This is a genomic window from Caldicellulosiruptor sp. DIB 104C, assembly GCF_028198085.1.
Classification (GTDB): Bacteria; Bacillota; Thermoanaerobacteria; order Caldicellulosiruptorales; family Caldicellulosiruptoraceae; genus Caldicellulosiruptor; species Caldicellulosiruptor saccharolyticus.
The window spans coordinates 2,109,175-2,166,845 of sequence record NZ_CP116337.1 but is presented as its reverse complement, the minus strand read 5'-3'; the positions used below and the strand labels follow the sequence as shown (position 1 = coordinate 2,166,845).

Genomic DNA, 57,671 nt, shown 5'->3' with positions numbered 1-57,671 from the left:
GCCTACCTGGCCAGACAATAGATGATTTGGCAAATGATATTTTGCTTGTATATGAACTGGATAGCGACATGATAGGAATTGGTCCTTTTATTCCACACCCACACACGCCACTTAAAGATACAGAGGCTGGGTCTGTTGACCTGACATTAAAGTGTATTTCGATATTAAGACTTTTGATGCCAGACAGTAACATTCCTGCAACAACTGCTCTTGGGACGTTAGACCCTCTGGGACGTCAAAAGGGCTTGAAATGTGGGGCTAACATTGTTATGCCAAATGTAAATGACCTGAAGTACAAGCTAAAATATGAGCTATATCCTGGGAAAATTTGCATAAATGAAGATGCAACAAAGTGCAGAGGATGTATTGAATCAATAATTATTTCGCTTGGAAGAAAAGTAGGGCAAGGTTTTGGCCAAAGCAGGCATTATGAGCTCAAAAAAGCTGTTTATAATTAAATTCCATTGATTTTGACTACTTTATAGTATAAACTTTTGAATATAAACTGTACAAATATAAAAGAGCCTATAGCTTTGGCATCTTAAAAAGGGGATTTTAAAAGGCATGAGGATAAAGAAAAATAGCACAAACAAAAAATGGCTTTTAGGATTTATAATAGGAATTGTTTCGGGGCTTGTAATAGGAATTGCTGCAGGATATTATATTTCATCACACAACATAGCTAAAAAGCAACCGGTGTCGACCACAACTTCTTCCCAGCAGCAAGTTCAAGGTGGTGGGAGCAGTACATCTGGTAGTAATTTACCACAAACTTCAAATTCCCAGCAAAATACACAGCGAGAGGAAGGAAGTACCAGCACGCAAAAGCCAAAAACTTACAAGGCATATGGCAGGTTTGTAGGTGGAACTGATGCACACTCCATAGAAGTTAATCTTTTGAATACCAACTTTGACTATAAAATATTTGAAACCGACACAGCAGACATCCAAAAATACAATCTCCAGCCGGGGATGATTTTAGAACTTGAATTTGAAGTGCCACAAATTGGCGGGAATCCAAAAATAATAAATATAAGTATTCCAGAAAGTGTTACACTCAAAGGAAAATATATAGGTCTTGCTGACAATAACTTTGCTGAGTTTTTGTTTGACCAAAAACATGTTGTGCTTCAAATAACAGCTGTATCAAGCAAGATTTCTTATCTTGATGAGAATACAGATGTTGAAGTGACATTTAAAACAAATCCTCAAGACCCAAACTCAAACCCTGTTGTGACAGACATCAAGGTTTTAAAATAAAAGGGGTTGCCACGAAATGTCAAAAGTGGCACCCCTTTTTTGTTTTAATTTGAGTTCTCTTGATTATATATATTTCCCCTCTTTATTGATGCGACAATTCCAACAATAGAGAGAACAGAGAATACAAAAAAGCTTATCTTCATGCTCTTCAAAATCATAAGATAGTTTTCATGAGAAAGTTTTGCACCTTTTAAGTACAAAGAGAATATAAAAGAGACAATTGCCATTGAAAAAGCCTGGCCCATTACTCTCATAACAGATATTGTAGACGATGCTGCACCGTAAAGAGACTGCGGTACAGAGCTCATCACAACATTGGTGTTTGGTGATGAGAAAAGTCCAAAGCCAATACCCATGATAATTAGGTTTACAATAACAAGGACTATATTTGTCTTACTTGAGAACAAGGAAAAGATAAAAAGCCCTGCTGTTGTAAGAACCATTCCTGCTGTTGCAAGCTTTCTTGGTTCAATCTTTTCTGATGCCCTTCCTGAAATAAGTGATGTTATAACCTGAGAGATTGGCTGCAAAATCAAAATACTTCCAACAACCTGCGCAGGCAGAGCTTTTACAATTTGAAGATATAGCGAAAGAAGGTACGAGGCAGAGAATGTACAGCTGTAGTTTATAAGTGCTGCCAAGTTAGAAAAACCAAACTGTGGAATTTTTACAAACAACTTTACGTCAAGCAAAGGATTTCGAGTAGCAAGCTCAAATCCTACAAATAGTATAAGAAGGACACCTCCTAAGAAAAACAGCATCTTTGGTGTTTTACCAAGCTCAAAAGTTGATGCACCATAGATTAATAAAAAGAGTCCTACAATTGAAAAGATTGTTCCAATTTTATCAAGATTTTTGAGACTTTCTGCCAAAGAAGTATGCTGCTGCACTTTAATTTCTTTTTTAAGTAAGAAAAGACTAATAAATGACGCAACAAAACCTACCAAAAACGCAAACAAGAATATGCTTCTGAAGCCAAATAGCCGCACTAAGATTCCGCCTAAAAAAGGTCCTATTGAGGTTCCAAGGTAGACTGTTGCTGTGTTTATTCCAAGAAGCCTACCTCTTATTTTTGGCGAGTGGTTTTCAATCAAAATTGCAATTGATGTAACAAATACAAAAGCAGAAAAAAAGCCTTGCAGTGCGCGAAATATGAACAACACGGTTATATTTGGTGCTATAGCGCACATGAGTGTTGAAATAGTAAATGAAATAAGACCTGTTATAAATATCTTTGTACGTTCAAATGTATCTGATAGCTTTCCCATTGGCAGAATAAACGCAGCTGAAAATAGCAAGAAAATGGTAATAACAAGGTTCAGGTTTTCTGCAACCAAGTTAAATTTCTTAGCAATGTCAGGTGCGGCGATGTTAATTGCACTTGACATAAAAGGAACTAAAAATGAAGAAGTTGTTGTTGCAATGAGGATATTTTTGTTAATCTTTTGCTCATCTGTACGCTCCATACCGTATGACCACCTCTTTTGTGTGTTATAGTACAATTTGAGAGTCTACAAACTATATGATATCACTTTTTGCTCAAAATATATACTTTGAAAATTGATGAATTTTAGCACTTTTGAGTCTTTGACGAGGCTGGGTAAAAAGGTAAAATTAATTATGTAAAGTTGTTGGATAAAAATAAACATAAATTTGCGGGTGATAAAGGAAGAATGAAGGTTGCGTGGAGTGCAACACACCAAGAGTTTTTGCTGTCTGACGGGTATTATTTTTCAGGGCTTTATAAAGAACTTACAAAAAGAGGGGTATTGATTGAGGAAGTAGATGATTTTGATAGGCTTTTTGAATATGATGTCGTTGTTTTTAACTATCCTGAAAATCCGTTCAGTGTTGAGGAGAAAAAGAGAATACAAAAAGTGTTGAATGAAGAAAAAAAGAAAATTATCTTAACAGCTCACTTCAGGGGTAAGGACGGAGTTTTTGATGTCTGCAATGCTATAACTCAAGATTTTGGAATAACTGTCTTACCAGAGGGAGTTAAGGATGAGTACTGCCACTTAGAAGATGACAGTTTGATTATAACAACAGACAATATCAAAAAATACGCATCAAATGTAAAAGAGGTTGTGTTTCCATACTCAGCTCCGCTTTCTCTTTCAGACGGTGTAGAAGTCATATTGAAAGGTCGAGATACTGCGGTTTCTGATTCAGGTGAGAAGGCACCAATTTTGATTGCACAAAAGAGTTTTGAAAGTGGAAGCAAATTGATTGTCTGCGGAGGCTGCATCTTTTGGGACAACTTTTCAATCTTTAAACTCGACAATCTGCAGTTTGTGGTGAATTTAATTTTAGGGGATGAATAAAAAGGAAGCTGGTTTTAAAAAAGTTTTTAGGATATAATTGAAGATATAGAAAATGTACTGCAAAGGTGTTTTTTGAAATGGAAGAATTTATTTCAATTGAGTTTGATTATGAAAAATATCAAAAATTAGAAGATAATGGGCGATATGAAATTATTGAAGGCAGGTTATATAACTTAGCACCTTCTCCTTCAGTTTTTCATCAGCATGTGTGTGGGAATATTTATCATAAACTAAGGATTTTTCTGCAAGATAAAGAATGTGTGCCTTTTATTTCACCTGTCGATGTAAGGCTTGCACCAAAAGGAAGCGAAGATAGAAATATAAAAAACGTAGTCCAGCCAGATGTGTTTGTGGTTTGTGATAAATCTAAGATTGACCAAAAAGGCATAGTGGGAGCGCCAGAATTTGTTGTAGAGGTTGTCTCTCCAAATACATCTGCAAGGGATTATCTTATAAAACTAAAACTTTATGAAAGATATGGTACAAAAGAGTATTGGATTGTAAATCCGCAGGAAAAGAGCGTTGCAGTCTTTGTGAAAGCAAAAGAAGACCGATTCGATATAAGCAGTGTATTTTTCCATCCTGCTATTATTAGATCATCTTTTCTCTCTGGCTTTGAGATTTCAACCGACGAAGTTTTTGCAGAGATATAACTCTTAAAAAAGTAAGGTGGCAAGGTATGGACTTACTTTTCGTACCTTGCCACAACTCTTGTTGAAATACCACCACGTTCGTGAAACTCTCCAATCACTTCCATGAACTTTGGCTCAAGCAATTTTACAAGGTCGTCTAAAATCCTGTTTACAGCATGTTCCTGCAAAATTCCCACATTTCTAAATGATGTCAGGTAATATTTCAATGATTTTAGCTCAACAAGCTTTTTGTTGGGTATATACCTTATTGTAAGCCGGGCTGTATCAGGAAGACCTGTCCACGGACAAACTGATGAAAATTCGTCTGTAATATACTCAACAACTGTATTTTTTTCAGGGTATTCATAGTCAATTGCTTCTAAAACGTCAGTGTCTATCTTTTCATAGCCATAGATGTCAAATCTTCTTTGCTGGTATTTGTCATTTAAATTTGGCGACTGCATTTTTTCAAAACCTCCCTTGTTTTGTTGACCGGAGTTGCTGCGAATCAGCCATGATATGCTTTTAAGCCTGCAAAAAAGATTTTAGCATACTTTAATTTGCATTGTAAATTGGGGTATAATGAAAATTAACAATACGAATTTAAAAATTTTTGAGGGGAATGATACATGCCAGAAAAAGAGCCTCTTTACATAGAAGAGATTTTTGACTATGTTAGCCAGCGACCACAGAAGTTTGCTTTGAATTTCTGGGAAGACCCAAGATATTTTAAGCTTCACAGGCACAATTTTGTTGAGTTTATGTATGTTGTAAAAGGCGAGGGGACAGAACATATAAATTCAATCAGCTACAGTCTAAAACCTGGCACATTTTCAATTGTAATGCCGTACCAAATCCACAGAATAGAGTATTCAGAGCAAAACCCTCTTTCAATTTATGTTGTTGCAATTTCGTTTGAGGAGCTTTTAGCACCATCGAGCATCTTCTACAGAATAGGTCAGCTTCTTTTGAACTACGACGAAAATGTCCTTCCCTATTACTACTTTGAAGGCAAGGAAAAAGAGATGATGGACAGCCTATTTGAAGAAGCATGGATATATTATAACCAGCAGGATGTGTGGGCAGAGATAATACTCAAAGCAAAGATTTTAGAGATAGTTGCATACTTTGACAGATGCAGAAATTTGGCATGTGGGAAAAACTTTCAAAGGCCTGCTTCTAACTTTGTCACAAACAGAGCTCAAAAAGAGAACATTCCTGTTCCAACCGACTACTGGCAGCTTGTGTACTATGTGCATAAGAATTATAACCAGAACATAGACCTAAAAACCTTGTCGAAAGAGTTTCACTTGAGCCCATCTTACATAAGCCAGCTTTTTAAAAAGCTTGTTGGCAGCAACTTTCACAACTTTTTGATTGAGGTGAGGCTTCAGCATGCATGCAGCCTGCTTCTTTCAACAGACAAGCCGGTGACAGATATTGCTCTTGAGGTTGGGTTTGATTCGTATTCAACATTTGCAAGAGTCTTTCACAAACACAAAGGTATGAGTGCACTGGAGTTCAGAAAAAGAGGAGGAGCTGGATAGGTCTGAACTGAGCAGAGCAAGCTACAGTGCACAGTGATGTTGCGTAAATTAGTGACTAAAAATTTTTCTCTGAAAATTTGGAACATAGAGCAAGTCTCATAAAATGAATTTTGGTTAGCTAAAAGAGTGATGGGAAATACAACAGAGAAAATTAAAAGGCGGGTGTGCTGCCCGCCTCATAAATAGAAAATAGCTTTTTACTTTCCTGCCTCTTTTTTTAAAACCTCTTTTATCTCCTCAGCACCTGCAACCCTGCCAGAGAATATAAGCTTTTCATCTACAACAAGCGCAGGTGTTCTCATAACACCGTAAGACATTATCTTTTCAATATCTTTTACCTCTTCAAATTGAGCCTCAATCCCAAGCTCCTCAGCTGCTTTTTTAGCATTCTCCATGAGCTTTTTGCAATTTGCACATCCACCACCAAGAACTTTTATAACCATTTGTCAATCACACCTTCCTTTCTTTAAAATTTTTATCCAAGAATAAGGTTAAATAAGTACCCTGTTATAATTATCCCACAGCCTACAATTGCCACAAATATCCCAAGGAGTTTTGGTTTTAGAACTCTTCGAAGAAGTATCATCTCAGGGAGCGACAGGGCTGTTACACTCATCATAAAAGAAAGCGATGTTCCCATCGAAACTCCAAGGCGCCTGAACTCACTTACAAGTGGAATAATCCCTGCTGCGTTTGAGTAAAGTGGAATACCAAGTACTGTTGCAAAGACCACGGCAAAAGGATTGTTCTTTCCAGCAATCTTTGCAAGTGCACCTGTTGGGATGTAGCCGTGCAAGAATGCGCCAATGCCAATTCCCACAACTACAAATATCCATACCTTTTTTATAAGCTCAATGGTAAATTCAAGTGTTTCTTTGAGACGTTGCTTTAAAGTTTTCTTGTTCTCAAAAATTTGAACATCACCGACTTTGATTTTAAAAACATAGTCCTCAACATACTTTTCAAGATGAAGCTTTCCAATTACAATGCCACTTGCAATTGCAATTATCTCACCCGACAGCACGTAAATAAGAGCAATTTTAAGGTCAAAATTTGCATACAAAAGTCCGAGCGCCACTTCATTTACCATTGGAGCAGCAATCAGGTAAGAAAATGTCACACCAAGCGGAATTCCTGCTTCAACAAAGCCAATAAAAAGTGGGACTGCTGAGCATGAACAAAACGGTGTTACAATTCCTAAAAGTGCTGCTAAAATGTGGGCAAGGAAGATATTCTGTTTTTTGTGTGAAAGAATTTCTCTTGTCTTTTCAGGTGAGAAAAAGCTTCTTATATAAGTTATCACAAATACAATCAAAAATAACAGAATAAAAATCTTGATTGTGTCGAATATAAAAAAATTTACAGCACTCGCAAGCTTTGAACCCTGCGGGATTTTAAAAATATTGTAAGTTACAATATCAGCAAATTTCTGGGCTGGAGCAAACAAATGCTATCACACCCTTTCAGTCTTTTGACACTCAAGTATGAAGGCTTCTGCTATATTCAGCAGAGCCTTGACATATTCATTTTTAATCCTGTAGTGCATATTTGCACCCACCTTGCGGTGTTCAAGCAAACCTGCTTCTTTTAAGATTTTCAAATGTTGAGATAAGTTTGGTTGAGAGAATTCAACAAACTGTAAAAGTTCACATACGCACTTTTCACCGCTCAACAGGTTTTGAACTATCTTTATTCTAATTGGATGAGAAAGCGCTTTGAACACCTTTGCAAGCCTTTCTTCCATGGACATATTTTTCGCACAATCTTTCTTTTTTCAGCTTTAAAAGAAAGAGTTGTGCTTTTTGCACCTCTCTTTTATTTAGTTTATAAGCATTTAATTATATAATAAACTAATGAAATAAAAAATTCAAGTTTAATTTTTTAATATCAGTTTAAATTAAGTACGAAAATGAACATAGAATTTGATAAAGAGTATATGCATAAACTTGCAAGTAAGTCCTTAGGATGATATAATCAAGAATGGAATAATTCAGAAAAAATATAGAAGCTATAAAGAAATTTCTATAGTATATTAACCCAATTCCAAATAAATTTACAAGTTTATTATGTTAGGTTTATATAAAAATCATTACATAATTGTATGTTAAATGTGTTGTGTTTTACATATCAAGAACATGAAACTGACATTAAAAAATCTTATTTAAAAGTCAAGGTGGGGAAACAGATGAAAAAGTACTACCTTAGAACATTAGTAATTTTTGTAAGTGTATTTTTACTTATGTTAATTGTTCTAAATTTAAATTTTATAAAAATTTTAGCTGATGTATTAGTTTCAAACAATCAGGTTCTGCAAGCACTAGTTAATATCATTGCTATTATTTCTGGTATTGGCGGTATAATAATAGGAGTGGCAAGTTTTAGGATATCATCCTTAGAAGCTGTAAAAGAATATTTTTCTCAAGGTGATACTGCAGAAATGAAAGAAAGAAGGAAATACATCTATGATAAAGTGAAAAATGGCGAAAAAATTGGTCCGGATGATTTAAACGCCTCAGTTGTATGTTCATATTTTCATTTTTGGGGCTTAATGGTTAAAAAAAGATACCTTCCTATCTGGATTTTTGAAAGTGCTTCGGGAACCCAGGTGTTGAAGTTATATAGAGATTTAGAAGAACATATAAAAGAAAAGAGAAAAGAAAACCCGTTTTATGCCGAATATTTTGAGTGGCTGGCTAAGAAAATAGAAAAGAAGTATGGTGAAAAATGGGGCAAATTTTAAAAATTTTCTCTTTAGATTTAATAAAAAATGAATTTTTTAATTTTTTATGCAAATTTTAAATTTTTGAGGTGTTAAAAAATAGTGTAATATTACTGGAGTAAAGCAAAAAAACTTGAAAAAATAGTTGATGTGCTATTGAAAAACAGAGTATAAATGGTTATTCCAAAATACTTTTTTCAGGTTGTAACAAAGAGTGTCAAATTTTTTACGCAAGTAAAACGAAAATAAGTAAAATCAAAAAGGAAGTTAGCCACGGTACAAGTTTGCAGCCGAAACCTTGCCGTGGCTATTTGTTTTTTAGCAAGCAAAATTCTGTGCAGAAAATTTCAAAATCATGGTGTAACTATAATGAGAGAAAAATTTAGCAAAAAGGAGTTGATAGAGCTATGAGAAAACTTTTGAGCTTTGCAGTCATCCTGAGTCTGCTTTTGACCTTTGCCTTCCCAGTAGCAAATGCCACAACAATCACACAGGCTGTTAAAACAGCAGCTAAAATAGACTACATCACAGCAGGGGAGTTTGTAACATCGCTCTTAATAGGTGCAAAGGTAAAGCCGGATAAGCCTCTGGACTACTGGGGAAAAGCAGTCAAAATGGGCTTGATACCCGGTGAGGTCAAAAAAGACAGACCCATAACACGAGCTCAGGCAAGCTACATTGTGTGGAAGCTGATAAATGCGGTGCCAGAGCTTAAAAACAAGAACATACCGGTGTCAGTCAGGAGAGTACCACCGACTGAAGCGTTCATGAGAGGTATTTGCTTCTTCGGTGGGCCATACCTCTGATGATTCTTCATTTGGTATCAGCGGGTATGACCTTACTGACTTCATTCAGGGTTATCAGCTGTTAATACTGGAGTACAAATATACAGACGGAACAACACAAATCAAGTATGTATGGGACAGGTACAAAGGAGTAAGTCTTGCACCAGGAACTTACACGTCTATTAATGAACCATTCAAAAAGATTTTTGCAGAATTCAAGCAGAAGTATCCAAACAAAGTAGTGTATGCACCACGTCCATACCAGAAAGGCTGGATGTTCACGATAGACCCTGTTAGAGATGGTAGTGAAGAATTTGCTATGTGGATTAAAGTGGGGGATGACAAGGCAAACACAATAGCAAAGGCGAAAGGGTATCCACTAACAAGATACGATTTTGCTACTGTAACATATCTGTATCACACAAAACATCAGAAAATCTTCAAAGGTTATTACGGTACGTACAATGTCAAGGAACATCCGTACTTTAACATGTACCTTGAAGACTATCTTGTGAACTATCCACGCAAGTACCCTACCGACCACACAAGATTTGCTTACTACTGCAAGGACTACAGCAAGATACCACAACTTTACAGAGAACCAATGTTGAGGCTTGCGGACTTGGGAATCATTACGCCAGACCAGTCAGCACTGTACATTGGAGTTTACTACTTCAACGCAGGCAAAACACTCACAAGAGCTGAAGCTGTCCAGATGATTGCAAAAGTGTTCGATAAAAACAAGAGAGATGTGCTGGATGAGGTTAGGATAAAGTCATATGACTATTGGATTCCAAAACAAATTGTAGGAACAGGAGATTATATACTATATTCGGAGGATAGACTAAAAAAAGGGTTTATAAACCTTGGAGCAATGGACAACATCGCTAAAGGTGTTATCCCTTCTGCTCCGCAAATTACTGTCAGAATAGAAGAACCGAAAGTGATGAGTATCACAAGGGTTAACGCAAAATTGTATCCCAAAGGATATGACGGCTTTGGATTGGCTCAACAAATAAGCTTTATGGAAAGTTATGATTTAGCCGGTTTTGGTATTGGTGATGAAGGGTGTATTATTTACGATGAAGTAGACAGTATTAAAGTAGATACTTCTGACAATCAAAAAACTCAATTGATTGATTACGTACCACTTGCATATAGAGATGAATTAAAGAAAGACCTTGCAAACTATACACCTGCAAAAGTTAAAAGTATGAGTAAAAGTGGAGAGATTTTGAAGCAATATGGTGATGTATATATCCATTACAAAGCTAAACCAATACATGGAAGAATAATGGATTATGAACTTTACACAGTGATACCACAGTATAAGCTTACTGATAAAAATTATTATCCAATCTTGATAGCAAAAGCGAATTCCAAATATACTCAATAATTGAGGGGTGAGATATTAGGTGTTAAATAAACATAGGAGCTTTTTAAAAGCTCTTTCTTTTTTATGCATATTGTCTTTGATTTTGAGTCTTCTTCATCCAGTAGGAATTTGGCAGAATGCCAGAGCAGACGATGTAAACGTTTATAATGGTGGATATGATAGTTACAATGGCAAAGGCAGAGATTATTGGCTTGCACAAGCTAAAGTGATTGATTCCAAAAATCCTAATCAATATCTTGATAAAATCCAGATTAATGGCAAAGATGAATACTTCAACTGCGAAATCTACGCAGACCGCAGGATGGTAGTATACGGTGAACCATGGGATGTGCCAGATAACAAGTTTGTCTGGAACTTCAAAGAAGACCAAACGGATACTTTCATAAAAACAGAGATGGCACAGGTCCACGTGGCTGGTTCAGATATGCTGGTTATACCATGAACGGTGACCTTTACACAGACAAAAGATTTCCAAACGATAGCGATGGAACACAACCGGTTGAGTATGCTAACGTACTGACCTGGTCAGAAATAAGTCAGTTAGACAGCTTTACAAAATCAAAACTTGCTGTAGCAGGATATGACCCAATTAAAGTTAAAAGCTATCAATGGGATGCTATATGGAAGTCAAGGTATGAACTGAAAGACTTGGACTCAGGACAGAGTCTTGGCGAGTTATTTTCCCAGTTCAGTAGCTATACATCACCACCGGATGCGTTCAAACAAAGAGCAGTGTTTAAGGGTGTAGACGGTTTATGACAACAGCGACATCCATCACAAGCTTTACACAAAGCAAGACGTTTGACTGCAATACAACATACATTCAGCCGGGCAAAACAGGCACACCGGCAAACTATGGCATTGGGAATACTTTATAGAAAAGAGAGGGGATAAAAACTATCGGAACAAAGAACTGTGTTTATTGTTTTTTGTGTGGTATAATAAGAATAGAGAACAGTTAAGCGTTTTTGTTTTTAAAGGTTGCAAATAAAGGGGAAGTAAAAAAGATGAGTAGCAATCTGCCACCACAGGAGCATGATTCAACTTTTAAGCTTTTGTTTGAAAACCCAAAAGACATTCTTTTTCTTGTCAGAAAAGTAATAGGCTATAGCTGGGCCAAGGACATTCAAGAAGACTCGATAGAACTTGCTGACAAAGAGTTTGTAGATGAGGCTTTCCAGCAAAGAAGGGCAGATGTTATAGCCAAAGCGAAACTCAAAGACAGGGAAGTATACTTTTACATTTTGATTGAGAACCAGTCAACTGTGGCAAAAGACATGCCAGAAAGGCTTTTAAAATACATGATATTGCTGTGGGCAAGGAAAATCAGAGAAGGGGTTGAAAAACTACCTGCGATAATACCGATTGTCACATACAATGGACTTGAGGAGAAGTGGAATGTGACAAAAGATATAATTGATGCTTTTGAGATTTTCAAGGAAAACATATTCAGGTATGAACTTGTAGACCTATCAAGATTAGATGTAGAAAAGCTTTTTGATGGGGGAGAGAGCAGTCTTGTACCGGTAGTGTTTTATCTTGAGCAGGCAAGAGGAGATGCGAAGGAACTAACAAGAAGGTTGAAAAGGGTAGTGCCTGTACTTGAGAGGATGGACGAACACAACAGAGAGAGATTTGCTACTTTTATAAAGCGCATAGTAGAGCCGAGGTTAAACGAAGAACAAAAGAAAGTGGTTGTCAAGTTGACTGAAACTCTTTTACAGGAGGGAGAAAAGATGGGAGAGTTTGTGTCAAACATTGCAAGAGTATTAGATGAGTCATTGGAAAGGAAGTTTAACGAGGGAATTCAACAAGGAGCGTATCAGGCCAAGATAGAAATAGCAAAAAACATGATACAAGCAGGAGCAGAAGACGATTTTATTGCTAAAGTTACTGGTCTTGCTATTGAAGAGATAAGAAAACTGAGAAAAGAGCTTGCGAATTGAAGCTATTTCAGCCACAGGTAGTTTTTTAAGTTGCCTGTGGTTTTGTTTTTGCTGAAAGTACTGGATTCAACACAACATATATTCGCTAAACAAACTCAAAGCAATTCAAACTTTTTCAAAACCATGGCAGGTTGTGGGGTAGCTCGAAAGCCCACAACGGACTTTGGCACATGACTCAAAGCAAGAGAGGAGCTTAGTTTGCGGGAAGCAGGCAAGTTCGGGAAGGGTTTTCGAAAGGTGGATGTAGAATAGCAATACCCTGCAGGAATAAAGGAAAAGCCAGCTCGAAAGCTCAAAAAATATCCTGTCCAGAAGAACTTTAGCCCTGAAAAAACAGTGTTTGAACTGTATTCAAAAACTGAAAACAGGGTGTATAATAAAAGTAGCTGGTGAAACTGCACTTAAAACCTGTCTGCAAAAATGTATAAATAAAAAACTACCACACCAAAGAGCTGTGGTTTTTGTTTTTTTGTGTGTTATAATAAAAGTTGTAAGCAAAAACTTTCAGACGAAAAAGGTGATTTTGTAATGTTGTTTACAGTAGTAGTAAGCAAAGAGGACAACTGGTATATCGCTAAATGCGTAGAAAACAGTGTAGCTTCACAAGGAAAAACCATCGAAGAAGCAATAGCTAACTTAAAAGAAACTCTTGAACTTTACTACGAAGGAGAAGAAATACAAAAACCACAGATGCCACCGCTGATAACTACCATAGAGGTGGCTGTGTAAATGTCTCCAAAATATCCTATACTAAAACCACAGGAAGTAATAAGAGCACTCAAAGAAGCGGGATTCAGGGAAGTGACGCAAAAAGGCAGTTATCTCAAGCTCAAAAAAGAAAATCCAACAAGAAACATAATTATTCCAATGCATGAAGAAGTTATAAGATGAACATTAAAAAGTATTTTGGAACAAGCAGGAATAAGTTTAGAAGAGTTTGTAGGACTCCTTTATGCTTTTTGTCAATTTCCTGAAAAAGAGAAGATTCTTATTAGATACATTTAGATTGTCTTCTGCTGTAACTTTCCTTTAATCATCTCCGATATAGAACTGGAGGTTTGGTAAATGCTAAAACAGATGATTGCAAAATTAGAGAAATTCCCACCTATAATAAAAGTATCATTAATTTTTATTGGTTTTGGATTATTCTCTCTTTTAGCCCTTACAATTGGAAAATTTCTTGGCAGACTAATTTACGATATTTTACATTAAAATATTATCACAGGGAAAAAACTTTATTTTATACCTTCGAAAGTATGTTTATGGATAACATCTTTACTCTGGCAAACACAAAAAAGTAGGCAAAAACAAAAACTATGGTTATATCGCCAATGAGTTGTTTCAATTTGTTTTTTTATAAGCACTTATTCAAGCATACCTTTGAGTAACAATTGTTAACAAATGCCTATGTCTTACACTTTTGAGATTAAGAAAATTTAGTAAGATAGTATACTGCAATTTGTGTTCTGTTTTTAAGATTTAACTTTTGAAGAATGGATGTTATGTAGTTTCTCACTGTACCTTCAGAGATGAAAAGCATCCTTGCAATTTCCTTATTTGAGTATACTTTATCAATAAGAACAAGGTCAGCATGCCACATCTTGAGAAACTCTATTGCCTCTTTTGCATTGGTGCAAAGGCTTACAACCTCAAAATTTTCAAGCTCAAGGATGATTTTAAGACCGTCCAAAACGGCAGGGTTATCATCCACAATTAAGACCTTAGGTTTTTTCAAAGTAATCTTCCCTCTACCTTCAAAGTTCAAATGCTTGAATGTTTTCTACCAATGCTTTTATTTTACTAAAATTTTTTATAATAATGAAGATATATTCTAGAACACGCTGGCTTGTGGTATAATTAAATCAGAGGCGGGGAAGAGGTGTTAGTGTAAGAAAGGAGAAAATTTGTAACATTGAGGAGGCTACGAGTATACCTTGACACCTCAGTTATAAGTCACTTAGACCACCATGATAATCCTGAGTATATGCAGATAACAAGAAAATTTTGGGAAGAGCTTAAACAAGGAAAATACAATATATACATTTCAAGTGCAGTAATAACTGAATTAAATAAGTGCAAGGAACCAAAAAGAAGCAGGCTATTAGAGTATATGTCCCAGATAGAATTCACGAGAATTGAGATTAACCAACAAGTTTTGGAACTTGCGCAGAAGTATGTGAATGAATGTATAATTCTGTCAAGGTTTTTCGACGACGCAGTCCATATTGCAGTAGAAAGCATTAACAAATGTGATATTTTGGTATCATGGAATTTTTAGCATATAGTTAGATATAGGACAATTCAGGGGGTAAACGCAATAAACAAACTTATGGGTTATAGAGAAATTCAACTGGTGCCACCACTTATGATGTTAGAGGAAGAGGAGTGACAAATATGTTTGAAACAAGCGCGATGAAAGAACTGCACAGGATACAGGAGGAGATCTACGAAGAAACAAAAGGCATGACTCCAGAAGAATTGATTAGGTATTTTGAAGAAACGGCAAAAAAAGTAGAGAGAGAATTAGAGGAACTGAAAAAGAAAAAAAAAGGAAATTATTCAATAATTTCATAACAGGTAAACCACAAATAATTTTTTCTGCAAACTATCTGTGGCTTTTTTGTTTTTTAGAAACCCGGCTTTTTGATTGAGGTGAGGATTCAGCACGCATGCAGCCTGCTTCTTTCAACCGACAAGCCAGTGACTACTGAGATAGCTCTTAAGGTAGTCTTTTACTCATGTTCAACCTTTGCAAGGGTGTTTCACAAACACTAAGACATGAGCGCTTTAGAATTTAGAAAAAAAGGAGTATTCCAAGTAAAGTTACAAATACCACAGTAAAGGGATTGTTCCTGCCAGCAATTTTTGCAAGTGCACCTGTTGGGATGTAGCCGTGAAGAAAAGCACTAATGCCAATTCCCACAACTACAAATACAAGGGTTTGTGTCATACTTGCTTTAAAAATTTTTTATCCTCAGCAATTTGAACATTTCAGGACATAAATAATATACAATATTAAAGTTTTAAGTTGAGCAATACTTACACAAAATAGAAAAACCCTCTGTAGCCTTTAAAATATCTATTCTTTGCTACAAAAGGCAACAAAAAGTATTAAATAAACTAACTTACAATTTTGTAATAGGTTTTTGCTGTAAGGGCATACACGCCAGTATAGAATATAGCAAACACAAGTATAACAGCAGATGTGCAAAGAGTGAACAAAGGTATATTTGTGAGGTTGAATACCTGTAACATTTTAACTATTATTTTGAAAGCAAACGCTATATGAACTATTGCTGAGAATAAAGGCAAAAAGAAGGTTGCAAGTATTTGGCTTTGTATTGACTTTTTAATCTCCAGACGCGTCATACCCACTTTCTGTAAAATTTCATAGCGATGCCTATCATCAAATCCCTCTTCAATTTGTTTATAGTAAATTATAAGCACTGTTGCCATAATAAACAAAAGTCCAAGAAACAAACCAATGAATAATAACCCGCCATAGATAGAGTAAAAACCTTCTCTTGCCATTTCACGAACTTCAATTGTTGCATCATTTACTATTTTGTTTAAGCTATTTTTTAGTGCTGTGCAAATGTCCATGAGATTATCCTTGTTACCATCAAAATCAAAACCATAATAATATGAAAATTGTACCATGTCGTTTTTATTGCTATTTAGTGAACAGAAGATTTTCTTCATTGTTTCAATGTCTTTGACTATTATCCAAAAACAACTAATAGCTGGTGTAAGGCTATTAGTTAGAGAGTTTGAAGTTAATCGTTTTTTAATTGAGAGTTTGAAACCATTGAAATTGATAATGTTCTCAGAGATATTAACGTTACTAGTATACAGAAGAACTTCATTATCAGATAATTTGATAACTTTCTTTTCAATATTATTGTAGTCCTCAAGAGGCACTACAAAGGCAATGGCTGAGTTCTTATCAAAAAAATTTTGTTTTTTTATTCTGAAATGAGTTTTATCTTGAATTAAAGCAAGCTCTAAATATTTGTATTTAACCATGTTTTTAGGAACTATATTAAATTTTTTCAATTGCTGCATTATCGTATTATCAACTTTTTTTACATTTTCTAAGTTAATATTGTCCGATGTAATAATTATTTCTTGTGGATAGCGAGTTTTTAAAATATCCTCAACTCCAATATACAGGGAAATTGTGGTTGAAAGTACAACAATTACTGCGGTTGAAAGTATACATATGTTTGCAAGCCCAACTGCATTTTGTTTCATCCTGTATATCATGTTAGAAATCCATATAAAATGATTAGGTTTATAGTAATAGTTTTTGTTTTTCCGAAGAGTCTTTAAAAATGCTATGCTTCCAGCGGTAAACAAACAATATGTCGCTATCATTACTAAGATAACTGCAACAAAAAAGATGTTCATCGCTGCTAAAGGTTTTTCAGTTGTAAGTGCAATGTAATATCCAATCCCAAGGCAAACTATACCAATGATGGTTAAAAGCCATTTTGTTTTTGGTTCTTTTTCACCTACATTGCTTGCTTTTAATAATTCAATGGGTTTTGATAGATGTACCGAGAAGATGTTATATATAAGGTTTAATATAAAAATTCCGCTGAATAAAAGAGTTGTGACCAAAATGGATGATGGTGATATTTCAAAACCAAAGACAACTTTAAAACTTACAATTTTAAAAAGTAGAAGTGTCATAAGTTTGCTTAAAATTATTCCTGATAAAATACCAGATGCAATACATATCAGTCCTATGATTACCGTTTCAAAAAACATAATACTTGCTATATGTCTTTTTTCCATTCCAAGAATATTGAAAAGTCCCAATTCTTTTTTACGCCTCTTTATCAAAAAGCTGTTTACGTAAAAAATAAATATAACAGAAAAAATACCAATTACTCCTGCTCCAAATCGCAAAATACTCCTCAGCGCTTGGCTATCGCTCAAATGTCCGATATCTTCTGTATTAGACAAAAAACACATGTTGTAAAACATCATAACTGCTCCAATACAGGTCAGTATATATGGGATATATGCTTGGGTATTTCTTTTTATGTTATTAGCTGCAAATTTTATATAAAAAGATTTAAGCATTTCGGATACCTCCTGTTGCAATCATGGTAAGCGTATCGGAGATTTTCTGATACATTTCATCATTTGACATTGAACCTTTATAAATTTGATGAAAAATCTCTCCGTCTTTTATAAACATAACTCTTTTTGCATAGCTTGCAACTTTTATGCTGTGTGTGACTACAAGAATTGTTTGACCTTCATTATTTATCTCGGCAAATAGTCTTAATAATTCTTCGGATGAATGTGAGTCAAGAGCACCAGTTGGTTCATCGGCAAGAATAAGCTGGGGTTTTGTAATAAGTGCACGGGCAATTGCAGCTCTTTGTTTTTGTCCGCCTGAGACCTCATAAGGATATTTTGAGAGAATATCAGAAATTCTAAGTTTTTCAGCAACAGGTTTTAACCTCTCATACATTTCTGTATATGGTCTTCCTGCTAAGACAAGAGGTAACAGGATGTTGTCTTGTATAGAAAATGTGTCAAGAAGATTGTAATCTTGAAACACAAAGCCTATGTTATTTCGTCTGAAGGCTGAGATTTCTTTTTCATTCATTGACGTAATTTCTCTGCCATTTAGTAATACTTTACCGCTTGTAGGTTTATCAAAACCTGCAATGATGTTTAACAGTGTTGTTTTACCTGAACCAGATTCGCCCATAATAGCTATATATTCTCCTTGCTCTACTGAAAAGGATACACTTGCAAGTGCCTGAACAGGATTTCCACCAAACCTTGTTGTGTAGATTTTCTTTAAACTATTTACTTCTAAAAGAACATGTGTCATATTTTACTTCCCTCCGAGTGCAAAATTGACTTTTTTATTCCTGTTCATTATAACAAAAAAGAGAAAATGCTTGCCTTATTTTTGGCTTACATTTTCTCTTCTCAATCTTACATTTTAGTAAGGTTTTAATTAGATAAACTAATCTGGTGCTATATCAACAGTATCAAAGTTGATTTTTACTTTTGTACCCTTTCCAACTTCTGATTCGATTATAATTTTGTGTGATAGTTTATCTAAAATCCGCTTGCAAAGGTAAAGTCCAATACCTGTAGATTTTTTGTCCAAGCGACCGTTATATCCTGTAAAGCCTTTTTCAAAAACACGGGGCAAATCCTCTTTTGCAATACCTATGCCTGTATCTTCAATAACCAATGTATTTGGCAAATTGTTTTCCATATAAATAGAGATTTGACCACCGGGGTTTGTATATTTAAGCGCATTTGAAAGTATTTGTTCAATAACAAATGTTAGCCATTTTTCGTCAGTTAACACATGGCAGTTTAATTCTTTGTAATTGAGTTTTATTTTTTTACGTATAAAAATTAGAGAATATTTTCGTAGCGCTTGTTTTACAATATGGTCAAGTGAATATTTCTTAAGTAGTAAGTCATTGCTCATATTTTCCATACGAAGATATTGAAGAACCATTTCAACATACTGCTCTACCTTGAATAGTTGTTCTAAAAGTTCACTGCTAATTTTTGATTGTTCTGCTTGTAAAACCAGCTTTATAGCAGCTATGGGTGTTTTAATTTGATGTGCCCATGCTGTGTAATAATCAATCATATCTCTATAGACTTTCTCATTATTAGTTAAAATTTCAATTTTGCTTTCATTAATGATTTTAATTAGTTCTTGATAATCTTTTTCAATCAAATCCTTTGCAATTGGAAAAGAAAAATCCGCAATCGTAATGTTTCGTTTTAGTTTTTCAAGTGTTATATGTTGTTTATAAAATGAGAAAAAGTCAGTAATTCCAATGATAAATGCAAAAATATATATTAGTACTAAGCTATAAACTGTGGGTTCTAAAGGAAGAGAATAAAGGAATGAAATAGAAAAAAATATACAGCTTGAAACCAACAGATAAATGATAAGCAACATATTCCGTTTTAAATATGCCCCTATAATGTTTATGTAATCCTTCATATTTTTTCCCCTCATTCTATAATATATCCAATGCCTTTTTTGGTTTTGATAAAATTTTCGAGACCTAACTCAGCTAACTTTTTGCGAAGCCTTGTTATATTTACTGTAAGAGTATTATCGTCAATAAAGCTATCACTTTGCCAAAGGTGTTGCATAATTTCTTCACGGGATACCACTCTTCCGGCATTTTCCATAAGCAATTGCAAAATTTTGTATTCATTTTTTGTTAACTCAATTTTTTTATTTTGATGAATTAGAGTGGTATTATTGAGATTTAAAATAACTCCCTTGTGCTCAATAAGGTTTATATTTGAGACAAATGAGTAAGTTCTCCTTATCAGGGCATGGACTTTTGCTGTAAGGACGTTCAAATCAAAAGGTTTTTCAATAAAATCATCTCCACCCATATTGATAGCCATTATGATATTCATATTATCGCTTGCAGAAGATATAAACATAATAGGAACTTTTGATATTTTACGTATTTCGTTACACCAGTAAAACCCGTTGTAAAAAGGCAATATTATATCAATTAACACGAGATGTGGCTCAAATTGAATAAAGCACTCAATGATATTTTTAAAATCTGTAACATAACGTACGTCGAAATCCCATTTGGACAAGTGGTTTTTTATAGTTTCAGCAATAGATATATCGTCTTCAATAATCATTATCTTATACATTAAAAATCACTCCGACAAAAGGTCTACATAAACAGGGTACAGATAGATTATATTTTTTTATGACCATTTATTCAAGCATACCTTTGAGTAACAATTGTTAACAAATGCCTATGTCTTACGCTTTTGAGATTAAGAAAATTTAGTAAGATAGTATACTGCAATTTGGGTTCTATTTTTAAGATTTAACTTTTGAAGAATGGATGTTATGTAGTTTCTTACTGTACCTTCAGAGATGAAAAGCATCCTTGCAATTTCCTTATTTGAGTATCCTTGTGATATGAGCTTTGCAATTTCAAGCTCTCTTTCAGTAAGGTTTTGTGTTTTTTCAAGTAACTGTTTACTGGTCCTTTTCAATACATCTGAAATGTATAAAGCAATTTCTTTGTCCATAACAACCTTACCGTCAAGCACAGACAAAATAGAATTCACAATATGCTTTGCATCAGAGCTTTTAAGGATGTACCCATCTGCGCCAAAGCTCAGGCTCTTTTCTATGTAATCCTTTTCACAAAATGTTGTTAATATTATCACTTTGACATTTGGAAATTTGGTTTTTATATTAAAAGTTCCCTCAATACCATCCATAACAGGCATTCTAATATCCATAAGAACAACGTCAGCATGCTTCTTTTCGAGAAACTCTACTGCTTCTTTTGCATTGGTGCAAAGGCTTACAACCTCAAAATTTTCAAGCTCAAGGATAATTTTAAGACCGTCCAAAACGGCAGGGTTATCATCAACAATTAAGACCTTAGGTTTTTTCAAAGTAATCTTCCCTCCTGCTTTTTAATGGGACAAATACCACTATTGAAAATCCAGCATGGTTGTCAATGTTGACTGTTGCGCCCATAGACTTTGCTCGAAGTTTTATGCTCATGAGCCCAACGCCCTCTTTTATTTCTCCTTTTTTCTTGCCATTGTCATGCACAGCAAGACGCACATATGTTGGTTTTGATTCCAAAGATACAGCTACTTGAGTAGCATTTGAGTGTTTTGCCACGTTTAAAAGAGCTTCTTTGAGGATTGCCATTAGATTTTCAAATACGTGTGATGGAATGTTTTCAATGTCTCCGCTGCGGTTTAATGTTATGTTGCAGAAGTTAAAATTTTCTATCAATTGAGATAAGTACTTTTCTTTGGTTTCAAAAGAGTTTTTCATTGAATAGACAAACTTTCTCAAACTTTCGTAAGATGTTTGAGTCTGCTGCAAGCATGAAGATATGATTTGGCTTATTTGAGCATCTTCAAGTACTCCTTTTTTCTCCAGCAAGCTCTTTATGGCATTGAGCTGGATATTCAGCGCTGCCAAGTTGTGCCCCAATGTGTCGTGCAAAGAAGTTGCTATTTTCATCTGCTGGTTTTGTGCAGCAAGACGTTCTATTGTCTGCTGCGACTCTAAAAGCTGTGTTTTTAACTTGCTCAGCTGCAAGTTTAAAAGTCTTAAATGGTCAATTTTTTCTAAGTATTCGTGCTTGCTATCCTGCAGCATTTGTGTGACTAATTTTAAAGAGAAAACAAAAACGCAGACAAAAACATATTCCCTTACCATCTTTGAAGGGATAAGAAAAAGACTGATAAAGAGTATAGAGGCAATTGAGTAAATTGATATCTTGTTTCTATGGTGTAAAAATGTACACACAACAGTAGGTATTAGAAAGAAAAATCTCCAACCACAAAGAAAAATAGCAAAAAATATTATGACCAGCTCTGCAAAGGCAGCAGCTGCCGTATGGTATATGGATTTTAGATATTCAGTTTTTAAGAATTCTAATGACAAAAATAGAAGTAAGAACAAAATGGCTATTTTAGAAAGCTTGCCATCCTCATATAAACTCCAAAGAGTATAGGCGCTTATAATGAATGAAAGCATTTTCTTTTCCAGCATAGTTGTTATTGCTAAAATTTATTTTATCATATTGTACAGAAAAGCCCAAAATTATTACTGAGATTGATTTGTCAACTTTTGTATTTCCGGAAGAGTTTGAACTCAGATATGGAGAGTACATAATATTCAAAAAAAGTAAAAGCACCTGAATAAGGTGCCTTTTTACAAATTCACAGCTTTGACATTACATTTTTAGAAAGCTGCTTTATGCCCGCAAGTGTAAAAAACAGACAAAATGCTGTAACTATCCCAATGTCAACCATCATACTTTCTATGGATTTGCCAGTTAGCACATTCTTTGTTAGATTTACTGCGTATGTTGTTGGGAAAAACAATGCAATCTTTTGAAGAAACTTTGGCATAATGCTGAGCGGCCAGTAGCAGCCACCAAGCATGCACATTATTGTTACGACCATTGAATTCAAACTTGCAAGTTTTCTCATGTCATTAACTATACTTATAAACATTACAGCAAAAGCAACAAACATAAAGCTACAAATGGAGAGAACTGAAATAACAATAAGTATGTTAGTTCCAAAAGTAAGTCTAAATGCATACGAACATAGCAGCACAAAAAAAATTAGCTGTAAAAATGTAATGGAAAATATGGTCAAGATAGACTGCAGAATATAGCTTTGCTTTGAAATTGGTGAGCATAAAATTCGCAGAATAACTCTTTCCTGGTAGTCTTTTAATATTATGTTAGAAGCATTTAATGCAAGCCAGAGCAGAGACATTATAAAAAATCCTGAGGCAAAAGCAATTGAAATAGAATTTGACTGGTGCTGAAAAATTTTATTTAATACAATTGGAGAATGCTCAAAAATATACTTTGAAGACTCTAAAAATTTAGAGCTGTTTATACGCTTTTGAGCAGCAAGTATTTTAAACACACTGTTTAGATATTCCTTCAAAATAATATGCGTTTCAGACTTTCCAAATGTATATATTTTTATATTTTTCTGTTTTTCATTAATAATATCATCAACTGACTTGTTCTTTAAAACAACAACACAGTCAATACCGCTTTGAATCATCTGGCTTACAATTGATTTGGTAGGGTCAAAGGTTTTAACATCAAAACATTTTTTGAGCTCTTTTTCAATTAGTTTTACAACCTTGCTTTTTTCTTTGTCTGTGATAATTCCAATTTTATAAGAAGATTCAACGCTTAATGTAAAAAAGGTTGAAAGAGCAACTGCAATTGAAGGAAGTATAATCATCAAAAATAGATTGAATTTGTCTTTCAAAAGGCGTTTTATATTTATCTTGAAAACTGCCATAGTTTCACCTTCCTCATTAAAAGTATGCTAGTGAGAGCAATAATCAAACAAAGAAGAGAAAGATATACAAAAACATTTTTGACATGTGTTATTTCACTTGGATTGTAGATTATGGTAAAAAATGCAGACTGTACAGCACAGTTTGGTAGAATGTCTCTAAGGAAACTTAAAAATTTTGTGCTGATATCAATTCTTACATATCCTCCTGCCAAAAAGGTAGATATTACAGCAAATGAGCTAACTATAACATTTGAGAGTATATAGTTTTTAGAGATAAGAGCAATAAAAATTCCAAAAAGTATAGCAAAGATGCTGTAGATAAAAAGAAGTAAGAATATAATCCAAAGATTTTCACCCCAGTTTGCTTGGTAGATGTATTTTGAAAAAAGCACTATTAAGCAAAGCTGAATATACAAAAATACCATCTGAGCAAAAGCTTTTGAAACAAATATAATTTGCGGATTTTTAGGTGATGCAAAAAGCCTTATGAGAGTATTTTGTTTTCTTTCTTCTTCAATTACTGCAATACCACCAAAACTGCCGTACAGTGCCATCATAACAACCATTGCAACAGCATAGTAATCAAGAGCTCTTGGGAAGTGACCCGAAAATGCAGATTCAAAATTTATTGATTTTGGTATGTCAGAAGGTGAATAAATACTTCTTGCAAATTTGTAGTAGTTTGCAAAAATATTAAAATACACTTTGACAAATCCAGCTTCTTGTGAACCTCCTTTTGAGGTAATTTCAATGTCAAAATTCCCAAAAGGGCTATAATTTGAATGGTTATTCCTTTGATGCTCTTTGAATGTCACAACAGCAACGTATTTATTAGAAGATGAAAACTTTTTCAGTGCAGCCGACTTGGAAGCAAAAACTTCTGCATTGAATAACTTAGTAAAAGTTTTATCGTATTTTAAAATAGTATCATAAATGCTTGGCTTGAGATTTACTTCAACAATGATTATATTCATCTTCGGAATATCAACTTGTTTAAAATATCCAGACAGTGCAGTTCCAAGTATGAAAATCAAGATGATTGGGAAGATTAGCATTATAGAAAGCAGGGGAATGCTCATAGCATTTTCTTTTAAAGTATATAAAAAGGCTTTAACTGCTGCTCTCATGGACAATCTCTCCTTTTTCATCTATGGTATAGCCCATCACTGCAAAGTAGAGCTTTTCCATTGTGGGCTTTTCATAAGATATGGAAAGTATTTCACATCCATCCTGAGACAAAGTTTCGACAATCTCTTTTATAAGATTTTTTGACTTTTCAACAGAAACTGTAAGTTCATCTCCAGTAAAAGCTACACTTTCAACTCCATCTAAGTTTTTGATTTTTGTCAGAACCTCATCTAAAATCTTGCTCAATTTTATCCTGATAATATTTGTATCTGACAGTTTTTTTAATAAAAATTCTTTTGAGCCATATTCGATGATTGTTCCTTTATTTATGAACGCAACAGATGTACAAATTCTATCAACCTCTTCAATGTAGTGGGTTGTATAGATTATTGTAATGCCGCTTTGCGCAAGTTTTTGCACAGATTCTAAAATTAGTTTTCTTGAGTATATGTCAATTCCAACAGTTGGCTCATCCATAATAAGAAGTTTGGGGCTATTAAGAAGAGCTGCTGCAATGTTTATTCTTCTTTTCATCCCGCCAGATAGGTTTTTGACCTGTTTTTTGATGCTATCCTGCATCTGAACAAACTCTAAAGCAAACTCTATTCTCTCTTTCAAAAGCTTCCCTGAGAGGTTATAAAGCGAACCAAAAAAGCTTAAGTTTTCATACACAGTTAGGTTGCTGTAGAGCGAAATTTCCTGTGGTACAATTCCAATTTGTGATTTTAACTCTTTTAAAGCTTTGTTTAAAGGTTTTTCGAATATATAAATTTCGCCTCTGTCGATGTTAGTAAGTCCCAGTATGCAATTTATAAATGTAGTTTTGCCTGCACCATTTGGTCCCAAAAGCCCGAAAACTTCACCTTCTTTGATTGTCAGTGACAGGTTGTCAAGTGCTAAAACATTTCCATATCTTTTTACAAGGTTTTTGATTTCAAGCACAGTCATAATTTCCCATCACCTTCTTAAGCATTTAAATATATTTTCTTTCAATAATTAGAATATACTATTGAAGAAATTTTTGTAGTGACATATGTCATGTTTTTATTAAAAGATTGTTTACAAATTTTTAAACATTTCTTTATACTTTTTTAAAAAATTTTGGGTTAAATATTAAGTAGAAAGGCTAACGAGAAAAGAACAAAAGATGCCAACAAGAGACTCCTCCTTTTAGAATAGATTTTGGAAGGGGCTGGATTGGTCAAAGGCTTTGTCCTTTACCTCCGCCCCTTTCTTTGTTGAGGAGTTTGGATAAAAAGTGGAGTTGAGGTTTCACGCATGATTTCCCCTTTTTTAGAATATATAGAATAAGAGCCCTCAAAATAGAGGGCTCTTTTTTGAGAACTTACGAGCCGGCATTTTATTAGTCGGGTGCCGGTTACCGACAAAACTTACTTGAGAAAAAACACTTTTCTATTAACAATTGTACCCCTTTTCTCGTTTTAAGTTATGAATAGTGTTTAAAATATTAAAAATAATTAAAAATTTTATTAAACACTATTCTTAGTTAGACTATATTCAGCCTAACTGGGTGTAACCCCACACCCTCTATCCCCTTAGCAAATTCTTCGGGGAATACTTTTCTTATAATATTATACGCACTGTTCACATCCGCATTTATTAATATCCCTTTGTTGCTCCTAAATAAGCCTCTCTTTATTCTTCGACGTGGATTATAGTTTATTTCATTGATTTCTTCTCCATCTAAAAAACTGCAGCCACTTGTGTAGCTCTCTTCTGTAATTATTATGTTAATTCCTTCTTCTTCACACTTATATTTGAGCATATTTACAAACTGATAAAATGGTATCGAAGCAAAATTTTGATTATTTACTTTGCCAAGCTCTATCTCCTGCTTCCAATTCGGATTATACCTAACAACAAGGGTGTCTATATCATATTGTTTACACCAATTAACTATAAAACGGCTTGCTTTGTGCATAAAATCCTTAATCTTGTTGTTCCTCTTTAAAGTCAACTTCTCTATTCTTTTGCTACTGCCTCTGTTGCCTACATAACTCATAAGCTGTGCTCTTTTCTTGTTGTAATACTGATTTATTGACTTAATAACTTTGCCATTAATAACAATAGGCTTTATGCCTATGTTATTTACTAAAGTTACAAAGTTATTAAGCCCTAAATCTATTCCTGCTATCCTCTTTGGTGGTCTTTGTATCTTTGCTATTTCCTTTTCATAAACTATTTCAACTACATAAATGCTTCCTTTTGGAATTATCCTGACTTCTTTTAATTTGTCTGTTATTCTTGTCTTTAGCTTTAATTCTGTCTTCGGAAAAGTCAAATAACCATTTTTAATCCTGCACTACTGATTTGTGAAAATAGCTATGCTCCTGCCGTCTCTCTTCTTATACTTTGGCAATTTAGGTCTGCCCAAAAATTTGGTTTTATCTTTACTCCATTCTTCTATAGCTTTAAAAAATGACTTCCAGTTCCTATCAAGAAGTCTTAGGATTTGCTGTGATGTTTGGGCAGGCAAGTTTTTATAAGTCTCATGTTCTTTTAACATTTTGTCAAGTTCTCTGTATCTTATCCATCTGCCATTGTGTATAAATTCCTGTCTTACAGTGTAGTTTGCAAAGTTGTATAAATTCTTTGCTGCAAAACACACTTTATCACAATAATTCCAAAACTCATGATTTCTCTTTATCTGTATTCTCTCCACTCTCTTGACTATTATCTTCAAACACCTCTTTTGTTTTGGAGTTGAAACTCTTGCACAAATATATGTTTTTCTTTTAACACCTTTCATAAAAATTTTGTATACGTCTTCCTGGTTATAATTATAAAATCCATTTGGCATAACTGTTACTCTTATTCTGCCTTCTTTTACGTATGCAAATATATTTTATCAAAAATCTTAATATGTTTAAAACTGTTTATTAATTTTTGCCACTATATCAAGAATATTTTTTTAATTGGTCAAGATGATGATTTTTTTTCTAAGTAAATTCTTTAAGTTTAAAAATAAAAATTTAGTACTTATGAATTTTTTAGTTTCGTGAATTCCATAGAAATTTAAAGAAAAAATACAAAGTAATATTTATGCTTCATTAAACATAAATGACCAAATAGAATTTACAAAATTCAAAATATTCTCTAAAAATTTATAAACATCTCCTATTTTTCGTCAATAAAATTTTTTAAATATTCCCATCGAATATCTAAATATTGGTGAGCTAGTATATTGTGCAATCTTGCAACTTCTGCGATAGATGTAGCGAGAGCAATATCTATTATATTGAATTCAGAAAGTTTTAATATCATTTCTCTGTAAAAGTCAGGTACTTGAACATCTGAGTTTGCAATAATAATTTTTAATATGTCGATTATAGCATTTGCAATATTTTCAATTATTCTTTCAACGTTTCGCCTTATAAACCTGTCTTTCCTATATTCTTCAAAAGTTGAGTTTTTATACTGTTCCAAATCTTCAATTTCTAAGTAAATAAAGTTAACTCTTTTCAATATACTCAACTTATTTTGATGTTCAAGCACTTTTATTCCTTTTTTCCAGCCTTATCTTAAAAATTTCTAAAAGAGTTTCTCTAAAGTCTTCAGCTTCCTGAGGAATTTCTAAAAAATAATCAGTAAAGACATGCCAGTTCCAAAAGTCTAAAAAATTCAAATTAGCAAGTTAACCACATACCACAGGGCAGGCACAAATATTGCAGGGAGAAGATTGCCCACTTTGATTTTAGATACTCCAAGCATATTAAGACCTATTGCAAATATCAAAACAGAGCCTACCATTGACATCTGCAAAACAACTGTGTCTGTCAAAAATGGTTTTATCAAGCCAGCTAAAAGAGTTATGCTACCTTGATATATAAGCACTGCAACGCTTGAAAACATAACGCCTATTCCAAGTGTTGCTGAAAATATTATGGATGTTACTCCGTCTAAAATAGACTTTGCAAAGAGAATAGAAAAATTGCGATTCAGTCCATCTTCCAAAGACCCTACAATTGCCATGGCTCCAACACAGAACACAAGGCTTGCCGTGACAAACCCCTCTGTAAATGTAGAATTTTCTGATTTTATCACCTTCGATACTGCCTTTTTTATTTTCTCACCAAGTCTGTCCAAAAAATCTTCAATTTTCAATATTTCACCTACAAATCCGCCAATTACAAGTGAGAATATCATAAGCATTATGTACTGCCTGTCAATTCTGCCGCTATTTAGAACTTTGAATATGCCCTGAAGCACCCCCGATATTCCGATGAAGATGACAGATAGCGATATTGCCTGCATAATTGTAGATTTGAACCTTTCTGGGATTCCAAACTTTAACACAAGCCCCAAAATCGAGCCTACAATTACAGCAGCAGTGTTTACAATAGTCCCAAGACCTATCATTTTGTCAGCTCCTTCATAAAAATTTTGCTGATGGTCAGGTAAATGTGTTATAATAGTTATGTAAAAATAACTATTTCATATTAATCATATAAGGTTTCAATAAAAGTCGATTATATTTTTATAATAATTTTTGAAACTTCTTTATGTTAAAATAACATTTTTTTTGGATATTATATTATTTTTCAATTGCAATTTCAAATTTTTTTAAAAAGGTGGTGCACAAGAGTGAATCTCTCTAAAAAAATTTTAGGTCAAATAGCTGAAAATATGTTATCTATATTTCCGATGATAACAAAAAACATTTTAAAAAAGGACGAATTTACTGAAAAGTATGGGCTCCCACCACGATTTATCCATATTTTGCATGTCGTAGATAGTTTTGGACCAATGAGTATATCTGAGCTTGCAAGAAGGCTTTCTATCTCTGCACCCAACATGACACCAGTTTTAGACAAACTTATTTCAGAAGGGTATATAGATAGGATAAAAGATGAATCAGACAGGAGAATTTCCATAATCAAAACGACAGAAAAAGGCAAATGGTTGCTTGAACTTCATATGCAATGGGTAAATCAAAACCTGGGAAAAAGTCTTGAAAAGCTTTCTGAGGACGAGATCGAGGAACTTTGGTATTTGCTAAAAAGGCTAAAAAAGCTTGTGGTGAAAATGATAAGTACAGGTCAGCAAAAGGGGGATGAAGAAATTAATGTTTAAGCTTTTTAGATATTTAAGACCCTATACATGGGCAGTGGTATTGGCTCCGCTTTTTATGCTTTTAGAGGTTGTGATGGACCTCATGCAGCCAAGGTTTTTGGAGAGAATAATAGATGTTGGACTCAAAAACGGGGATATGGCATACATTTTCAAAACCGGGCTTTTGATGATTTTGGCAGCGTTAATTGGGGTGGTTGGCGGTGGCGGATGTGTTGTTTTCTCGAGTATTGCAAGCCAGAATTTTGCATTTGATTTAAGAAATGACCTGTTCAAGAAGGTAATGGCATTTTCGTTCAAAAACATTGATAAATTCAAGCCAGAAACTCTTATCACAAGGCTTACAAACGATGTTATGCAGATTCAGAATGTTGTCATGATGATGCTGAGGATTGTGGTGCGTGCACCTCTTCTTTTCATTGGTGGGCTTGTGATGGCAGTTATGATAAATCCAAAGCTTTCCATCATTTTGTTTATTGCAATTCCCTTTGTAATTTTGGTATTTTACTTTATGGTCAAAAAGAGTTTTCCACTGTTTTCAACTCTTCAAAAGAAAATAGATAGGGTCAATGCAGTTATGCGTGAGAATTTACTGGGAGCTCGACTTGTAAAGGCATTTGTCAGGCATGAACATGAAAAGTCAAGGTTTTTAAAGGCAAATCAAGACCTTTTGAATATATCATTCCAAGCCTTTGGACTGATTGTAATTACAATGCCACTTTTTGTGCTTGTGATGAACATGAGTATGGTAGGGGTTGTATGGTTTGGGGCAGTTCAGATAAAAGCAGCCAATATGCAGGTTGGTGAACTTATGGCATTTATAAACTACACATTGCAAATTCTATTTTCGTTAATGATGATAGGCAATATCTTTTTGTTCATTACAAGGGCCAGTGCGTCTGCTGAGAGAATAAATGAGGTTTTGAATTGTGAGATTGACATCAAGAACAAAGATGGGGCAATTACAACTCCTATAAAAGAAGGAAAGGTAGAATTTAGAAATGTCACATTTTATTATAATGAAGAAGAAAACAGCCCTGCCATTGATGGGATCTCTTTTGTTGCAAAGCCAGGTGAAGTTGTTGGGATAATCGGTACAACAGGTTCAGGAAAATCAACTTTAGTAAGTCTTATCCCAAGACTTTACGATGCTACAGAAGGCGAGATTTTGATTGACGGAATAAATGTTAAAGACTATGATGTGACTGTTTTGAGAAAGAATATCAGCATGGTATTGCAGGATACTGTACTTTTCACAGGGACTATAAAAGATAACATTGCATGGGGAAATGAAGATGCATCAATGGAAGAGATAATAGAGGCAGCAAAAGTTGCCCAGGCTCATGACTTTATAATGAGTTTTGAAAAGGGTTATGACACAGAAGTATCTGAGCGAGGTGTGAATCTTTCCGGTGGGCAAAAACAGAGAATCTCTATTGCAAGAGCTATCTTAAAAAAGCCAAAGATACTCATTTTAGACGACTGCACATCAGCTGTTGACATGGCAACAGAAAAGAGAATCCAAGCAGCCTTGAAAGAATATATCAAAGGTACCACTACATTTATAATTGCTCAAAGAATTTCTTCTATAAAGCATGCAGACAAAATTTTGGTGATGGATGGTGGAAGGATTGTAGCACAGGGTACACATGAAGAACTTTTAAAGAGCTGCCCGATTTATCAGGAGATTTACCAGACTCAAATGGGAGAGGGGGAAAAAGAAGTTGCCTGAAGGAAGAAGAAAAGAGGTGCAAACACCGCAACCTGCCTTTGGACCTGGTCCTGGACCAGGAAGAGGACCAGGGTACAGATTTTTTCATCCTTCTGCAAAACCAAAGGATTTAAAAAATACACTCAGAAGGTTATGGGGTTATTTTAGCAGTTATAAAATTGCACTTTTGGGTGTGTTTTTGCTAATAACAATTAGCTCATTTATCTCAATAGTCTCGCCGCTTTTGGTACAAAAAGCCATAGATAGGTATATAATCCCCAGAAAATTTACAGGGCTTGTAAATATAATCTTTGCAATGATTGTTTTATATATTTTAAACTCGCTCTTTGCATATTTTCAAGGCTATAGCATGATGAAAATTTCACAGAAAGTTGTTTTCAATATGCGAAATGATATGTTCTCAAAGCTTCAAAGACTTCCTATAAAAATCTTTGACACACGCGCTCATGGCGATCTGATGAGTAGGCTTACAAACGATATAGATGTTGTCAACAACACCATCAATGCAAGTATCACTTCTATTTTCTCAAGCGTAATTACACTTGTGGGCTCTGTCATTGTCATGTTGACAATAAGCCCCATTTTAACAGTTTGTACTCTGCTTATTGTGCCTCTTATGTTCGTTTTAACAAACTGGATTGCTAATTACACAAAAGAGTACTTTTCACAAAACCAAAAACTACTTGGAAAACTCAATGGGGTTATTGAAGAGGACATCACAGGTCAAAAAGTGATAAAGGTGTTCACAAGAGAGGAAAAGGAGATAAACAAGTTTATTGATATAAACAGGCAGCTAACATCGGTTGGAATAAAAGCCCAGATTCTATCTGGGGTAATTCCACCGCTTATGAATATGCTCAACAACTTTGCTTTCATAATTGTTGCAGCAGTAGGAGGGTATTTAGCGCTAAAAAGTGCTGTTTCAGTAGGCAGTATTGCAAGCTTTGTCCAGTACGCAAGACAGTTTGTACGTCCTTTAAATGAGCTTGCGAACCAGTTCAACCAGCTTCAATCTGCCTTTGCTGCAGCAGAAAGAGTATTTGAGATAATGGACGAGGAAGAAGAAAGAGAAGATGAAAAAGATGCTATTGAGCTTACAAATATCAAGGGTGAGGTTGAATTTAGGAACGTGTGGTTTTCTTACAAAGAAGGTGAACCTGTTTTAAAAGATGTAAGCTTTCATGCAAAACCGGGGCAGATGATAGCCTTGGTAGGTCCAACTGGTGCTGGCAAAACTACAATTGTCAATTTGCTTACAAGGTTTTATGATATTGACAGAGGTGAGATTCTCATTGATGGGATTAATATAAGGAAGATAAAAAGAGAGTCTTTGAGAAAAAGCCTTGGGATTGTGCTTCAGGACACATACCTTTTCTCTGAGCCTGTTATGGAAAATATTCGTTATGGAAAGCTCACAGCAAAAGACGACGAAGTTATAAAAGCAGCTAAAATTGCAAATGCTCATGAGTTTATAAAACATCTGCCACACGGCTACAAAACAGTGCTAACAGATGGCGGGGCAGACCTTAGCCAAGGACAGAGACAGCTTTTGGCTTTAGCCCGGACAATCTTATCTGACCCTGCAATACTCATCTTAGATGAGGCGACAAGCAATATCGACACAAGGACAGAAAAGCATGTAGAAGAGGCAATGCTAAAGCTCATGCAAGGTCGAACAAGCTTTGTCATCGCTCACAGACTCTCTACTATCAGAAATGCTGATTTGATTTTGGTTATAAACAATGGTCAAGTTGTTGAACAGGGAACGCATGAAGAGCTTTTGCAAAAGAGAGGATTTTATTATAACCTTTATATGAGTCAGTTTGCGGTGGTGTAGAGTTGTTAGTTTGAAAATAAAGCTTGAAGTCAAAAACTTTTAAAGATTACTGAACAAGTTGACTTATGGCTTTTTCTTTCTAAACGCAGAAACCATATATTTTAACTGTTTGCAGGTTTGGCTTTTTAAACTCAAGAAAATTAGAGAAATTTTAAGCTATATGAGAAAATATGCCTTCATTTAAAAATTTAACTATAAATAGGCAAAAAACGGCATTGACAGAGTGAAAATATATAAGATAAAATTTGCATAGAAGTTTCAAGAAAAAATTTACAGAAAAAATGGTTTGAAAGTAAAATACTCTAAATAAAGAAAGTAGAGAAGCTGAGATACTAAAATATTAAGTGGATGAAAAAGTGTGGAGAAAATACTATTGTTTATCTGTAATAGTTCTACATTTATATTACTAATGGATATTAGTTTATTTTTGAACTATACTTGTCGTAAATATTATACTTACTGGATCCACAATAGTTTCAATTATATTAGCTTTAACATCTATTCTTACAGCTGGGGTTAGTGCTGTTATCTTGGCAGGTGGCTGGACAGCTTTTATCACAAAATTAAATTTTTTAATTAAAGATTTTTTAAGAGCTCGAAATTGATAAGAGGGGGTTAAAGTGGCAAGGTTTTTGAAAATATATTTTTTGCTTGTCCAAGAAGAATTATCGAAAAAATATAAAAGAATTGCTAAAATTTTCAATTTAAAAAGATGGGAGATTATTTATATTCTGTTAAAAATATTAAGTCTTGTCTTTTTCTATTACGTAGTAAGTATGATGTTAAAGATTTCGAATAATTATAACAAAAATATTGGAATGTTTAATCTTTTTATTAGTTTATTTATTGATAAGCTTAAATTTGTTTTATAACGTTAGCCTAAGTAGGTTACAACAGAAATCAGAATTTGAGTTATTATGCATATATTTACCAAACAAGGAAATAGCATTTAAGATGTTTTTTCTGTATCCCTACTTTTCGAGACAAATTGAAATTGTTTTAATGAAGTTTCTCATAATAATTTTAACATTATTACATAATATGACTTGGCTTTTAGTGTTTTATGTATTTATTGAAGTACTTTTTTTGTTAATTTACTGTTTAAAATATATTTTAAACAGTAATACTACATATAGAATTTATTTTTCATTTCTTTTTTCGAGAAGTTGCGCAACGTTAATTGTATTTTTTATGGCTAAATTTGGAATTCAATTTATCTATGATTTACGTGCAATTATAAATAAGTATAAAGCTTTAAAAGTGCCTTTAGAAAAAATGTTAATTAACCTTGATAATATTATGAATAATCATTTTAACAAAAAGTATTATTACTATGTTCATAAAGTAGAAGATTTGTCTAATATAGTTAATAATATGTTGAAAAATTATAAGACATACATAGTAGCTGTAATAATAGAAATTATTATTTGCTTTATAATATTTTATATATTAAGAAAGAACTTTGGCAAATCTAAAAGACTTTTCCATTATAAAGAAGGAAGAAGCATTAATGGTATAGTAAAAAGCATATTTTGTTACTTATTTTGTAGATATGCTAAACCAAAAATAAATAACAATTCATTAAAAGCTGGATTTTATAAGGATATATGCTTGTTTATGAATTATCTCAAAAATTTAGAGCCAAATAAAATTATAGAATGTCTTTTCCCATCCGAATTATTCTTTGCAACAGGTGTGAGTATAGCAGTAGTTGGAACAATTCAGAGTTTTTATGTTTCCATAATTATTCATTTTATATGTATTTATCTTATTATGTATGGATATATTGGAACATGCAATTTCATTATTGAAGACTTATTTAAATTTAATTATGACAAAAAAGTAAGTTTAGCAATATACTGTAGCGAAGATTTTAGATTTTGGGATGGTCTAATGATACCGAAAATTAAAGTTCTAATTGTTTTTTCTGCTTTACCGATACTGATTAGTTCGTTATTAATAACACTAATATTTTTGTATAGTTTGAAATTAAAGGCAGTTTTTCTTTTGTTCAATATTTTAATAATTTTGTTTGCAATGAAGCATGCGATAGTTCAATTAATAAAACCTTATTACTTATATTTCACAAAAAACATACAACATTTACTCATATATAGTGAGACAGAAAATAATGGGTTTATTATGACTACGCTTAAAGCTCCAATTACAATTGTAAGATACTATTTATTATTTATACCAAATTGCTTATTGATGGTTAACTCAATATTTTCTTTACTTAAAGGTGTTGAATGGTTGTATTGTTATATAGCTGTTTGTTTTTGTTATGTTTCAAGTCTATGTATAGGGGTTGGGAAGGTTGATAATTATGCAAAAAAAAGAAAAATTAAGGATAGTTATAATAAAGACTATTAAAGAGATTAAACCCTTATTTTTAATTGCACTTATGTTTTATGGACTTTCTTTAAGTGTAGGGATTCTTATAGGCTATAATAAAGATATTAAAATAAATTTAACTAAATTGACGTTTTTAGATATATTTAAAAATAATATATTAACTTGCTCAAAGGCTTTACTTTTTGGTATTATATCATTTGGGATAGGGACAACGTTTTACGTTATATATAATGGAATTACTTTGGGCTATATTCTTGCAAGTGTTTATAATAGTTATGGGTGGCTACCAATTATTAGATACATATTGCCACATGCTATATTTGAGATTACCGGGTTTTTACTTTTTTCGTCGTTAGGTTATTATCCTTTGAAAGTTGTTTATGTAATTTCAAAAAATTCAATGAATCAACAAAGACACTCATACATATATTTAAGAGGAGTTCTTTTTTTAATTTTTTTGGCAACTGTTCTTGTAGCTTGTGCCGCAATTATCGAATCTCTTGTATCTTATTACGCATAAAAAATTATTAACTTACACGTTATTGAGGTGAAATAAAATGGCTTATCTACAAATAGAAAATCTCAGATATAGCTATGATGGGAAGAAGTATATAATAAGAGATTTAAATTTGTCTATAAATAAGAATGAGGTAATAAAAATTATAGGACCGAATGGAAGTGGGAAGACTACATTTCTTAAAATTTTAATGGGAATAATTGATGATGAAAATCTGGTTTACGCAGCCTATTTGAATGGTAAACAAGTAAAATTTTCTGATATAAAATTTAAATTTTCGTATGTTCCTGACAGAATATATTTACTTGAAAATCTTTCTGGCTTTAAAAATATAAAGTTTTTTTCATATATTTTTAATGAAAACGAGTACACTAATAAAGTGTATGAATTTTGCAATTTATTAAATATAGATATGTATCTAAAACAACCTATTTTAGAATATTCAGCAGGAATGAAACAAAAATTGTTTATAGCTATGATGCTGGCTAAAAATGCCGAGTTGTATCTCATGGATGAACCATTTAATAGTTTAGATAAAGAAAGTAAAGTAGCTTTGGCAAATATTATTTTTGAAATGAAAAAACAGGATAAATCATTTTTAATTGTTTCGCATTCAGATAATGATAAGTTAATGTATGATAAAATTATTGACTTTGGTTTTTTACAAAAGGCTAATTAATTGTGTCAGGGAGGGTTTAAAATGAGTAACAAAAAAATATGGTTATATATTATTGGGGTTATCTTAATTATATTGAGTGCTGTTATTGCAAAGGTATTTTTTAATGTTAAAAGTATTAAAGCTGCAATAATAATTTTTATTTTATTATTTGTTTGGCATGGGTGGTTTCAAGCAGAATTATTAAAAATAGGAAGAAAAACAAAAAAATAATAGAAACAGCAATTTGTGATCATAATATTTTTTGTAATAAATTTTGTTTTAGCTTTTTGATCACATTAATGGTTATCAAAAGCAAAAAGAGTGAGTAAAATTGCAATTGTAATACCAATATTTTTAGTATGTATAATATTGACATCACTTTTTATGCAAAGTGTTGGTATATATGGGCTAAATGGATTGGTGACAATTATGGTGCTTTTGTTTAAAAGGTTTAGCATAATTTGACTTCCTAAGCGCAATTTTAATTAAATCCTTGTGATTTGTAGAACAAGAAATAAAATATTTTAACAAAATTAAAGGTTCATAAAATATTGTTGTTTTAAACTGAAAAATGAATTATAATATAAAAGGTGGTTGATATTCTAATAATCATAAGAAATAGAAGTAACTGTGCAAATTTTGATTAAATTAAAAAGGAGGAGTTTAAGGTATGGAATACTTGAAGCCATCAAATCTTCTGAATCTTGTTATTTCACCAATAAAAGTATTTCAGAAAGTCAAAGAAAAGCCAGACTTTTTGATTTTAATATTTTTTATACCGATAGTAGCAGCACTTACTACGTTGTTTTTGCCCAAAATCTCAGATGAAGCTATGTTAGAGTATGTAAAAAAAATCACTGAAGATCCGCAAATGCAAGAAGCTACTTTAAAAACCCTAAAATTTACAAAATCACCTATCTATTTAGCAGGAACAACATTTTTACATACCATTATTTCATTTTTTATTGCTTCTTTTGTCTTGCTCATAATTGTAAGGCTTGCAGGTGGTGAGATTGATTACAAAAAAGCACTTACAATTGTGGCAGTTGCAAATCTTGTAATGATTCCATATTACATCTTCTATGTGATATATGCCAGGGTCGTAAATTTGAACATTTTGGATATTCAAATGAATTTTAAGTATTTTATAAGAACATACCTGCATGTGTTTGCTATATGGCGATATGTACTAATTGGGATTGGGGTGTTTGCTGCCTGTGAACTTAACAAAGCAAAAAGTATTATTGTTAGTATTGTCTATAGTGCAGTCACACTCATAATGCCGATTGTTTCAATGTTTACACAAAACTTTATGAAGTTTGGTGGCAGATAAAAAAGGAGAGTATTCTCACATGCAAAACACTGCAAAAGGTCTAAAAAACTGGCAAAAAGCTGTAATTATTGTGTTACTTATATTAGTGGGATTTATTTTAACAGTTGTTTTAACTATGCCATCTGGGAGCAAAAAGGATGCTTCATCTAAGCCAAGGACTGCAAAGGTAGAAAAGATTTCTTTAAAGCAAACACTTTTGGTATCTGGCATTGTGCAAAGCAGCAGCACAAGGAATGTTTTATCAAAAGTAAATGGTACTTTAGAAAAGATTTTTGTCAAAAACGGGCAGTATGTCAAAAAAGGAGATTTAATCGCTAAGATAGATGACAGCCAGGCAGTTTTTAAGATAGAGGCTTTGAAAAGACAGCTTCTTGATCTTGAACTTCAAAGAGAAAATTTTCGAAGAGAGCTTCAAAACTTTACTTTAAAATCTCCCCAGGACGGGTTTGTGCAAAATCTTACAACAAGTGAAGGTATGCTTGTCAGTCAAGGAATGCAGATAATGACTATTGTTGATGACTCGAGGATGAAGCTAAATGTCCAGTTTCCTGCCTGGTGCTATGGAAAGGTAAAAAGAGGACAGAAGGCAGAGGTTGTGGTATCTGATCTTATGGACAGGGTCGACGGTGTTGTTGAAGGCTTGGGAAGCAGGATATACAAAAACCAGGATGGTGCGATGGTGTTTGATGCGAAGGTGGTAGTTTCAAACAAAAATGGTAGCTTGACTGAGGGTATGAGGGCAAGTGTAAGTTTAAAGCTTTCAAACGGTGAAAAAGTGACATCGCTTAGCGAAGGTATTTTAGAGGTATTTTCAAAAAAGAGCATTGTAAGCCCTGTTTCTGGCAGAATAGAGAAAGTTTTTGTTGAAAATGGGCAGATGATAAAAACAGGTAGCTTGCTTTTGAAGTTTTCAACCGACGAGGTTAAGATGCAAATAAAACAGCTTGATTTGAAGATAGAGGATATAAAATCCCAAATAAAAGCAGCCGAAGATGATTTGAAAAACTATGAGGTTTTAGCTCCAATTGACGGCAAAATAGCTGATTTGAATCTCCAGGATGGTGATGTGGTGACTGTTGGGCAGATGATATGTTCTGTATATGACCCGAAACACCTTGCGATAAGTGCTCAGGTGGAAGAACTTGACATTTTGAAGATAAAGCCAGGGCAGAAGGTTAACATAAAGCTTGATGCAGTAGGAAGTACAAGAAATAGGCCTTTAGAAGGGTATGTTGCAGAGATTTCTGAAAAGGCACAATCGGATAGCAATGGCAGCGTCTCAAAGTTTGTTGTTAAGATAGAATTTGAAAATAACAGTAATATAAAGATTGGGATGCACGCAGAAGCAGAGATTATCTTAAAGTCCAAAGAAGATGCGCTTGTTGTACCAGTTGAAGCAGTTCACAAAGAAGATGGAAAATATTATGTGTATGTTTACACACAACAAAAGGCTAAAACTTCTGAGAAAAACAAAGAACAAAAAACCAGCCAGAAAAGAGACGAATACGGACTTGACAACTCTTACTATAAAGATGCAGAAAAAAGGCCGGTCAAACTTGGCATGACAACAGATAAATATGTTGAAATCTTGGAAGGACTTATCGAGGGCGAAGAAGTAGTGCTACCAAAATTTGATAGTGAAAAACAGGGTCAAAGTCTTTTCTACTAAAAAGGGGAAGATGTTGTACGATGGAGGAGTTTTTGCTTTCTTGCAAGATGGCAATCCAGAGCATTTTTCTCAACAGGCTAAGGTCATTTCTAACGCTTCTTGGTGTTGTCATAGGAGTTGGAGCGGTGGTTGCAGCTGTGGGGCTTGCTGAGGGCACCACAGCTGGTATTACAAAAGAGATAGAAAAGCTTGGTACAAACCTTGTGTATGTTTTTATAAATCCAGCTTCAAAGAGCGAAGATATTTCGGTTGATCAATTTTTAGAGTTTGCAAGGAAAAATAACGATGTTATCCTGGGTGTGAGCCCATTTGTCCAATATCCTGCTCAGGCAATTTTCAGAGGTAAAAAAGAGGAGTGCCAGATTATTGGTGCAACAGCCGAGTACATGATGATACAAAACCTTGCACTTTCAAAAGGAAGGTTTATAAGTCCTGTAGACAGTGATTTTAGGCAAAAAGTGTCAGTGATAGGTTCGAGGATACAGAAAAAGCTATTTAATAGCCAAAATCCAGTGGGGCAAGAGATAAACGTAAATGGTCAGGTTTTCAAGGTGGTTGGAGTTTTAAAAGAAAAACAGGGCGGAAGGGACAACACGGTTGACGACAGTATCATAGTGCCCTTGTTTGCCTTAAATAGCCTCTCGACAGACGACTATGCGCTTGTGAAAAACTTTTTGGTACGTACAGTTTCTGCTGATAAGAACAATGAGGTCAAAAAAAGGATAAAAGCATATTTGAGCAATGTTATAAAAAAAGAAGAAAACTATTCAGTCTATGATATGTCTGAACTTATGTCGACTCTCAATCAAATAACATATCTTCTGATGATAATACTTGGCGGCATTGCTACAATCTCTCTTGTGGTTGGTGGCATTGGAATTATGAACATAATGCTTGTGTCTGTTACAGAAAGAACAAGAGAGATTGGGATTCGAAAAGCAATTGGAGCAAAGAGAAGCGATATTAGAGTACAGTTTCTCATAGAATCGATGGTTATAACAGGTGTTGGTGGTATAATTGGTATATTACTTGGGTTTTTTGTAATTGCGGTGGGGATTTCAAGGATTCCTGGAGTTGAGCCTGTGTATTCGCTAAAGTGGGCTTTTGTGGCTTTTGGAATTTCGGTTTTAATAGGAGTTATTTTTGGAATGCTTCCGGCAGAGAAGGCAGCGCGCTTAAATCCTATAGAGGCGCTAAGATACGAATAAAAAATAATGGGCAAGGCAGCAAACCCTTTAGACTTTAGCACAAAAGAAGCCTTAACTATCCAAATAAACGGATAGTAGCTCAGGCTTTGCCGCCTTGCCTCTTTATTTTTACATATTCTCCTCTTGGGTCTGCAAAATAAGCTCCTGTATATAATTTTCAAGATGCTTGGGAAGCCCAAGTATTTTTACATCCATAAACCCTTGGGTTATAAGAGATATTGCCTCGTCTTTTGAAAGCCCTCTTGCCATCAGGTATTCTACCTCTTCTTCGGCAATCGGACCTATTGCAGCCTCATGTGAAAGATGGCTCTGTGGCGCACCGTCTGACAATAGCTCTGGCACAGCATACATCACACCTTCTTCAGAGAACAAAATTCCACGACAGTCTAAGTGCGCACGAGATTGGTTATGCTTTGCTTCTAACACTCCACGAGAGTAAATCTTTGCCCTGTCTTTTACAATAGCCCTTGATATTGCCTGGCCACTTGAATTTTCACCTTCTAAGATGATATGAGAGCCCATGTCAATCTCAGAATCTTTTAACCCATACAAAAGTGAGTTGAAAGATGCAACTGAGTTTTTACCTTTCAAGATTGCAATGGGGAACGACTGTATGGATTTCACAGGTTTTAAAAGTACATAGTTTGACACAAACACAGCATCATCCTCAACAACCGTCACACCGCGGGGTCTTACATAAAAATCTTCTGCCCAGTTGTGGATCATTGTAAATGTGAGCTTGCTTCCTTTTTCAAGGTAGAACTCAGAAATACCAATGTGAAGACCTTCTTTTACTTTTGGTGCTGTTGCACACCCGTTGATTATCTGAACCTCTGCTCCTTCTTCAACAATTACTATATTGTGTACATTTTGAATTCTCGCATTTTCTTGCAATAAAAGACATGCCTGAACAGGCTTTTCCACCTTTTGGCCTTTGAAAACTCTAATAAAGTATCCATGTGCAGGGTGCATAGCAGAAAATGCTGTGTATTTGTCCCTGTCAGGTTTTACTGTCTTCCAAAAATACTTTTCTCGAACTTCTGGGTATTTTTCAAGTGCCTCATTTATATCCAGAATTTCAAGCTGGCCACTGTAGCTCTGTGCAAGTCTTTTGTAGACAACAGAGTGGTCAACCTGGAGAAAACTTCCCACGCGCCCTTCTTCTTTGACCTCAATTCCGGCATTTAAGATTGTCTTTTGTATTTCTTCAGGAAGTTTTGAAAGCTCATCTATCTCTTCCTTTTCATCAGCCTCTTCAAACTGACTCAAGTCTATATCAGTGCCAAATGCAGCTTTTTTATTCTCTGCACTTTTTGCTAAAGCCAAAATATTTTCATCTATATAATGTCTTGCAGGCATCCTTCGCACCTCCCAAAACCGTTTTGCCTAATCTCTTCAAACAAATCTTTTGCTGGACCAGAGCACACAAGCTTTCCATCAATCAGAATATGACCTTTGTCTGCGTTTACATACTCCAAAATGTAGCCTGTGTGTGTAACAATCAAGCCAGAGGTCTGTCTTTTTCTCACCTTTTCGCCTTTTAGAAGTTTTTTGATCATATTTCCTAAAAGAGTGATATTGTCAAGGTCAACACCAGATTCTGGCTCATCAAGAAGCACCAAGTTTGGTCGCTGGCAGATTAGCTGCAGTAGCTCAGACCTTTTAATTTCTCCACCAGAAAAACCCAAGTTTACTTCTCTTGATAAATGTTCTTCTAAATTTAAAATCCTTGCATACTCATCCACATCTACGTCAGTGTTTCTCAAAGACTTTATTATCTCAGAAAGTTTTTTTAGCTCAACTCCTCTTATAGCAGGTGGTTTTTGAAACATCATTCCAATTCCAAGCTTTGCCCTCTCATGTGTTGGCATGTATGTGATGTCAATGCCATTGAAGATAATCTTGCCAGATAGGATTTTATATTTAGGAAGCCCCATTATACTCATCATCAGAGTTGTTTTTCCACTTCCGTTCGGACCAAACAGAATGTGAGTCTCACCATCTGGGATTGTGAGAGAAATGCCTTTTAAAATCTCTTTCGACCCAACCTCAACATGAAGGTCGACAATCTCAAGCATCTTTTGTCATCTCCTTGCCTATTAATTTATGTTTTAGCCCTTATACTCTCTAATTATACCACCAAAATTGCATTTGCTAACAACAATAACTGGAATATTTGAAAACAAGGAACATAAAAATTTTTAGTAATATTATTAATAATGATGAAATTTTCAAAAGAAAAATGTGGTAAAATAATATTAAACATAAAGTTAGAAAAAAGGTGGAGTACAAATATGAAGTTATTGCTGGCAATTGTTTCAGATACCGACAGAAACAAAGTCAACCTCGCGCTTATAGAAAACGGTGTTCCGGCCACAATTATCTACTCAACAGGCGGTTTTTTAAATAGAGGGACTGTTACATTCATGATTGGTGCTGAGGATGAGAAGGTGGATGAGATAATCGAACTGATAAAACAAAATGTATCATCAAGGAAGGAGGTTTGCAAAAGCACGCTACCACCAGCGCTGCAAACTTTGTTTTTTGTCAGTAAGCAAAAGATAGAACAGGGCGGTGCTGTAATATTTGTGCTGGATGTTGAGAACTTTATAAAAGTTTGAAAAGTACTTTTAAAATATACCCTATGTGGGTATAATAATATAGGGGTGAAGTTGAAGATGATTTATGAGTGTGCGGTAATTGGTGGAGGACCTGCCGGTCTTTCTGCTGCTATTAATCTTGCTCAGACAAACAGAAGTGTAATTGTTTTTGCAACAAAGGAAGAAGACTCTGCCATATACAAAGCTCCTGAGATAAATAACTATCTTGGTTTTTTTGGCGTCTCTGGAAAGGAGCTTTTAAGAAGCTTTTATGATCATGCTAAAAAGTACAATATTGAGATTGTGAATAAAAAGGTTATTAATTTCTACAAGTCAGGAAATATCTTCACAATTAATGCCAGCAATGAATTTTATGAGGCTTATTCTGTTATTTTGGCAATAGGGACGCCAAAGAAAACTCTTCTTGAGAATGAAGCTGAGTTTGTTGGAAGGGGAATTAGTTACTGTGCAGTTTGTGATGGAATGCTTTACAAAGGAAGAGTGATAGCAGTTGTGGGTGAAAGTGTTGAGGCCGAAGAAGAGGCAGAGTATTTGTCTGAGCTTGCAAAAAAGCTCTATTACATTCCGCTTTATAAGAAAAATGAATTTCATTTTAAAGACAATGTTGAAGTAATTTTGTCAAGACCAAAGAGTGTGTCCGGCCAGGAATTTGTAAATGCGATAGAGCTTGAGGATAAAATCTTAAGCGTTGACGGGATATTTATAATCAGAAAGACAATGCCAGCAGACCAACTAATCTATGGTTTGGAGTTTACAGAGGAGGGGCATATAAAAGTGGACAAAAATATGCAAACCTCAATTGAAGGGCTTTTTGCAGCAGGAGATTGTACAGGACGGCCCTATCAAGTTGCAAAGGCAGTGGGAGAAGGGCTTGTTGCAGGGCTTTCTGCTTCAAGCTATGTAAAGAGGATAAAGGAAGCTCTCATGAAAAAGGACTGATTCGGCCAAAAAAGCCGATGAGGTCCTTTTTTAAATTTAAAAAATGGGAGCTTATTCCCAGTACATAAGGTTTAAAAACATATTTGCAAGCTTTGCCTGATCTTCAAGTACATTTTGAGGGGTTTTGCCGCAGTAATCTGGTTCAATTTGACGAGATTCTAAGGTCCACAAAAAAGCTTTGAATTTTGGGTATCTATGGATATTCTCTTTCATATAGCAAAGAAGGTCGCAAAGGTTTTGATAAGTTTCAGAGTTTTTACTTTTCTCTTTATAAAATTTTTGAGGGTCTACAATTAATTCAAACACCTTCGCAATTTTATACCTATATTCATCCTTTGCGCCTTTGGCTTCAAAATTCTTGATATAATTATAATAGCTTTCGCAGAATATCCTATACATCATATTTCACCCTAAAAATTTCAAGTTTTTCTAAAAACCTCTTCTTTTTTGTTTCAAAAAAGTCTTTTCTGCTTAAGATTTCCTCAATTAAAAGATTAAAAAGAGCTTCTCTTTCATGCATTTTGAAAATTAAAGAAAGTTTAAAGTTTTCTATATTTTAAATTATACCGCACAAAAAATAAAAAAACAAAAGGGCAACCTTGAAAAGTTTTACTCAAGATTGCCCCTGTTTTAAAATTCACAGGAACTCCCGCAGCATCCACTTGTACAAGAATAGCCACTATCAGAAGACTTCGAGGATGAGATTATATTCACACTTTTGAAAACTGCCTCAAGCTCATGACTGTGACAATTTGGACATTCGATCTCTTTGTTTTCCCTTTCTTTTATAGATGCTCTGACATTAAACTCTTCGCCACATTCTTTGCATCTCAAATCATAAAATGGCATACCATATACCCCCTTATTATCAATGTGCATTTCTATTAGATATTATAGGCAAAACTTAAAGATTAGTCAATATACCTAATAGAGGTATATCTCAATAATTCATGAAAATAAATTTGAGAATACTGTTTTATGATGGTATGATTTGAGGTGTGGAGAGCTGTAAACAAGCCCTTTTTATTATACAACTAAACTATACTATTCATATAGAAATACTTGACATTTTCTTTATATTGCTTTACAATTGAAAATGAAAATCAATTTCAAAAAGAAAGGAGTTGTTATCATGTTCCAAGGATTTATAATTGCTTTCAGGGAAGTATTTGAAATAATTCTTGTAATTGCTGTGATGGTAGGTGTTATTCAAAAGCTGAATCAAAGGAATTTGCTCAAAAGTTTAAACATTGGTCTTGTATTAGGGATTGTTTTGAGTATATTGCTTGGTGTTGTTGTGTTCGTGTTTTATGAAAGGTTAAAAGAATCGTTTGAAGGAGTTGAAATAGCCTTAAAGACACTGTTGCTAATTTTAATTACCTGGTTTTTGGTTTTGGCAATTAACTTTCAAGAAAGAGATTTTAAACAAGAAGCTTACCAGAAGGTTATTAATTTCCAGAAGTACTCAGTTGGGATTTTTCTACTCTCTTTTGCAAATGTCTTCAGAGAAGGTGCAGAGATGGTTATATTCTCATTGGCTTCATTTGCCAAGGATAAATCTTTTGGTTTATTTTATGGGATTCTTTTTGGAATACTTGCAGCAATAGTAGCAGGCTATTTGTTATTTAGATTCTCCAAAAGAATAAATATAAAGGTCTTTTTCATAGCTACAACGCTAATTTTAGTAGCTATTTCATCTGAGATCTTGAAAGATTTAGCAAGAGAACTCCTTAAAGAGGTTTTAAAAACTGAAAATAATATAATTCCAAATATTTTGAGCATAGGGTATCTTCTGACGTTTTTAGTTTTACTGATAAGAGCAAATGTAAAAGCAAAGAGAACAGCAGAGTAAACTTAAATCTCTGTAATATTTCCCCCTGAAGCAAAATATATTTTTAATGACAAGTCCATTAAAAATTTTTAGGGGGAAAGCTGTTTTGATGGATGTTGATATCTATAAAGAGATAGCAAAACGGACAAATGGCGATATTTACATTGGTGTTGTTGGACCAGTTAGAACTGGAAAATCTACTTTTATCAAGAGGTTTATGGACCTTTTTGTCATTCCAAATATTGAAGATGAATACAAAAAGGAAAGGGCAAAAGATGAGCTTCCACAGAGCGCTCAAGGAAGAACTATTATGACAACCGAGCCCAAGTTTGTTCCAAATGAAGCTGTTGAAATACTGTTGGATGACAATGCCAAAATGAAAGTTCGGCTTGTTGACTGTGTAGGATATTTGGTTGAAGGTGCAATGGGGCATTTGGAAGAAAACCATCCAAGGATGGTCACAACACCTTGGTTTGAAAAGCCAATCCCGTTTGAAGAGGCAGCAGAGATTGGCACTAAAAAGGTTATCCAGGACCACTCAACAATTGGAATTGTCATTACTACAGATGGCACTATTACTGAAATACCGAGGGAAAGTTACATAAAGGCAGAAGAAAGGGTAATAGAAGAGCTAAAATCCCTTCAGAAACCTTTTGTGATCGTGCTGAATACCGCAAAACCGTATTCACCAGACACCCAAGAGCTCAAAAAAGAACTTGAAGAGAAGTACAAAATGCCAGTTTTGGTTGTAAACTGTCTTCAGATGCAGATTGAGGATGTAAAAAGGATTTTAGAAAGCATTTTATTTGAATTTCCAATTATTGAAGTGAAAATAAACTTTCCTAAGTGGTTTGATGAGCTTTCTGAAGAATCGTGGCTTAAAAGAGAGGTCTATGATAAGCTAAAAGAGTATGCAAGTAAGGTGGATAGAATAAGGCATATAAAAGATCAGCTTGAAGTTTTAAAACAGCTTGAGAGTATAGGCAGATGCGAAATTGTATCAATCAACTTAGGCGATGGCAAAAGCGAAGTCTGTGTTTATTTCAAAGAAGGTCTGCTTTTCAAAATCATTGAAGAGTCAACCGGTTTTGAGATAAAAGGAGATCACCATTTAGTAAAGCTTCTAAGTGACCTTTCTAAGATAAAACAGGAATATGATAAACTTAAAGAAGCTTTGAATGAAGCAAAGGAAAAAGGCTATGGGATAGTTGCTCCATCGCTTGATGAGCTAAGTTTAGAGACTCCAGAAATAGTCAAAAGAGGCAATAGCTTTGGTGTACGATTAAAGGCGTCAGCTCCGTCTCTTCACATTATAAGAGTTGAGGTTGAGACAGAAGTATCACCAATTGTTGGCACAGAAAAACAGAGCGAAGAGCTTGTAAACTTTTTGATGAGGGAGTTTGAAGATGACCCAAAAAAGATTTGGGAATCGAATATATTTGGAAAATCTCTACATGAGCTTGTAAAAGAGGGCTTACAAAACAAGCTATACAGAATGCCAGAGGATGCTCAAGCAAAGTTGAAAGAAACATTGCAAAAAATTATAAATGAAGGAAGTGGCGGGCTTATTTGTATTATACTATAACAAAAAGGTCCAACTGCGAAGGAGCTGGACCTTTTTGTTTTGGCAAGTTTTTGTATTGTTGATTACCCCAATGTGAGATAAAAGATTAATAGTGGAGGTTTTATAATATGAATACATTTTGCTTGCTATTATAAGACTCTTGAAAATTTCTTAAAAAGCAACAAGGCGCTTTCTAAAAATTCCTGTGTTTCAAAATGCACTATTATTTTTTATTATTTGATAGAGGTTGTTGAATAAAAGAAATAACCATATAGAGTAAACATAGTAACAAAAGAAAAAAGCCCCCTCATTTTATTAATTGTTTTGTTCAACAAGTTTTTATGTCCTTTAAATCAAATAGAGATTTAAAGAAACAAAGAGTATTTTAAAGTTATAGCGAGCCAATTAGAAAAATTAACAGTTAGAAGAAAAATATAACTGTTGACACATGTAACATGCTTAAGTAAAATATTAATAAAATAGACTATACATAAAATGGTTATACAAACGAATTTATAAACAAGATAATATTATAAATAAAAAAGATAAATAAATCAAATACATTTATCAAATTCAGATAAAACTAAAAAGATGTTGTTATATAAATAATAAGAATTTTTCATAATTGAATATCAAAAAGGTATAACAATTTATTTAGTGTAAGCTTATAGAAAAGGTAAATGAAAAGTTTTAATTTTCAATCTATGGAGAAACAAAATTGTAGAAAGTATGGGCAAAAACTCCTTTTTTGCGGCCGCCAAGGAGTTTATTGCAAGATACAATATTGAGAAAAGGAGGTATACAAAAATCTTTTATTCAAAAAAAGAAAAAATTTTTATTAGTGTCATTATTACTTTGATTTTTATGTTCTGCATCTCAATTTCAGTGAAAGCTTTCAGTGAAAATTGGGCACATACTGCTTCTACGCATGTGACTTATAGTAGTTATTGTTATTTTGGAAGCAAGACAAGCACTATAGGTTGTTCAGTTAACGAAGCAAGTGATGGGTCAACAAGGTATGTAAATATTGACTTTTATAAAGTAATAAAATATTGGCCAGATCAGAATGTTTTTTCAGTAACAAAAACTGCTGGTTTTACTCACCAATTAAATGATTTGTCAACAACAAATGCATATTATTTTAGGATTGAAGATTGGGATTATAACAAGCCTACATCTGGCAGGGTTTTTGCAAATTACTAAGTCATAAAAATGTAAAATAAAAAAAGGCTGTCTTCCTTTACACACTTTTAAATGGAAGACAGCCTTACAATATATAGTAAAATTTAACATATTATGGGTGGTGAAAAATAATTGAAAAGAATATCTGATTTTATGATGTTAAATTTAAAGCAAATTATTAGAAGTTGGTGGTTTGTTCTTTTGATTGGTTCTGGTATTATAATACCTCTTGCTTATTTTTTTATTCTCAATACTGGCAATGGCAGTGATATAGATTTACCTTTGTTTTTTAATTGTTGGTCTATTATTGTTTCATTTTATTTTTTTGTTCTGCTTATTTGTGTATATGCCTTTGGAAAAACACAAAAAGATTTTTTTTCTTCATTTCCATATTCTTTACATAAAACAGTGGGAGATATGTTGTTTTTTTTGATTTTGAGCTGTATTTTTTCGCTGTATTTTTTAATTTTTGGCATAATATATCTTGCAGTAAAAGGGGTTCTATCATATATTGCGGTAAAATTTGTTGTTGATGTTTATATTTACATTTTTATTTCATATACTGTTATGTCTTTGATTTATATTTTGTTAGCGTTAATTATAAGTGAACTTTTAGATGGTTTTTATTCATATGTGGTATTGATAATTGTGTATCTCTTAATGGGACCGTGGAACTCCTTCTTTTCTTCAAAAAACAATAAATTATTTTATATCCTGAATCCGGACAGAAACTATTATTTTAGTACTCCAATAACCTTTTCATATGGATTCATGTGGAATAAGTATTTTTTTTATCATTTGTTATCATTCCTTTTTTTAATATTTGGATTGTTTATTTTAAAAGTATATTTAATGCAGAAAAGATTATTTAATAGGCAGAAAATCTTTTATTCTCTGACTATTTCTTTTTTAAGCATTCTGCTTTTTGTTTTGATTGGAATAAAATCTTATTCAATGCTTAAAGATAGCATTTATGAAACTCAGGTATTCAGCGAAAAAACTACAAGTTTTAAAGTGTTGAAATATGAAATAGAAGCAGATATAAAAAATAGTATGAAAAGCAAAGTTTTGATTGAGTTAGAGAAAACAAACGACAAGGACAGTAAAGTGTATTTTGCACTGGATAAGGAATTTTCAGTTAGCAGGTTGTTAGTTGACCACCAAAATTATCCGTATCAAAGAAAAGACAATCTGATAATACTAAAAATTAACAAGAAAAACAAAAAAAGATTTGATCTATATTTAGAGTACAGTGGAAAACCAGAATATTTAAATCAGTTATACTCACCATATTTTTTGCTAAACAGAGAAGTTATACTATTCCCTGCAGAAGTTTATTGGTATCCAAAGCTGCTGTCTAACTCTAACGGCAGAGCTTACTTTACTATAACTTTAAATACAACATTTAAAAATATAGTAACTAATCTCAATGTTAATCAGAAGAGTAGCTCCAAATATACACTTAATGGCTTTTTAGATAATGTATTTTTATACAGTTGCAAATATTTTGTTAAAAAGCACACAAAAAATATCGATATAATTGCACCTGCAATATTATTAAACTTGAAAACAAGTGACTATTTATTGACAGACTCTATACAAGCGATAAGTTCAGCTTATAAGAATATGGGAAGAGATATTAAGCTGATATCAATAGGTCCATATTATGGAGTATCATCGAGACAAGAGTTAATACTAAAAGACAAAATTCTTTTGCGTAGTGAATAGTCTAAAAAACAAGGAGTGAAATTTATGAATTTACTTAGAGTTAATAATCTGTATTTTGGCTACAGAAAAGGGGAAGAGGTTTTAAAGAATATAAGCTTTGAAGTCACTGACGGAATTACGTGCATATTAGGACCTAATGGTTGTGGAAAAACTACACTTATGAAAATCTTAGCGACATTGCTAAAGTATGGTAAAGGACAAATAATATTTAATGACTTGGATTATGCTAATCCATCACAATTGATGGAAATTAGAAAATTAATAGGGTATTTGCCTCAGCGTTTTGAAGCGTATTCGCAACTGACAGCTAAGGAATTTTTATATTTGACCATTAACCTCAAATGCGATAAGAAGTTTTTAGATAAGACAAAAATGGAAACTATGATAAATGAGATTATTGAAGTTACAGGACTGGGCGATTATGCTTGTAAGAAGATAAAAACATATTCAGGTGGTATCAAGCAACGATTAGGGATTGCACAAGCTTTGATTGGTGAATCACGCTTAATCATTGTAGATGAACCTACAGCTTCGATAGATGTTCAACAAAGAAAAGCTTTTAAGGACTTAATAAATAGCATTAAGAAGGAGAGGTGTATACTTATATCCACACATCTATTAGAAGATGTTGAAGTTATTTGTGATAACTTGATTGTTATGAACAAAGGAGTGGTTGAGTTTTGTGGCAAGTATGATAAGTTTTTACAAAAATATGAAGGTTGTATATGGAAAATTCAAATTGACAAGCAGAATTATTCAAATTTGAAAAAAGAGTTTTTTGTAATTGAAGAAAGAGATTTTGGCAAGTATATAGAAATAAAAGTCTATAGTCTCCAAAAGCCAGCGCTTGGAAATGTTGAGGAATGTTTGCCCACACTTAGTGATGCTTATTATTTGACTCTTAATCTAAAAGGGGATGGAAGTTTTCAATGAGCAGCATAAAACTTTTTGTTAAAGCTGCAGGGTTATTTAAGATTTTAGGTATAGCTATTGTCAGCCTTTTGTTGCTATTTGCTCCTTTAATTAAGCATTATACGGTTGGGGATGCAACTAATATAAAAATTCATTTTTTAGACCCAAATCATTTTACAACAGAGCGATATATGACTGTGTTATTTGTTTATTATGAAAAAATAATTGCAGCTTTGACAGTTGTGTGGTTGGTAGAATTTTTTGGTGATGATTTTGAGGGTGGAATTATTAATCTAATTAAGGTATATTATTATGGTTATAAAAATGCTTTTTTAACAAAATTTAAGATTGCGGTATTACCAACGTGTTTAACTTTAGTCACTGGTTCAATGTTGGGAAAAAAAATAATAGATGATTGTTTGATTCAATTAGAAAATTTTTACAAAAAGTCTTATGTTCCTATTTCGTATTTTGAAATATTTTTGAGGGTGTTACCAACTATCATTTTTTTTATAGGTTTATCTCTTGTTATTCTTTATTATTCACGCAGCAGAGTAATAACCTATACTGTTTGCTGGGGACTGATATTATCAGAGTTGATTACATTTGGAAGTTTTCGCTTTTTATCTCCATTTATTAATGCTTCAAGAGGCAAAACTTTTTCAGATTGGTCTTTAAACATTTTGTTAACAAACAGAATTGCTTATGCATTTATCGGAATTTTTCTATCATGGATTGTTATTCGAAAAGTAAAAAATGTATAAACAACATAACATAACTTATAGAGTTTATTGCAGAAAATGATTTAAAAGAGGTGAAAATGAGTTAGAGTTAAAAAAGAGCTACTCCGAAAAATAAAGGATTTAACGTGATACTTTAAATATCAATAGTAATTCCAATAGTAAAAGAATTTACGAAAAACAAAAAACCTCTCTCTTGATTAGAATATAAGAAAATCCAAGAGAGAGGCTTTATGTTATTTTTAAAAATCCCGTTTTTAATACCCTCTTGCAAGGTAAATGTAACCTTTTTCAACATCACATGCAAGGTTTACACTTTTCGTACTTGATTTTGCTAAAAGATCGTTTGATGATGCATAGCCGATGTAAAGAGTATCGTATCTTTCTACACGGGTGTAATCACTCGTGGTGCAGATGATCATTGATGGCGCTTTTCTTGATTTTAAAAGTCTTATGAGTATATCTTTTTCATTTTGCTTGAGACTTTCAAAGGGGATGTCCAAAACAACAATCAGTGGTTTTTTCTCAGCTGATAGATTTTTAATCCTAATCCACTGATAGAACGAAAAATCCAAAATTGAACCACTTTTGGTTCTTAAAAATACTATGTTAAACTTTTCATTCTTTTCATATGGTGGATTGCCCTTTTCAAGATTGTAACATTTCAAATAGCTGCCAAGATTGGATTCTACCTTTTTCTTGGTGTCACTTGGCAGACTTTCAAAACTCTTTGTCAGTAAAATTACAGACGATTTTGCAAGCTTACTATCGAACTTTGCAACATACTGGTTTATAGCTTCAACAGGCGGTAAATTTACAACATTACCTTTCAGATTGTCAATCCAGATATAACCTTGTGTTTTTTGAGGGATGAGCAAAATATAGTCTAAAGTTTTGTAACTCTCTACATTCAAGGAATAGCTTTTAAAATTGTCGCTTTTGCTCTGAGGTATTTCAACCTCTTTTTGAGTGCCATTTGGCATTTTAAAGCCAAGGTATACTTTGACATTTTTTGCGCAAAGGTCAAATGAAATTTTATTTATATTTGTAAGGTCGACAGGAGTTTTAAAGTTGAGCTTAAAGCTTTTGCCTTTTGTCGATGAGACGCTGAAATAGACCTTATTTGAATATTTTCCTTGTGTCTTGTTCTTTGATGAAAGAAACATCGAAACACCTTTTGGCCAGCTCAAGGCAAGGTAATCAAACGACCTAAGAAGCTGTAAAGTCTCACCTATTCCAACGGGTATACTGCATTTTAAATCCTTGTAAGAAAATGTTACAAAGCCTCTAAAATTAGATTTTGCTATAAAACTTCCGTCTTTGAACTCAAAAGCAGGATTTTTTTCTACTTGAACTTTTCTTGGGTCTATCTCTTTAAAGTGGCCAAGCTTATCTTTTATATAAAACCTTAGCCTTGCCGACTCACCGGGCAAAAGGTAAAGCTGCTTTTTATTTGTGGTCAAAATCTCCGGTTTGTACACCGAAATCTTTTTTTGTGCAAAAGCTTTCTGGTACACATCTTCATACACACAAGATATTGTAACAACACCATCTTTGTAAGGAGTAAATATGCCATCTTTTATGTCTATCTCGTAAGCATCTTGGTATACCTTCAAATATACAGCATCATATGTAATTGTATTGTAAAATCTGTCCTTTGCATATACCTTTATAGGATACTCTTCGCCTGCAAAGACCCTGTCAGGACAGTCTATATAAAATGTAGCAATTTTATCATCTCTGTATTTGTAAAAAGCTGCTATTGAATCAAAGACCCTTCGGGTCTCACCTGTGTTATAAAAAGCTTTGTACTTTCCATCATTGTCCTTTGCAATAAGCTGTGTGGAATACCCGCCATCAAGGTTTATGGCTGTCCACACGCCAATTGACTGCAAGAATCTTGCAAGCTCGCCTTGAGTTGCACCAATGCTCTTTCCATTTCGCCCGTCAACTGCAACAAGATAGAGGTATCGACCGGTTTTGTCAATGCCAATTGCAGATCGTGGATGCCTTCCTGCAATCTCATGTGTAAAAGATGGTATTTTGCCGTCTTTTAACAAGAAGGTATTACCAGATGCCGCAGCTTTTATTTTCTCAAGTGGAATGGAAAGGTCTATCTTTAAACTTACTTTGTCGCCCACTTTGAAGTTTGCTTTCAGGTTTTTTGCATAGTTTCCTGTTGCCGCCAAAAGATATTCGCTCTTGTCCAAGGCAACAGCCTGCTCTTCTTCTCTGATATCTTTGATGATGCCATCTTTTATGATAAGCTCCACAATTCCCTTGTACTTGTTCCCGATGGTTTTTTGAACATAGTCCCCTGTGAACAAAATAGGGTATGTCAAATCGCCTGTGAACTTGTTTACATGTGCAATCTTGAATTCATAACCAGAATCTAAGTTTACAAGCTTGTATGAAAGACCATTTATATAGTCAAAAAGAATTTCATTTGAGGTTGTATATACAAATGCTGGGAAGGTATTTTGCTTGTTATTTGGTGAAGATATAATCTTGCCACCTGATACAGAAATTCCAATTGGCCAAATCTTATTGTAATTTGTCTTGGTGTTTGTGTAAAAGAAGTTTGCGTTTATTGCAGCAATAGGGTTTTTGTCGATTTGACTTGAAACCATGTTATATACAAAATCACCGGTGTTCGCAACTTTTGACTTTACCACATCAAAGTCAAATCCACCATCTATAAGGTCAAGCTTTATGCAATTTATATCCACAAACCCTTCATCTGTCAAAAGTTCATACTTTTCATAATATGTACGAGGAGCAATCTGCTGTGTGGTTTTAAATCTCAAGATTTCTGTATACGGCTTTGCAAATACTGATAGAACGAGCGACACAATTGTCGCAAAAGAAATAAAGCTTAAAAACTTTTTCATCTTCACACTTGCCTCCAGTCTTTTGTGATGAAAATTGCAAAAGTTTAGTCTTTTAATCCCCATATATTTCTCTTTATAGCATTGAAGACCAAATCCTTGGTGGCGGGATGAAACTGTTTTAAGCTTTTTACAAACTCTTTCATTCTTTGCCTGTTAGTTTTTCCATTTGCAGGACATGGGTTTGTGATTACGGGAAGCTCAAGTTTTCTTGCAGCAGCCCTCAAGTCATGTTCTTTTAAATAAATCATAGGTCTTATAGTTGTAATTTGAGTTCTGTCAAGGTATGTCTTTGGTGAAAAACAATAGATTCTTCCTTCAAAAAAGAGGCTCAGGAAAAACGTTTCAACCACGTCATCCAAGTGATGGCCGAGCGCAACCTTGTTACAACCAAGACTTTTTGCTGTTGAGTTAAGTATTCCACGCCGAAGGTTTGCACAAAGCGAGCAAGGATTTTCTTCTTTTCTAATGTCAAACACAATCTGCTTTATTTGCGATGGCACAAGATGAAATTCAACATCTATTTTATCACAAAATTCTTTGATTGGCAAAAAAACCATTCCCTCAAATCCCATATCAACCGTGATAGCAACAACATCAAACTTTTTGGGGTAAAATCTTCTCATGAAGCTCAAAGTGTAGAGCATAGTGAGACTATCTTTTCCGGCAGAAACACCAACTGCAATCTTGTCTCCTTCTTCTATCATTTCAAAATCTTCTACAGCTTTTCTCACCTTGCTAAAGATATGCTGCATTTTTCATTCCTCCAAATGCTATTATTTTGATTTATATTGTAGACATTATAGAATTATACCATGTTTGCTATCATATAAGGAAGTTAAAAATTCCTCATTCCCCCCTCTTGACGAAAATCAAAAATGGTGCTATTATATAAATGCTGATGGCGGGGTGTAGCTCAGCTTGGTAGAGCACGTGGTTTGGGACCATGGGGCCGGAGGTTCAAGTCCTCTCACCCCGACCATTAGAATAGATTGTTAAAAAGGGTATTGACAGAAAGGTAAAGCCTATGCTAAAATACAAAAACGTCGACTCTTAAAAAACAAGAGAGTAAAAAATGGAGGGGTACCCAAGTGGTCAAAGGGGGCAGACTGTAAATCTGTTGCCGCAGGCTTCGTTGGTTCGAATCCAACCCCCTCCACCACTAAGGCTAAAAATGGTGCTGGCGTAGCTCAATCGGTAGAGCAGCCGACTTGTAATCGGCAGGTTGCGGGTTCGAGTCCCATCGCCAGCTCCATTTAATTTAATAAAAAAATAACAGGTGCGCCATTAGCTCAGTTGGTAGAGCAGCTGACTCTTAATCAGCGGGTCTGGGGTTCGAGTCCCTAATGGCGCACCATTTAAATGCGCGCCCATAGCTCAGCTGGATAGAGCAACGGACTTCTAATCCGTAGGTCAGGGGTTCGAATCCTCTTGGGCGCGCCATTTGTTTTTGAGAGTTTTGATGGTTGGAATAGTATTATAAACATTTTATTTGATGATTATCTTTCAGCTATCTAAGAGACTGCAAAAATTTAGGGTAACTGCTCTGCTATCGTAGGTGCAGTTACCCTTTATATTTTGTTTGCTAAAATACGTGATTTAATTTACAGCATTATAATAAACTTAAACGAAAATGAAATATTTATACCTCTTTAGTTGTGGCAGCTCATGTTTTTTCATAGCTCATACTGATGGCCTTTTCGCCTTTTGCCCATAAGAGGACCTTCCAGCCAAAACATTGTTGTGTCCTCTAAAGCTTCTACAATTTCATGAAAATCACCCATCCTTGTCCAGAGCATGTCACCTTTTTCAAGTATGTATTCCTTATCTTCTGAAATCACTTTCAGTTTTCCTTCGAGTACAAAATAGTACTCATCACAGTCGTGTGTATGTCTTTCTACAATGTTTTTTTGTCCTTTTTTATAATAAGCAATTCCCCACGAGGAAAATCCTGGGTCACCAAACAATAATGGCTGCTCGTTTATGTTTCGTTTTGGCATTTTCTCACCTCAAAAATTCATTTTTTCTCTTCAGTATGTTATACTTAAATTCTAACTTATAATCATTGCAATTAGAAGATATATTCAAAATTTTTTGTTTTTTATTTTAACACCCAATGTTTTGCAAGTTCTGTACCAAAATTGCAAGTTTTTTATTCTCAACTTGCAAGAAGCAAAAAATTCACCTCAATTTATTATTGATTGTTTAAGAATTTGCTGCTATAATTAAATTTAACACATTGTATACATGTATTATTGTTGTTCTTTGAATG

58 protein-coding genes, 5 tRNA genes and 4 pseudogenes (1 of these 67 running past the window's edge) are annotated in these 57,671 nt (G+C 33.9%); 41 read left to right on the top strand and 26 right to left on the bottom strand.

All coding sequences use genetic code 11. From position 1 onward, the window contains the following. Nucleotides 1-458, top strand: the end of a protein-coding gene (gene hydE / locus PGC14_RS10750; RefSeq protein ID WP_271629881.1) for a [FeFe] hydrogenase H-cluster radical SAM maturase HydE. The gene continues 604 nt to the left of window position 1, outside the view; only the last 458 of its 1,062 coding nucleotides appear in the window; its start codon lies off the left edge, out of view; the stop codon is at nt 456-458. Between the two features lie 106 nt (nt 459-564). After that, nucleotides 565-1,260 carry a hypothetical protein gene (locus PGC14_RS10745; protein ID WP_271628899.1) on the top strand — a complete coding sequence of 232 codons (696 nt, stop codon included), beginning with the start codon at nt 565-567 and terminating at the stop codon, nt 1,258-1,260. Between the two features lie 44 nt (nt 1,261-1,304). Here PGC14_RS10745 and PGC14_RS10740 read toward each other — a convergent pair whose 3' ends face one another. Beyond that, complete coding sequence (locus PGC14_RS10740) at nt 1,305-2,726, bottom strand: MFS transporter (RefSeq protein ID WP_039766638.1); 1,422 nt, start codon at nt 2,724-2,726, stop codon at nt 1,305-1,307. 207 nt (nt 2,727-2,933) lie between these two features. Between PGC14_RS10740 and PGC14_RS10735 the strand changes: the two genes are divergently transcribed. Next, complete coding sequence (locus PGC14_RS10735; RefSeq protein WP_271628898.1) at nt 2,934-3,584, top strand: hypothetical protein; 651 nt, start codon at nt 2,934-2,936, stop codon at nt 3,582-3,584. A gap of 77 nt (nt 3,585-3,661) precedes the next feature. Further along, complete coding sequence (locus PGC14_RS10730) at nt 3,662-4,237, top strand: Uma2 family endonuclease (RefSeq protein WP_271628897.1); 576 nt, start codon at nt 3,662-3,664, stop codon at nt 4,235-4,237. A gap of 32 nt (nt 4,238-4,269) precedes the next feature. Here the strand turns inward: PGC14_RS10730 and queF are convergent, their stop codons facing one another. Then, nucleotides 4,270-4,680, bottom strand: coding sequence for a preQ(1) synthase (gene queF, locus PGC14_RS10725; RefSeq protein ID WP_011916080.1), 411 nt, complete (start codon nt 4,678-4,680; stop codon nt 4,270-4,272). A 165-nt stretch (nt 4,681-4,845) separates the two neighbouring features. Between queF and PGC14_RS10720 the strand changes: the two genes are divergently transcribed. Beyond that, a complete protein-coding gene (locus tag PGC14_RS10720; protein WP_271628896.1) occupies nt 4,846-5,763 on the top strand; it encodes an AraC family transcriptional regulator in 918 nt (305 codons plus the stop codon). Nucleotides 5,764-5,960: 197 nt separating this feature from the next. Here PGC14_RS10720 and PGC14_RS10715 read toward each other — a convergent pair whose 3' ends face one another. Genes PGC14_RS10715 through PGC14_RS10705 form a run of 3 tightly spaced genes read right to left on the bottom strand, consistent with a single transcriptional unit; the run spans nt 5,961 to nt 7,513 of the window. Then, nucleotides 5,961-6,206: a thioredoxin family protein gene (locus tag PGC14_RS10715; protein ID WP_039765585.1), complete on the bottom strand. Its 246-nt coding sequence runs from the start codon at nt 6,204-6,206 to the stop codon at nt 5,961-5,963. A 32-nt stretch (nt 6,207-6,238) separates the two neighbouring features. Next, nucleotides 6,239-7,210 (bottom strand): permease, encoded by a 972-nt coding sequence (locus tag PGC14_RS10710; protein WP_271628895.1) that lies wholly within the window; start codon nt 7,208-7,210, stop codon nt 6,239-6,241. A gap of 6 nt (nt 7,211-7,216) precedes the next feature. Further along, nucleotides 7,217-7,513 (bottom strand): ArsR/SmtB family transcription factor, encoded by a 297-nt coding sequence (locus PGC14_RS10705; protein ID WP_039765581.1) that lies wholly within the window; start codon nt 7,511-7,513, stop codon nt 7,217-7,219. Between the two features lie 435 nt (nt 7,514-7,948). Here PGC14_RS10705 and PGC14_RS10700 point away from each other — a divergent pair, with 435 nt between their 5' ends. The 9 genes and pseudogenes from PGC14_RS10700 (at nt 7,949) to PGC14_RS10655 (ending at nt 13,821) form a co-directional block, all read left to right on the top strand. After that, a complete protein-coding gene (locus PGC14_RS10700; RefSeq protein ID WP_271628894.1) occupies nt 7,949-8,503 on the top strand; it encodes a DUF4760 domain-containing protein in 555 nt (184 codons plus the stop codon). A 386-nt stretch (nt 8,504-8,889) separates the two neighbouring features. Beyond that, nucleotides 8,890-10,663, top strand: a pseudogene (locus PGC14_RS10690) (hypothetical protein). Between the two features lie 19 nt (nt 10,664-10,682). After that, nucleotides 10,683-11,105 (top strand): hypothetical protein, encoded by a 423-nt coding sequence (locus tag PGC14_RS10685; RefSeq protein ID WP_271628891.1) that lies wholly within the window; start codon nt 10,683-10,685, stop codon nt 11,103-11,105. Next, the gene (locus tag PGC14_RS10680; RefSeq protein ID WP_422653043.1) at nt 11,012-11,422 is read left to right on the top strand and encodes an Athe_2463 domain-containing protein; all 411 of its coding nucleotides are present in this window, start codon (nt 11,012-11,014) and stop codon (nt 11,420-11,422) included. Before PGC14_RS10685 ends, PGC14_RS10680 begins: the two co-directional genes overlap by 94 nt. After that, a complete protein-coding gene (locus tag PGC14_RS10675; RefSeq protein ID WP_271628889.1) occupies nt 11,419-11,541 on the top strand; it encodes a hypothetical protein in 123 nt (40 codons plus the stop codon). Before PGC14_RS10680 ends, PGC14_RS10675 begins: the two co-directional genes overlap by 4 nt. A 129-nt stretch (nt 11,542-11,670) precedes the next feature. Next, nucleotides 11,671-12,609, top strand: a complete 939-nt coding sequence (locus tag PGC14_RS10670) for an Rpn family recombination-promoting nuclease/putative transposase (protein WP_271628888.1) — start codon at nt 11,671-11,673, stop codon at nt 12,607-12,609. 528 nt (nt 12,610-13,137) lie between these two features. Next, entirely contained in the window at nt 13,138-13,338 is a 201-nt protein-coding gene (locus PGC14_RS10665) for a type II toxin-antitoxin system HicB family antitoxin (protein ID WP_307742516.1), read from the top strand. Beyond that, the gene (locus tag PGC14_RS10660) at nt 13,339-13,500 is read left to right on the top strand and encodes a type II toxin-antitoxin system HicA family toxin (protein ID WP_271628886.1); all 162 of its coding nucleotides are present in this window, start codon (nt 13,339-13,341) and stop codon (nt 13,498-13,500) included. A 174-nt stretch (nt 13,501-13,674) separates the two neighbouring features. Then, the gene (locus PGC14_RS10655; protein WP_271628885.1) at nt 13,675-13,821 is read left to right on the top strand and encodes a hypothetical protein; all 147 of its coding nucleotides are present in this window, start codon (nt 13,675-13,677) and stop codon (nt 13,819-13,821) included. A 214-nt stretch (nt 13,822-14,035) separates the two neighbouring features. Here PGC14_RS10655 and PGC14_RS10650 read toward each other — a convergent pair whose 3' ends face one another. Continuing rightward, nucleotides 14,036-14,344, bottom strand: coding sequence for a response regulator transcription factor (locus PGC14_RS10650; RefSeq protein ID WP_271628884.1), 309 nt, complete (start codon nt 14,342-14,344; stop codon nt 14,036-14,038). A 177-nt stretch (nt 14,345-14,521) separates the two neighbouring features. On the opposite strand from PGC14_RS10650, the gene PGC14_RS10645 reads away from it, so the two are divergent. The 3 genes and pseudogenes from PGC14_RS10645 to PGC14_RS10635 form a co-directional block, all read left to right on the top strand. After that, nucleotides 14,522-14,887 carry a PIN domain nuclease gene (locus PGC14_RS10645; RefSeq protein ID WP_271628883.1) on the top strand — a complete coding sequence of 122 codons (366 nt, stop codon included), beginning with the start codon at nt 14,522-14,524 and terminating at the stop codon, nt 14,885-14,887. A gap of 116 nt (nt 14,888-15,003) precedes the next feature. Beyond that, nucleotides 15,004-15,183, top strand: a complete 180-nt coding sequence (locus PGC14_RS10640; RefSeq protein ID WP_271628882.1) for a hypothetical protein — start codon at nt 15,004-15,006, stop codon at nt 15,181-15,183. A 66-nt stretch (nt 15,184-15,249) separates the two neighbouring features. Then, nucleotides 15,250-15,384 (top strand): annotated as a pseudogene (locus tag PGC14_RS10635) (AraC family transcriptional regulator); the annotation flags it as partial. 345 nt (nt 15,385-15,729) lie between these two features. Here PGC14_RS10635 and PGC14_RS10630 read toward each other — a convergent pair. From PGC14_RS10630 to PGC14_RS10570, 13 genes and pseudogenes are all read right to left on the bottom strand, one after another. Next, nucleotides 15,730-17,700, bottom strand: a complete 1,971-nt coding sequence (locus tag PGC14_RS10630; RefSeq protein WP_271628881.1) for an FtsX-like permease family protein — start codon at nt 17,698-17,700, stop codon at nt 15,730-15,732. After that, entirely contained in the window at nt 17,693-18,466 is a 774-nt protein-coding gene (locus PGC14_RS10625; protein WP_039765572.1) for an ABC transporter ATP-binding protein, read from the bottom strand. Before PGC14_RS10625 ends, PGC14_RS10630 begins: the two co-directional genes overlap by 8 nt. Nucleotides 18,467-18,604: 138 nt before the next feature. Beyond that, nucleotides 18,605-19,615: a sensor histidine kinase gene (locus PGC14_RS10620; RefSeq protein ID WP_039765570.1), complete on the bottom strand. Its 1,011-nt coding sequence runs from the start codon at nt 19,613-19,615 to the stop codon at nt 18,605-18,607. An 11-nt stretch (nt 19,616-19,626) separates the two neighbouring features. Continuing rightward, complete coding sequence (locus PGC14_RS10615; RefSeq protein ID WP_039765569.1) at nt 19,627-20,298, bottom strand: response regulator transcription factor; 672 nt, start codon at nt 20,296-20,298, stop codon at nt 19,627-19,629. 129 nt (nt 20,299-20,427) lie between these two features. Next, entirely contained in the window at nt 20,428-21,063 is a 636-nt protein-coding gene (locus tag PGC14_RS10610) for a response regulator transcription factor (protein ID WP_271628880.1), read from the bottom strand. Then, complete coding sequence (locus PGC14_RS10605) at nt 21,050-22,168, bottom strand: sensor histidine kinase (protein ID WP_271628879.1); 1,119 nt, start codon at nt 22,166-22,168, stop codon at nt 21,050-21,052. Before PGC14_RS10605 ends, PGC14_RS10610 begins: the two co-directional genes overlap by 14 nt. Nucleotides 22,169-22,353: 185 nt before the next feature. Continuing rightward, nucleotides 22,354-23,466 (bottom strand): ABC transporter permease, encoded by a 1,113-nt coding sequence (locus tag PGC14_RS10600; protein WP_271628878.1) that lies wholly within the window; start codon nt 23,464-23,466, stop codon nt 22,354-22,356. Next, nucleotides 23,448-24,593, bottom strand: coding sequence for an ABC transporter permease (locus tag PGC14_RS10595; RefSeq protein WP_011916099.1), 1,146 nt, complete (start codon nt 24,591-24,593; stop codon nt 23,448-23,450). The genes PGC14_RS10600 and PGC14_RS10595 overlap by 19 nt, the downstream gene beginning before the upstream one ends. Beyond that, complete coding sequence (locus PGC14_RS10590; RefSeq protein WP_011916100.1) at nt 24,577-25,542, bottom strand: ABC transporter ATP-binding protein; 966 nt, start codon at nt 25,540-25,542, stop codon at nt 24,577-24,579. The genes PGC14_RS10595 and PGC14_RS10590 overlap by 17 nt, the downstream gene beginning before the upstream one ends. A gap of 559 nt (nt 25,543-26,101) precedes the next feature. Next, a pseudogene (locus PGC14_RS10585) lies at nt 26,102-27,298 on the bottom strand (RNA-guided endonuclease InsQ/TnpB family protein). Beyond that, nucleotides 27,293-27,457: pseudogene (locus PGC14_RS10580) on the bottom strand (IS607 family transposase); the annotation flags it as partial. The pseudogenes PGC14_RS10585 and PGC14_RS10580, both read right to left, overlap by 6 nt. Nucleotides 27,458-27,732: 275 nt before the next feature. Then, the gene (gene hepT / locus PGC14_RS10575; RefSeq protein WP_011916101.1) at nt 27,733-28,110 is read right to left on the bottom strand and encodes a type VII toxin-antitoxin system HepT family RNase toxin; all 378 of its coding nucleotides are present in this window, start codon (nt 28,108-28,110) and stop codon (nt 27,733-27,735) included. Nucleotides 28,111-28,236: 126 nt separating this feature from the next. After that, nucleotides 28,237-28,974, bottom strand: coding sequence for a DUF554 domain-containing protein (locus tag PGC14_RS10570; RefSeq protein ID WP_039765558.1), 738 nt, complete (start codon nt 28,972-28,974; stop codon nt 28,237-28,239). A gap of 225 nt (nt 28,975-29,199) precedes the next feature. Here PGC14_RS10570 and PGC14_RS10565 point away from each other — a divergent pair, with 225 nt between their 5' ends. The 11 genes from PGC14_RS10565 (at nt 29,200) to PGC14_RS10515 (ending at nt 40,994) form a co-directional block, all read left to right on the top strand. Beyond that, on the top strand, nt 29,200-29,688 hold the full coding sequence (locus PGC14_RS10565) for a MarR family winged helix-turn-helix transcriptional regulator (protein ID WP_011916103.1): 489 nt from the start codon (nt 29,200-29,202) through the stop codon (nt 29,686-29,688). Next, on the top strand, nt 29,681-31,417 hold the full coding sequence (locus PGC14_RS10560) for an ABC transporter ATP-binding protein (protein ID WP_271628877.1): 1,737 nt from the start codon (nt 29,681-29,683) through the stop codon (nt 31,415-31,417). The genes PGC14_RS10565 and PGC14_RS10560 overlap by 8 nt, the downstream gene beginning before the upstream one ends. Beyond that, a complete protein-coding gene (locus PGC14_RS10555; RefSeq protein ID WP_271628876.1) occupies nt 31,410-33,254 on the top strand; it encodes an ABC transporter ATP-binding protein in 1,845 nt (614 codons plus the stop codon). The genes PGC14_RS10560 and PGC14_RS10555 overlap by 8 nt, the downstream gene beginning before the upstream one ends. 434 nt (nt 33,255-33,688) lie before the next feature. Next, nucleotides 33,689-33,859, top strand: coding sequence for an uberolysin/carnocyclin family circular bacteriocin (locus PGC14_RS10550; RefSeq protein ID WP_083931457.1), 171 nt, complete (start codon nt 33,689-33,691; stop codon nt 33,857-33,859). 586 nt (nt 33,860-34,445) lie between these two features. Then, on the top strand, nt 34,446-35,627 hold the full coding sequence (locus tag PGC14_RS10545; protein ID WP_271628875.1) for a hypothetical protein: 1,182 nt from the start codon (nt 34,446-34,448) through the stop codon (nt 35,625-35,627). Beyond that, nucleotides 35,581-36,129 carry a stage II sporulation protein M gene (locus tag PGC14_RS10540; protein ID WP_039765547.1) on the top strand — a complete coding sequence of 183 codons (549 nt, stop codon included), beginning with the start codon at nt 35,581-35,583 and terminating at the stop codon, nt 36,127-36,129. The genes PGC14_RS10545 and PGC14_RS10540 overlap by 47 nt, the downstream gene beginning before the upstream one ends. Nucleotides 36,130-36,166: 37 nt before the next feature. Beyond that, nucleotides 36,167-36,805 (top strand): ATP-binding cassette domain-containing protein, encoded by a 639-nt coding sequence (locus PGC14_RS10535; RefSeq protein WP_039765544.1) that lies wholly within the window; start codon nt 36,167-36,169, stop codon nt 36,803-36,805. 21 nt (nt 36,806-36,826) lie between these two features. Next, nucleotides 36,827-37,015, top strand: a complete 189-nt coding sequence (locus tag PGC14_RS10530; protein WP_039765588.1) for a hypothetical protein — start codon at nt 36,827-36,829, stop codon at nt 37,013-37,015. A 439-nt stretch (nt 37,016-37,454) separates the two neighbouring features. Continuing rightward, the gene (locus tag PGC14_RS10525; protein WP_039765542.1) at nt 37,455-38,117 is read left to right on the top strand and encodes a Yip1 family protein; all 663 of its coding nucleotides are present in this window, start codon (nt 37,455-37,457) and stop codon (nt 38,115-38,117) included. 19 nt (nt 38,118-38,136) lie between these two features. Continuing rightward, on the top strand, nt 38,137-39,786 hold the full coding sequence (locus PGC14_RS10520) for an efflux RND transporter periplasmic adaptor subunit (protein ID WP_271628874.1): 1,650 nt from the start codon (nt 38,137-38,139) through the stop codon (nt 39,784-39,786). Between the two features lie 20 nt (nt 39,787-39,806). Further along, on the top strand, nt 39,807-40,994 hold the full coding sequence (locus tag PGC14_RS10515) for an ABC transporter permease (protein WP_271628873.1): 1,188 nt from the start codon (nt 39,807-39,809) through the stop codon (nt 40,992-40,994). A gap of 108 nt (nt 40,995-41,102) precedes the next feature. Here PGC14_RS10515 and PGC14_RS10510 read toward each other — a convergent pair whose 3' ends face one another. Beyond that, the gene (locus PGC14_RS10510; RefSeq protein WP_039765535.1) at nt 41,103-42,353 is read right to left on the bottom strand and encodes a SufB/SufD family protein; all 1,251 of its coding nucleotides are present in this window, start codon (nt 42,351-42,353) and stop codon (nt 41,103-41,105) included. After that, nucleotides 42,332-43,072 (bottom strand): ABC transporter ATP-binding protein, encoded by a 741-nt coding sequence (locus PGC14_RS10505; RefSeq protein WP_039765532.1) that lies wholly within the window; start codon nt 43,070-43,072, stop codon nt 42,332-42,334. Before PGC14_RS10505 ends, PGC14_RS10510 begins: the two co-directional genes overlap by 22 nt. A gap of 216 nt (nt 43,073-43,288) precedes the next feature. On the opposite strand from PGC14_RS10505, the gene PGC14_RS10500 reads away from it, so the two are divergent. Together PGC14_RS10500 and PGC14_RS10495 are read left to right on the top strand one after the other, a co-directional pair. Further along, nucleotides 43,289-43,615, top strand: coding sequence for a cyclic-di-AMP receptor (locus tag PGC14_RS10500; protein ID WP_039765529.1), 327 nt, complete (start codon nt 43,289-43,291; stop codon nt 43,613-43,615). A 57-nt stretch (nt 43,616-43,672) separates the two neighbouring features. Continuing rightward, nucleotides 43,673-44,554: an NAD(P)/FAD-dependent oxidoreductase gene (locus PGC14_RS10495; protein ID WP_271628872.1), complete on the top strand. Its 882-nt coding sequence runs from the start codon at nt 43,673-43,675 to the stop codon at nt 44,552-44,554. A 51-nt stretch (nt 44,555-44,605) separates the two neighbouring features. Here PGC14_RS10495 and PGC14_RS10490 read toward each other — a convergent pair whose 3' ends face one another. Together PGC14_RS10490 and PGC14_RS10485 are read right to left on the bottom strand one after the other, a co-directional pair. Beyond that, a complete protein-coding gene (locus PGC14_RS10490; RefSeq protein WP_193353817.1) occupies nt 44,606-44,953 on the bottom strand; it encodes a hypothetical protein in 348 nt (115 codons plus the stop codon). A gap of 231 nt (nt 44,954-45,184) precedes the next feature. After that, nucleotides 45,185-45,403, bottom strand: coding sequence for an FmdB family zinc ribbon protein (locus tag PGC14_RS10485; protein WP_039765519.1), 219 nt, complete (start codon nt 45,401-45,403; stop codon nt 45,185-45,187). A 283-nt stretch (nt 45,404-45,686) separates the two neighbouring features. On the opposite strand from PGC14_RS10485, the gene PGC14_RS10480 reads away from it, so the two are divergent. From PGC14_RS10480 to PGC14_RS10455, 6 genes are all read left to right on the top strand, one after another. Beyond that, nucleotides 45,687-46,406 carry an FTR1 family protein gene (locus tag PGC14_RS10480; protein WP_271628871.1) on the top strand — a complete coding sequence of 240 codons (720 nt, stop codon included), beginning with the start codon at nt 45,687-45,689 and terminating at the stop codon, nt 46,404-46,406. Nucleotides 46,407-46,494: 88 nt separating this feature from the next. Next, complete coding sequence (gene spoIVA / locus PGC14_RS10475; RefSeq protein WP_039765516.1) at nt 46,495-47,970, top strand: stage IV sporulation protein A; 1,476 nt, start codon at nt 46,495-46,497, stop codon at nt 47,968-47,970. Between the two features lie 864 nt (nt 47,971-48,834). Further along, complete coding sequence (locus tag PGC14_RS10470; protein WP_156823665.1) at nt 48,835-49,152, top strand: hypothetical protein; 318 nt, start codon at nt 48,835-48,837, stop codon at nt 49,150-49,152. A gap of 111 nt (nt 49,153-49,263) precedes the next feature. Further along, nucleotides 49,264-50,859: a hypothetical protein gene (locus PGC14_RS10465; RefSeq protein ID WP_039765511.1), complete on the top strand. Its 1,596-nt coding sequence runs from the start codon at nt 49,264-49,266 to the stop codon at nt 50,857-50,859. Nucleotides 50,860-50,883: 24 nt separating this feature from the next. Next, nucleotides 50,884-51,792, top strand: a complete 909-nt coding sequence (locus tag PGC14_RS10460; RefSeq protein ID WP_271628870.1) for an ABC transporter ATP-binding protein — start codon at nt 50,884-50,886, stop codon at nt 51,790-51,792. Continuing rightward, entirely contained in the window at nt 51,789-52,535 is a 747-nt protein-coding gene (locus PGC14_RS10455; protein WP_039765038.1) for a hypothetical protein, read from the top strand. Before PGC14_RS10460 ends, PGC14_RS10455 begins: the two co-directional genes overlap by 4 nt. 233 nt (nt 52,536-52,768) lie before the next feature. Here PGC14_RS10455 and PGC14_RS10450 read toward each other — a convergent pair whose 3' ends face one another. Then, nucleotides 52,769-55,402 (bottom strand): phosphodiester glycosidase family protein, encoded by a 2,634-nt coding sequence (locus tag PGC14_RS10450; RefSeq protein WP_271628869.1) that lies wholly within the window; start codon nt 55,400-55,402, stop codon nt 52,769-52,771. Nucleotides 55,403-55,446: 44 nt separating this feature from the next. Beyond that, nucleotides 55,447-56,154: a tRNA 2-thiocytidine biosynthesis TtcA family protein gene (locus tag PGC14_RS10445; protein ID WP_271628868.1), complete on the bottom strand. Its 708-nt coding sequence runs from the start codon at nt 56,152-56,154 to the stop codon at nt 55,447-55,449. Between the two features lie 150 nt (nt 56,155-56,304). Here PGC14_RS10445 and PGC14_RS10440 point away from each other — a divergent pair. From PGC14_RS10440 to PGC14_RS10420, 5 genes are all read left to right on the top strand, one after another. Beyond that, nucleotides 56,305-56,381, top strand: a tRNA-Pro gene (locus PGC14_RS10440). Nucleotides 56,382-56,476: 95 nt separating this feature from the next. Beyond that, nucleotides 56,477-56,561 (top strand) — tRNA-Tyr (locus PGC14_RS10435). Between the two features lie 17 nt (nt 56,562-56,578). After that, nucleotides 56,579-56,654 (top strand) — tRNA-Thr (locus PGC14_RS10430). 26 nt (nt 56,655-56,680) lie between these two features. Next, nucleotides 56,681-56,756, top strand: a tRNA-Lys gene (locus PGC14_RS10425). A gap of 9 nt (nt 56,757-56,765) precedes the next feature. Beyond that, a tRNA-Arg gene (locus tag PGC14_RS10420) sits at nt 56,766-56,842 on the top strand. 233 nt (nt 56,843-57,075) lie between these two features. On the opposite strand, the gene PGC14_RS10415 is transcribed toward PGC14_RS10420, so the two are convergent. Continuing rightward, entirely contained in the window at nt 57,076-57,399 is a 324-nt protein-coding gene (locus PGC14_RS10415) for a cupin domain-containing protein (RefSeq protein ID WP_011916124.1), read from the bottom strand. Nucleotides 57,400-57,671: the final 272 nt, after the last annotated feature.

Bases quoted from the DNA above. Each gene is read 5' to 3' on its own strand.
- PGC14_RS10745 (WP_271628899.1), top strand. From the start codon at position 565: ATGAGGATAAAGAAAAATAGCACAAACAAAAAATGGCTTTTAGGATTT.
- PGC14_RS10740 (WP_039766638.1), bottom strand. From the start codon at position 2,726: ATGGAGCGTACAGATGAGCAAAAGATTAACAAAAATATCCTCATTGCA.
- PGC14_RS10735 (WP_271628898.1), top strand. From the start codon at position 2,934: ATGAAGGTTGCGTGGAGTGCAACACACCAAGAGTTTTTGCTGTCTGAC.
- PGC14_RS10730 (WP_271628897.1), top strand. From the start codon at position 3,662: ATGGAAGAATTTATTTCAATTGAGTTTGATTATGAAAAATATCAAAAA.
- queF (WP_011916080.1), bottom strand. From the start codon at position 4,680: ATGCAGTCGCCAAATTTAAATGACAAATACCAGCAAAGAAGATTTGAC.
- PGC14_RS10720 (WP_271628896.1), top strand. From the start codon at position 4,846: ATGCCAGAAAAAGAGCCTCTTTACATAGAAGAGATTTTTGACTATGTT.
- PGC14_RS10715 (WP_039765585.1), bottom strand. From the start codon at position 6,206: ATGGTTATAAAAGTTCTTGGTGGTGGATGTGCAAATTGCAAAAAGCTC.
- PGC14_RS10705 (WP_039765581.1), bottom strand. From the start codon at position 7,513: ATGTCCATGGAAGAAAGGCTTGCAAAGGTGTTCAAAGCGCTTTCTCAT.
- PGC14_RS10700 (WP_271628894.1), top strand. From the start codon at position 7,949: ATGAAAAAGTACTACCTTAGAACATTAGTAATTTTTGTAAGTGTATTT.
- PGC14_RS10675 (WP_271628889.1), top strand. From the start codon at position 11,419: ATGACAACAGCGACATCCATCACAAGCTTTACACAAAGCAAGACGTTT.
- PGC14_RS10670 (WP_271628888.1), top strand. From the start codon at position 11,671: ATGAGTAGCAATCTGCCACCACAGGAGCATGATTCAACTTTTAAGCTT.
- PGC14_RS10665 (WP_307742516.1), top strand. From the start codon at position 13,138: ATGTTGTTTACAGTAGTAGTAAGCAAAGAGGACAACTGGTATATCGCT.
- PGC14_RS10660 (WP_271628886.1), top strand. From the start codon at position 13,339: ATGTCTCCAAAATATCCTATACTAAAACCACAGGAAGTAATAAGAGCA.
- PGC14_RS10655 (WP_271628885.1), top strand. From the start codon at position 13,675: ATGCTAAAACAGATGATTGCAAAATTAGAGAAATTCCCACCTATAATA.
- PGC14_RS10640 (WP_271628882.1), top strand. From the start codon at position 15,004: ATGTTTGAAACAAGCGCGATGAAAGAACTGCACAGGATACAGGAGGAG.
- PGC14_RS10630 (WP_271628881.1), bottom strand. From the start codon at position 17,700: ATGCTTAAATCTTTTTATATAAAATTTGCAGCTAATAACATAAAAAGA.
- PGC14_RS10625 (WP_039765572.1), bottom strand. From the start codon at position 18,466: ATGACACATGTTCTTTTAGAAGTAAATAGTTTAAAGAAAATCTACACA.
- PGC14_RS10620 (WP_039765570.1), bottom strand. From the start codon at position 19,615: ATGAAGGATTACATAAACATTATAGGGGCATATTTAAAACGGAATATG.
- PGC14_RS10615 (WP_039765569.1), bottom strand. From the start codon at position 20,298: ATGTATAAGATAATGATTATTGAAGACGATATATCTATTGCTGAAACT.
- PGC14_RS10605 (WP_271628879.1), bottom strand. From the start codon at position 22,168: ATGCTTTCATTCATTATAAGCGCCTATACTCTTTGGAGTTTATATGAG.
- PGC14_RS10600 (WP_271628878.1), bottom strand. From the start codon at position 23,466: ATGGCAGTTTTCAAGATAAATATAAAACGCCTTTTGAAAGACAAATTC.
- PGC14_RS10595 (WP_011916099.1), bottom strand. From the start codon at position 24,593: ATGAGAGCAGCAGTTAAAGCCTTTTTATATACTTTAAAAGAAAATGCT.
- PGC14_RS10590 (WP_011916100.1), bottom strand. From the start codon at position 25,542: ATGACTGTGCTTGAAATCAAAAACCTTGTAAAAAGATATGGAAATGTT.
- PGC14_RS10570 (WP_039765558.1), bottom strand. From the start codon at position 28,974: ATGATAGGTCTTGGGACTATTGTAAACACTGCTGCTGTAATTGTAGGC.
- PGC14_RS10560 (WP_271628877.1), top strand. From the start codon at position 29,681: ATGTTTAAGCTTTTTAGATATTTAAGACCCTATACATGGGCAGTGGTA.
- PGC14_RS10545 (WP_271628875.1), top strand. From the start codon at position 34,446: ATGGCTAAATTTGGAATTCAATTTATCTATGATTTACGTGCAATTATA.
- PGC14_RS10540 (WP_039765547.1), top strand. From the start codon at position 35,581: ATGCAAAAAAAAGAAAAATTAAGGATAGTTATAATAAAGACTATTAAA.
- PGC14_RS10535 (WP_039765544.1), top strand. From the start codon at position 36,167: ATGGCTTATCTACAAATAGAAAATCTCAGATATAGCTATGATGGGAAG.
- PGC14_RS10530 (WP_039765588.1), top strand. From the start codon at position 36,827: ATGAGTAACAAAAAAATATGGTTATATATTATTGGGGTTATCTTAATT.
- PGC14_RS10525 (WP_039765542.1), top strand. From the start codon at position 37,455: ATGGAATACTTGAAGCCATCAAATCTTCTGAATCTTGTTATTTCACCA.
- PGC14_RS10520 (WP_271628874.1), top strand. From the start codon at position 38,137: ATGCAAAACACTGCAAAAGGTCTAAAAAACTGGCAAAAAGCTGTAATT.
- PGC14_RS10515 (WP_271628873.1), top strand. From the start codon at position 39,807: ATGGAGGAGTTTTTGCTTTCTTGCAAGATGGCAATCCAGAGCATTTTT.
- PGC14_RS10510 (WP_039765535.1), bottom strand. From the start codon at position 42,353: ATGCCTGCAAGACATTATATAGATGAAAATATTTTGGCTTTAGCAAAA.
- PGC14_RS10505 (WP_039765532.1), bottom strand. From the start codon at position 43,072: ATGCTTGAGATTGTCGACCTTCATGTTGAGGTTGGGTCGAAAGAGATT.
- PGC14_RS10500 (WP_039765529.1), top strand. From the start codon at position 43,289: ATGAAGTTATTGCTGGCAATTGTTTCAGATACCGACAGAAACAAAGTC.
- PGC14_RS10495 (WP_271628872.1), top strand. From the start codon at position 43,673: ATGATTTATGAGTGTGCGGTAATTGGTGGAGGACCTGCCGGTCTTTCT.
- PGC14_RS10490 (WP_193353817.1), bottom strand. From the start codon at position 44,953: ATGTATAGGATATTCTGCGAAAGCTATTATAATTATATCAAGAATTTT.
- PGC14_RS10485 (WP_039765519.1), bottom strand. From the start codon at position 45,403: ATGCCATTTTATGATTTGAGATGCAAAGAATGTGGCGAAGAGTTTAAT.
- PGC14_RS10480 (WP_271628871.1), top strand. From the start codon at position 45,687: ATGTTCCAAGGATTTATAATTGCTTTCAGGGAAGTATTTGAAATAATT.
- spoIVA (WP_039765516.1), top strand. From the start codon at position 46,495: ATGGATGTTGATATCTATAAAGAGATAGCAAAACGGACAAATGGCGAT.
- PGC14_RS10460 (WP_271628870.1), top strand. From the start codon at position 50,884: ATGAATTTACTTAGAGTTAATAATCTGTATTTTGGCTACAGAAAAGGG.
- PGC14_RS10455 (WP_039765038.1), top strand. From the start codon at position 51,789: ATGAGCAGCATAAAACTTTTTGTTAAAGCTGCAGGGTTATTTAAGATT.
- PGC14_RS10450 (WP_271628869.1), bottom strand. From the start codon at position 55,402: ATGAAAAAGTTTTTAAGCTTTATTTCTTTTGCGACAATTGTGTCGCTC.
- PGC14_RS10445 (WP_271628868.1), bottom strand. From the start codon at position 56,154: ATGCAGCATATCTTTAGCAAGGTGAGAAAAGCTGTAGAAGATTTTGAA.
- PGC14_RS10415 (WP_011916124.1), bottom strand. From the start codon at position 57,399: ATGCCAAAACGAAACATAAACGAGCAGCCATTATTGTTTGGTGACCCA.